We start from the raw sequence: 55,947 nt of genomic DNA, 5'->3' as shown, positions 1-55,947 counted from the left end.
GACCACGTCCCGGACGCCGACGCCCGTCGCGTCGGCCCAGTCGAGCGTCGCGGTGACGAGCGCGCCGGAGTGGCTGAGGACCGATACGCCGCCGGCATCGGGGAGCGTCGGCGCGAAGCTGGCGTTCATCCGCCGGCGGGTGCTGCAGACGCCGAGGGCGTTCGGCCCGACCAGCGTCAGGTCGTGCTCGTCGACGACCGACGCCAGCTGTCGCTCCCGCCGCCGGCCCGCGTCGTCCGACTCCCCGAACCCGGCCGAGAGGACGGCGACGGTCCCGACACCGGCCTCGCCCGCGCGCCGGACCGCGTCGACGGCGGCGTCGGCCGGGAGCACGACCACGACCAGGTCGGCGTCCGCGTCGGCCACGTCGTCGACCGCGTGGAGACCGAGAACGGAGTCCGCCCGCGACGTGACCGGGACCACCGACCCCTCGAACGACGTGCGGAGGTTCTCGACGACGACGCGGCCGATGGCTCCCTCGCGGTCGGTCGCGCCGACGACCGCGACGCGGTCAGGCTCGAACAGCGCCGAGAAGTCGTCGCCGACGGGATAGTCGGCGCGGCTCACCGGCGGGCGCGTCGTCCGGCTCGCCGCGTCCCCCCCGAGGTCGACCGTCACCGTGTCGTCCCCGGTCTCGACTCCGTTGGTCGCCAGCCCGGCGTCGACCAACCGGTCGACCACGACGCCGGGGGCGGACACGTCGAGCGTCGTATCGGGGTCCTGGGGGTAGTCAGCCCCGGCGAGCGACGCACCGGCCGTCCGCTCGTGGGCGACCAGCTGTCTCACGAGTTCGGTTCCGACCGACGGAGCGGCGTCGTCGCCCAGCTCGACCCGTCTCGAGCCGTCTTCGAGCGCGGCAGCGCCGACGGGCGTCTCGCCGTCGAGGGCGACGAGGGCGTCCGCGTCGTCGGCGAGACAGTCGAACAGCCCCCGTGCTCGCTCCGCGGTGGCTGTCGGGCAGTCACCGAGGCTGTACACCGTGTGCGGCCGACCCGCGTCGTCGAGGAACCGCGGGCACCGTGGCGGACAGTCCACCGTCCCCGTACAGTCCGCGGGGTTCCAGAGGTCACAGACCGGTCGCTGTTCGGACACCATGCTTGGCTGGAGTACGCCGCCGTTCCACGTGAGCAGGGGGCCGAACACGTTCGTCCAGGCCTCCCCGCGTGATACGCGACGGAGTCCAACCGGACGGTCGGCCGTCGAGGCGGCGGGAAGAACTAAACACCTGTCTGACATGCATGGCCGTATGGTGGGACGATGACGGCGGTCTCGACGATGGACGGCATCACGTACGGCTTCAAACTGATGGGCTACCAGCTCCTCGTGACGATCATCAGCGGTGCCATCGCCTTCGCCGGCTTCATGGTGCTCGGCGTGGGCGGCGCTGCCTCGGTCGAGAGCGGCTCCGCCGGGGCGAGTGCGGCCAGCTTCCTCGTCGGTGGCGTCCTCTTCCTCGTCGCTGCAGCGTTCTGGACGGCCGGGATGGCGGGGACGACGTACAAGGTCGTCGCCGACGCCGTCGAGGCCGGGAACGAGAGCGCGGTGGCGGCAGTCCCCGGCGCGTCGGCAGCGACGGCCGGCGGCCGGCGTGGCGCTCCCGGCACAGGTGGTTCCGACCGGTCCGGTGGACAGCCACGGGGGAAGTCCGCGACGCGCTCATCGAAGGGTGTGTCGTCGAAGCGCGCCACGAAGAGCGGTTCGTCGGGCGGGCGACCGTCGAAGCGCGGCGGCGCGGACGGTCGGTCGTCGACGGGCGGGTCCTCGAACTCGAAAACCGGACGGACCGGCGGCTCCGGGTCCGATTCAGGGTCGTCGACCGACTCCTCGCGCCGTGGCTCCGGCGACGGTCGCTCCTCGCGGGGCAGCTCAGGGCGGCGGTCGGGTAGCGGGTCCGGGCGGAGCGGTGACCGTGGAAGCGGCACCCGTGGGAGCGATGGTAGCGGAAGCGGTGACGACCGCGAGTAGGGCTCGGAACCGGTCCCCCACGTGGCCGGGAGGACTACCTTTTTGACCGGTCGGGCCACCAGCACGTGCATGTACCTCGCCGACCAGGCGTGGCCGGACCTCGGGGACTACTTCGCCGAGGAGTCGCTCGCAGTCGTCCCGCTCGGGTCGACGGAGCAGCACGGGCCACACCTCCCCGAGAGCACCGACCACGTGATCGCCGAGAACCTCGCCCGCGCGGCGGCCGACCGCGCCGGCTACCTCTGTACGCCGACGGTGAACGTGGGCGTGAGCATGCACCACCGGCAGTTCCACGGGACGATGTCGGTCGACCCGCCCGCCTTCCGCGACTACGTCGAGAGCATGACGCGGAGTCTCACCCACCACGGCATCGACCGCGTCGTCTACGTCAACGCCCACGGCGGCAACATGCAGCACCTCCGCGAGGTCGGACGGCGGCTCCGCGACGACCGCGTGGCCTTCGCCGTCGAGTGGATGTGGGACGAATCCATCCCCGACCTCGTCGACGAGCTGTTCGAGCACAACGGTCCCCACGGCGGCCCGAAGGAGACCGCCATGCTGCAGTACCTCGACCCGGAGAACGTCCACGACGACCGGCTCGCGGACGCCCGCGACGGCGGCCGGGTGAACCTCGAAGACGGGGAGCCCACCATCCACGGCGCGCGGAACTACTACGACGCCATCGACAACTCGCCCAACGGCGTCTTCGGCGATCAGACCGACGCGACCGCCGAGAAGGGCGAGCAGCTGTTCGAGGCCGCGACCGAGCAGCTCGTCGCCCTGCTCGAGTGGCTCGACGACCAGCCGTTCGACGGTCTCATGGCCGAACCGCACGTGGACCCACAGCCCGGCAGTCGGCGGTAACACAGCGACGGTCGGCGGGTTCCGGCAAGTGTTTCGAAACGAATATCAGTCGCTTGTCGTAACCGGAGGTATGGACGAACGCGTTCGGGAACACGCCGAGATACTCGTCGAGGACTGCACCGAGATAGAACGCGGCGACAACGTCACCGTCACGGGACCGCCCGAGGCGGAGGAGCTCGCGGTCGCCATCGCGGAGCTGCTCGGCGAGAAGGGCGCGCACCCACAGACACGCCTCCAGTCGAGCCGCGTCAACCGCGCGTACATGCTCGCGGCCGACCCCGAGGATTTCGACACGCCCTCCCACACGCTCGCCGCCGCCGAGGAGACCGACGCCTTCATCTCCATCCGTGGCTCCGCGAACATGTTCGAGACGAGCGACGTGCCCCCGGAGAAGAACCAGGCACGGAGCCAGCACATGAAGCCCATCCAGGAGACGGTGATGGAGTCGAACTGGGTCGTCACGCAGTACCCAGCGCCGGGCGACGCCCAGAAGGCCGAGATGAGCACCGAGGCGTACGAGGAGTTCGTCTGGGGCGCTATCAACAAGGACTGGGACGAGCAGTACGAGTTCCAGGAGCAGATGGTCGAGATCATGGACCCCGCCGAGGAGGTCCGCATCGTCTCCGGCGAGACGACCGACATCACGATGTCCGTCGCCGGGAACATCACCATCAACGACACCGCCGAGAACAACATGCCCGGCGGCGAGGTGTTCACCGCGCCGGTGCCCGACAGCGTCGAGGGCGAGGTGCTGTTCGACAAGCCGCTGATGGCGCAGGGTCGCGAGGTCACGAACGTCTACCTCCGGTTCGAGGACGGCAAGGTCGTCGAGCACAGCGCCGAGAAGAACGAGGAGGTGCTCTCGGCGGTGCTCGACACGGACGAGGGTGCGCGCCGGCTGGGCGAGCTCGGTATCGGCATGAACCGCGACATCGACCGGTTCACCTACAACATGCTGTTCGACGAGAAGATGGGCGACACCATCCACCTCGCGCTCGGCCGGGCCTACGAGAAGAACATCGGCGAGGACAACGAGGGCAACGACTCGGTCGTCCACCAGGACATGATCGTCGACATGAGCGAGGACTCGTTCATCGAGGTCGACGGCGAGGTCGTCCAGCGCGACGGGACGTTCAGGTTCGAGGACGGGTTCGAGGAGTAGGGAGGTTTCGAGCGCTAGCGAGAGACCTCGAACCGGAACGGCGAGCGCAGCGAGCCGTGGAGGAGTAGCGAGACGCCGAGCGCGGCGAAGCGTCTCCGAACCGCGAGCAGTAGCGGGGTTCGGAGCGAGCGCAGCGAGCCGTGGGGGAGCAGGGATGCGGGTCGAACCGGAGCCAGCGAACTGCACCCACGCGACTCAGTTCCTCATCGCCGGCTGTTCTTCGGAAGCAGAATCCAGGTGGTAGGGGGTCCTCCCCCCGGATATCGGGGGAACCGTGGAAGCACTTTTCTGTATTGCGGCCAGCAAATGGTATATGGCAACAGATGACAAGGAAGGCGGCACACTGGTGTCGGCCTACGAGGATCGAATCGGGGCGGCGAACACGGGGGACGAGGCGTACGGCTACTGGGTGTTCGCGGTGGGGGTCGTACTCGGCGTCGCCGGAATCGCCCTGTTTCTGACCAGCGAGAGCGCGACGACGATACGAGAGGCGAGCATCGTCCTGGCTGCGGCGGGCATCGCGCTGCTGGTCGCGGGACCGGTCATCAGGCTCCCGCTCCAGCGAACCGCAACGTACACGACGTACATCGGTCTGGCGATGTGCGCCATCGCTGTCGTCTGGTTCACCGTCGTCTTCCCCATCGACTGGAGCACGACGACGGGGAACCAGCCGGTCGCCATCCTGTACGCGCTCGGTATCGCGATCATCGGCGTCGGTGGGGTGTTCGTCCCGCTCGTGAGCGCGACCGAGACGCGGACGGGTGCGGCGGCGGCGCAGGCGAGCCAGCGTGCATCCGAACTCGAAGCCGAACTGGAGTCGGTCAGGCGGGAACGCGACGACCTCGCGGACGAACGCGACGACCTCGCGCGACAGGTCGATGAGGGGGCGGCAGCGAGCGAGCAGGCCAGCGCCGACGCCGAGACGACGCAGGCGGCGCTCCGAGACGAACTCGAATCCGTCAGGCAGGAGCGCGACGACCTCGCCCGGAAAGTCGAGGAGGGCGCGGCAGCGAGCGAGCAGGCCAGCGCCGACGCCGAGACGGAGCGGGCCGAGCACGAGGCCGAGGTGGAGGCACTGTCTGCCGAGCTCGACTCGCTGCGGACGAGCAGCGCGCAGTTCGAGCTGTACCCGGATCGGAAGGGGAAGTACCGCTGGCGGCTCCGCCACCGCAACGGGAACATCGTCGCCACGGGCGGGCAGGGCTACACCCGGAAGCACAACGCCCAGAAGGGGCTCCAGAGCGTGCGGCGGAACGCACTCGGTGCCGCCGTCGTGCAGCCGGCCCCACCGGAGGCGACGGAGGAGGAAGCCGAGGAGCCGGTCGAGGAGGTGCTCGACGACGTGCCGCTGCTCCCCGCGGTCACCGGGGGCGACGAGAGCGACGGCACCTTCGAGCTGTTCGAGGACCGGGGCGGGGAGTGGCGCTGGCGGCTCCGCCACCGCAACGGGAAGATCATCGCCGACTCGGGTGAGGGCTACTCGACCCGGAGCGGCCTGACCCGGGCACTCGAGGGCGTCCGGCGGAACGTCGGGTCGGCGGACTACCTCCAGTTCGACCCGGCCTCGTTCGAGGTGTTCCGTGACCGCGGTGGGAAGTGGCGCTGGCGGCTGGTCCACCGGAACGGCAACATCATGGCCGACTCCGGGCAGGGGTACACGCGCCGCCGGGACGCGAAGCGCGCCATCGACTCGGTCCGGAACGGGCTCGAGAGCGGTTCGCTGGAGTTCGAGAGCTACGAGGACAAGGGTGGCGAGCATCGCTGGCGGCTGCTCGCGGGCAATGGCGAACTTGTCGCCGACTCGGGCGAGGGCTACGCCTCCGCGGACGGGCTGGAGGACGCCGTCGAGCGCGTGCGCAAGTACGCAGCCGACGCCGACGCGCTCGACGTCGGCCGCGCCATCTTCGAGGTGTACGAGGACCGGGGCGGGAAGTGGCGCTGGCGGCTCCGCCACCGCAACGGCAACATCATCGCGGACTGCGGGCAGGGCTACGGCAGCCGGCACGGGGTCCACGACGCCATCGAGAGCGTCAAGCGGAACGCGCCGACTGCATCGGAGGAAGCAGAGGACGACGACGAGGAGTGAGTCAGCCGAGCCGGTAGCTGACCGCGATTCCCTCACCGACCGGCAGCACGTTCGTCTCGAACTCGGGGTCGGAACGGACGGTCTCGAGGTAGTCCGCGATGCCCCGCGTGTGCTCGTTCACCTCGCCCGGGTCGTCGCCCTCGACGATGGCGAGCAGCTTCTCGAACTCGATGATGCCGGCGGTCATGGCGTTGTCAGCGACGACGACGCCGCCGGGGGCGACCTTCTCGCGGACGGCCTCGAACGCCTCGGCGTAGCGGTGCTTCTGGTGGTCGACGAGCACGCAGTCGAACGGGCCGTCGTAGCGCTCGACGGCGTCGAGGGCGTCGCCGTGCTCGTAGCGGGCGATGTCGTCGAGGCCGCCGCGCTGGAGGAACTCGCGGGCCATGTCGAGCTCGTCCTCGTCGAACTCGGTGAGGACGAGTTCACCGTCGGCGGGGAGCGCCTGCCCCCACCAGTACGCGGAGTAGCCGAAGCCGGAGCCGAACTCGAAGACGCGCTCGGCGTCGACCATGCGAGCGAAGGTGCGCAGGAGCCCGCCGACCCCGGGACCGACGTGCGGGAAGTCCTGCTCCGCGGCGTAGGCGTCCATCTCGGCGGCGAGACCATCGGGTTCCGGGGCTGTCGCGCGGACGAAGCGAGCCGTCTCGTCTGACAGGAGGTCCATGGTGGTGATGCGGTCGTCGCACCCCTAAACGTTCCTCCGGTGGGTTCGGATCAGGCGCTCCGGATCGCCGTCCGGTCGACCGCGAAGCCGTCGACCGGCAGAGGCGTCTCGCCGTCGAGCGCCAGGTCAGCGAGCGCCTCGCCGACCGCACTGGCGAACTTGAAGCCGTGACCCGAGAAACCCGCCGCGACGACGACGTGCTCGTGCGCTGGCAGCGTGTCGACGACGAAGTCCATGTCCGGCGAGTTGGTGAACATGCACGTCGAGAGGCCCATCGTCGGCCCGTCGGCGGCGGGGAAGTGGTCACGGAGGAGACCCCGGAGCGCGTCCTCGTCCGCGCGAGAGGGCTCGGCGACCGAATCAGGGTCGGTCTCCTCGTGCAGGTGATGGTAGAGGCCGACCTTCACGCCGGGGCGGTCGTAGCGCGGGAAGCCGTAGTACTCGTCGCCGCCGTCGCTCTCGGTGACGAAGACCGGGAACCGGTCGGGCGTGAAGTCGTCGGCGCGCTCGGGCGGCTGGAACCAGCCGAGCACCTGCCGCTCCGGGACGACGGTACCATCCAGCTCCGGCAGCAGGTCGGCGGTCCACGCACCGGCGGCGAGCACCAGCGAGCCGGCGGCGTAGGAGTCCCGGTCCGTCTCGACCGTGACGCCGTCGCCGTCCGCGGACCAGTCCGTGACCATCTCGCGGGCGTGGATGGTTCCTCCTTCGGCCACCGCGCGCTCGACGTGGGCACTCACGGCGCGCTCGCAGTCGAGGAAGCCGCCGTCGGGCTGGAAGAGCGCGTCGTAGTCGTCGGGGACGCCGTACCCTGGGAACCGCTCGTTCAGCTCCGCGCCCGTCATCGTCTCGTGGGCGAGGCCGTGGTTCTCGCAGGCCAACCGCGCGCCGTCGACGAGGTCCCCGTCCGGCGGCGCGGCACAGACCGAGCCCGTGACGTGGAGCAGGTCACGTCCCGTCTCGGCCTCGAGTTCGCGCCAGTTCTCGTAGGCGCGTTCGACCAGCGGCACGTAGTCGGGGTGTTCGTGGTACGCCTTCCGGATGATGCGCGTCGAGCCGTGCGAGGAGCCGTGCGTGTGCGGGACGTCGAACCGCTCGATGCCAAGCACGTCGACGCCGCGCGCGGCGAGGTGGGCACACGCCGCGCTGCCCATGCCACCGACGCCGACCACGACCACGTCGTACTCGTCGGTCATGGGCTCACAGACGGGCCGTCGCGGGAAAAGACGTCGGGCTACCGGAACCGCCCGACCGGGAACGACACCCTGTCCGGGTTCGCCTGGAATCGCGCCAGGACCTCCTCGTACAGCTCGTTCTTCGTGGCCTGAATCTTCCGCGGCCGGGTCAGGAACCGCAGCCGGAGCTCGACCCACGTCTCCCCCTGCGTGAGGTTCACCGACGGCCGGCCCTGCACCTCGAGGTCGACCGGCGTCTCCGCCAGCTGCTCGCGGTACGTCTCGACGCGGCGCTCCATCTCGTCGCCGAGGTGCTCGTCCGCGACCGCCTGCATGGTCTCCCGGGCGAACTCCAGGTCGGTCTCGTAGGACACCTGCATCGTCACCTCGCTCCAGACGAACGGGAAGTCGTCCCGCGAGTAGTTGAACACCTCCGAGGTGAGGATGAGGCTGTTCGGCACCGTCACCGTCCGGCCCGACGGCTGGTGCGAGGAGACCAGGTCGCCCTCGACCTCCCACAGCGTCGTCACGAGGAAGTCGACGTCGATGACGTCGCCCTTCGCGTCCTCGACGCGGATCCGGTCGCCCACCTGGTACGGCCGCATCGCGAGGATGTACACCCAGCCGAGCAGGGACGTGAGCGGCTGCTGCAGCGCCACCGTCACCCCGAAGCCGACGATGCCGAGCGAGAACAGCACGCCGAGCCACTGGTCGGTCAGCACGCCCGCGACGGCGACGATGGCCGCGACGATCATCACCAGCCGGACGACGTTCCGCAGGTCGTGCCGCCGTCGCTTGTCGTGCACCAGCCGGGTCATCCCCGCCGAGAGCAGGAGGTAAGCGCCGTACGTTCCGGTCGCGATGGCCAGCGCGAGCAGCCCCTTCAGCACCCACGGTTTGAGCGACTGCTGGGACTCGGGTGGCACCCACGCCGTCTCGAGGACGCTCACCGCGACGATGGCCAGCAGGGCGACCACGAACGCGAGGTAGCCGAGGCGTCGCTTCACACCGTCTGGAGTCGAAAGCTGTCGTCAAAACGGTTGTGTTGTCGGTGGTGGGCTCGCGGGCCGCGCTCGCGCCGGAACCAGCCGGCCTTTTTGAGGATGGCACTCCAACGGCCGCCCATGCAGGAGGTACTCGACCGCGTGGACAACCTCGTCCACCCGGAGACGCAGGTTCGAGAGCACGGCATCGACCTGACCGTCAGCGCGATTCACGAGGTGACCGGACCGGGCCGCATCGACTTCGGGGGCGACGAACTCGCGGAGGCGGACCTCGAACCCCACGAGCTGACCCGGCGGAACCCGGACGACGAGTACCAGTGGTGGCACCTCGACGCGGGGACGTACGTGCTCCAGTACAACGAGCTGGTGACCGGCGACGAGCACGCCCGGCTGTTGCTCCAGCCGCGGAACAAGCTGATGGCCCGCGGTGCGTCCCACCCGACGGTGACCGTCGGCGGCCACCTCCCGCTCGTGCCGCTGACGGTCGGTGGGGCCGGCATCGAGATCAAGGAGAACGCCCGCGTGTCGACGGTGGTGCCGGTCGAGGCGGGGCCGTCGGTGGGCGACGCCCCCGACGACGCCGTCGACGCCGACATCGTGGAGTAGGTCGGAGACTGGTCTCAACGGTTAAGTCCGCTGCAGGCGTAGTCCTCTGCGGTGTGTTCCACCATGTCAGGTAAGAAGATACTACTGCTCGCGGGTGACTTCGTCGAGGACTACGAGATCATGGTGCCGTTCCAGGCGCTCCAGGCCGTCGGCCACGAGGTACACGCGGTCTGTCCCGAGAAGACGAGCGAAGACGCGGTCAAGACAGCCGTCCACGACTTCCGGGGGGACCAGACGTACCTCGAGACCCGGGGTCACGACTTCGCGCTGAACGCGACGTTCGACGACATCGACCCCGCGGAGTACGACGCACTGGTCGTCCCCGGGGGGCGCGCGCCGGAGTACCTGCGCAACTACGACCAGGTCATCGACACCGTCCAGCACTTCTTCGAGGCGGACAAGCCCGTCGCCTGCATCTGCCACGGGATGCAGATCCTCGCGGCCGCCGGCGTGGTCGAGGGCTACGGCTGCACGGCGTACCCCGCCCTGAAGTACGACGTCGAGGAGGCCGGCGGCACGTGGCACGACGGCGTGACGACCGACCGGAACCTCGTCACCGCCCAGGCCTGGCCGGACCACCCCGAGTGGCTCTCGCAGTTCCTCGAGGTGCTCGGCACCGAGATCAGCCACGGCGAACCCGTCCCGGCCGACGACTGAACCGCACCCGACGACTGCCCGGTCCGTTCTTATCGATCCCGCGCCGCGTCGACGACCGCACGGACCCGGTCCTCGTCGACGAGGTTCGTCGTCTCGCCGCCCTCCTTCAGCGCGGTCCCGACGACGACGCCGTCGGCCAGTTCGAGCGTCCCGTCCACGGTCTCCGCGGTCACACCGCTCCCGACGAACAGCGGCGTGCCCGGAACCGCATCGTCGATGGTCTCGCGGGCGGTCTCCAGGACGCTCCGGTCGGTCGGGTCGCCCGTGCCCGAGCCGGAGACGACGATGCCGTCGGCGAGCCCGCGCTCCACCGCGTCGACCAGCTCCTCGCGCATCGGCCGGTCCGCCAGCGGTGCGGCGTGCTTGACGCCAACGTCGGCGAGCACGGCCACGTCCGCGTCGAGCCGGTCGCGCAGCCGCATCGTCTCGTGGGCCTTCCCCTGGATGAGCCCCTGGTCGGTGACCGTCGCGCCGACGTGTGCGTTCACCCGGACGTAGTCCGCGTCGACCGCGGCCGCGATGGAAAGCGCGGCCTCGGCGTCGTTCCGGAGCACGTTGATGCCGACCGGGATCGACACCTCGTCGACCAGCTCCGTCCCGAGGGACGCCATCTCGGCGACGACGTGCTTCGGCACGTCCTCGGGGTAGAACGGCGCGTCGCCGAAGTTCTCGACCATGATGCCGTCCACACCGCCGACTTCGAGCGCGCTGGCATCTGCCAGCATCTGTTCTCGCAGTCCCGCGCGGTCGCCGTCGAACCGGGGTGCACCCGGCAGCGGCGGCAGGTGGACCATGCCGACGACCGGTGCGTCCGTCCCGAACGTCTCCTGCAGGTTCATGCGACGAGGTTCTTCGGCGAGTGCGATAAGCCCCGTCCTTCCGTGCGAGGTCGTGTTCGGATACGCTCGTTGTCGAATACAACATCGTCGTTCGACAGGCCCCATCGACACCACTTCGAAAGCCCCGGCTGGCCGGCTGTCTCTCCGTCGGACACCGTCCGGGTCTCCATCGTAGCGGCAAGGGGTGCGGGCACCGTGGGCTTGACCCCCGCCGACGCGCTACCACCGCCGATGAGCGACCTCTTCGCAGACCTGTCGATACGCGAGACGAGGGTGCCGAACCGCGTGATGGTCTCCCCGATGTGCCAGTACTCCTGTGCGGGCGACGGGCTGGCGACGGACTGGCACCAGCAACATCTGGGCAGTCGGGCCGTCGGCGGCGCGGGCATCGTCATGACCGAGGCGACGGCCGTCTCGCCCGCGGGCCGCATCTCCCCCGACGACCTCGGCATCTGGAGCGACGCGCACGCCGACGCGCTCGCGCCCATCGCCGCCTTCATCGCCGGACAGGGCTCGGTGCCGGCCATCCAGCTCGCACACGCCGGCCACAAGGGCTCGAAGACGCCCCCGTGGGACGGCTCGACGCCGGTGCAGCCCGACGGTGACGGCTGGGTCGCGCCCTCGCCGTCCGCCGAGGCGTATCCCTACGACGACGACAAGACCGTCGCGACGATGACGACCGAGGAGGTAGAGAGCGTCGTCGACGACTTCCGGGCCGCGGCCGAGCGCGCACTCGACGCCGGCTTCGAGATCGCGGAGGTCCACGCCGCCCACGGCTACCTGCTCCACGAGTTCTGCTCGCCGGTGACGAACCGCCGCGACGACCGCTACGGCGGCGACTTCGAGGACCGGACCAGAGTCGTCCGCGAGGCGACCGCGGCAGTCCGCGAGGTCTGGCCCGACGGGAAGCCCGTCTTCGTCCGCGTGTCGGCGACGGACTGGCTGCCCGACCGCGACTCGTGGACCGTCGACGACACCGCCCGGCTGGCCGGCGATCTCGCCGACGAGGGGGCGGACCTGATAGACGTCTCGGCGGGCGGGCTCCACCCCGACCAGCAGATCCCGGACACGGGGCCGGGCTACCAGGTGCCCTACGCGGAGCGCGTTGACGAGGCGACCGACGCGCTGGTCGGTGCAGTCGGCGGGATCACGGCCCCCGAGCAGGCCGACGAACTGATACGGAACGGCCGGGCCGACCTCGCCATCGTCGGTCGCGAGCACCTGCGGGATCCGTACTTCACGCTGCACGCCGCGGAGAAACTCGGCAGAGAAGACGAGGTCGAGTGGCCGATACAGTACCGGCGCGCGGTCTGATTTCGGGGGCCGGTTCGCCCCTGTTCAGTCGTCGTCCTTCCACTTGATGGAGCAGCCACGCGAGGGCTCCCACTCGAGGTCGACGTCCTCGCCGGCGAGGACGGCGTCGATGGCCTCGCGGACGTGGAACCGCGTCGGCTCGTCCTCCGGGTTCAGGGCGTCGTCGAGGCGGCCCTGGTAGACGAGTCGGAACTCGCCGTCCTCGTTGGCGAACAGGAACGGGTCGGGGGTGCAGACCGCACCGTACTCGGCCGCGACCTCCTGGGACTCGTCGCGGAGGTAGGCGTCGTACTGGATGCGCCCGTCCGCGGTCCACTCGCGCATCGCGTCGAAGGAGTCGTCCGGGTACTCCTCGGCGTCGTTCGGGTTGATGCCGACGACGGCCACGTCGTCGTGCTCGGCCGCGAGCTCGTTCAGCAGGTCGAACTTCGCCTGCGCGTAGGGGCAGTGGTTGCAGGTGAACACGAGCAGCAGCGCCTCGGCGTCGGCGAAGCTGTCGAGCGTGTACGTCTCGCCGTCGACACCCGGCAGTTCGAAGTCGGGTGCGACGTCACCGGCTCCGAGGTTCGAGTCTGACTCCATCTGGACCATGTCGCCATCATCTTGGCGCTCGGCGGCTTAATGGCTGGTGTTCAGGGCTCCGGCGAGTGTCCACGCTTATTACGGGGGGCTTCGAGAGTGGAACCATGCCAGAGATGACCGTCTCCGACGCGCAGGCGGAGTTCCTCGAATCGCTGCGGGCGGAGCTGCAGGCCGAGACGCGGTACGGCTACGTGCGAAAGCGGGACGCGCTGCAGTACCTCATCGACACCGTCGACACCGACGAGATCGACGTCGACGTCGATGTGGACGTCGCACCACCGTCGGAGACGGACGACGCGGTGGGGGACGAGTCGACGGAGGAGCAGGCGGCCGAGGCCGTCGAGCACCAGGACGAGGAGGAGGCGACAGCCGACGGTGGAGCGGCCGCGGACGAGGGCACACAGGCGGAGGCAGCGGACGGTGGGACGACCACGTCGGGGAGCTCCTCGTCGATGCCGGACCCGAGCGACGGGAGCGAGGCGGGCGACGACCGGCTGAACGCGATGATGAACCTGCTCGACACCCACGACGGCAAGTGGCGCGAGGCGTCGAAGGAGGACGCCAGGTACGAGGTCGACATGCCCGACGGGACGACGCAGTACGTCCAGACGAAGGACGACGTGCGGGCGCACCTGTTCAAGAACTACTGAGCGAGAAACCGTCCGCCGTCCTTTATCCGACACCCGGGCATCTGTGCTCGCATGGGACTGCTCACACGCCTCCGGACCGGCTGGGCGCTCACGAAGGACAGTATCCGGGTGCTCCGCGACGACCCCGAGCTGGCGGTGTTCCCGCTGGTCGGCGGCGTCGGTGGGCTCTGCTACGTCGCACTACTGGTCGGAGGTACGTCAGTCGTCGGCGGGTTCGGGTCCGATGTCGTCGCGCTCGGCGTGCTGTTCCTGCTCTACCTCGGGACGACGTTCGTCGCCTCCTTCTCCACGGCGGCGCTGATGCACGAGACGCGGACCGCGTTCGAGGGTGGCGAACCGTCGTTCCGGAGCGGGATGGCCGCCGCGTGGCGCAACAAGGGCACGCTGCTCGTCTGGTCGGTGATATCGGCGACCGTCGGCGTCGTCGTCCAGCTCATCGACAGCCAGGACAGCCTCCTCGCCGAGATCCTGGCGGGCATCGTCAGCGTCGCGTGGTCCATCCTCACCTACTTCGTCGTCCCCGTCATCGCCTTCGAGGACGTCTCGGTCCGGGAGGCGGTTCGCCGGAGCGGTGAGACGTTCAAGGGGACGTGGGGCGAGACCGCCGGTGCGCACTTCGGCGTGGGTATCGTCACGTTCCTGTTCATGCTGCCGGTCGTCATCGTCGCGGGTACGGTCCTGTTCCTCGGCATCGCGTCGGGGAGCGGCTTCGGGTTCGGCGCGTCGGTGGCCGTCGCCGCCGTCCTGCTCGTCGGTGTGTACCTGTTCAGCGCGTCGCTGTCGAGCATCGCCAAGACGGCCCTGTACGTCTACGCGACGGAGGGGCGTCGCCCGGGCGCGTTCGAGGACGTCGACCTCGGTCACGTCCCCGACTGAGTCCGCCACGCTTCGTTCGCGGCGAACCCGGACGCGGAAGCAACGCTTTTGACCCCCTCGCCGACTCCTAGGGGTATGACGGCACGGGACGACCTGCTCGACCTGCTGGTCGAGGACGCACGTCACACGACGGCGGACCTCGCACGCATGACCGACCTGACCGAGAACGAGGTCGAGGCGGCACTCGCGGCACTGGAAGAGGAGGGAGTCGTCGCTGGCTACCAGGCCATCGTCGACTGGGAGCGGACCGACCGCGAGGTGGTCCGCGCGACGGTGGAGCTCAACGTCACCCTCGACCGCGAGACGGGCTACGGCGACATCGCCGAACGGCTCGCGCGCTTCCCGCAGGTCAAGACCCTCCGGCTGGTCAGCGGCGACTACGACTTCCTCATGGAGGTCGAGGGGTCGTCGATGCACGACGTCTCCATCTTCATCAGCGAGAAGGTCGCGCCCGTCCCGGAGGTCACCCAGACGGTCACGCACTACGTCATGACGACGTACAAGGACCGCGGGGTCGTCCTGGACGACGACGACGAAGACGACCGGCTCTCGGTGTCACCCTGACCATGGGGCTGGAGACCGCAGACCGCGTTCGGGCGGTACCGCCGTCGGGCATCCGCAGGTTCTTCGAGCTGGCGGAGGAACGCGACGACGTCATCTCGCTGGGCGTCGGCGAGCCGGACTTCTCCGCGCCGTGGGCGGCCCGCGACGCGGCCATCGACTCGCTGGAGCGCGGCCGGACGAGCTACACGTCGAACCGTGGGCTGCTGGAGCTCCGGGAGGCCATCTCGGGTCACGTCGACGACCGCTACGACCTCGACTACGGCCCGGACGAGGAGATCCTGGTGACGACGGGCGTGAGCGAGGCCGTCGACGCGGCGCTCCGGGCGCTCGTCGACCCCGGCGACACCGTCGCGGTGGTCGAGCCGGCGTACATCTCGTACGTGCCCGGCGTCATCTTCGCCGGCGGCGAGCCGCTGCGCGTGCCGACCCGGGAAGCCGACGAGTTCAAGCTCACCCCCGAGGCACTCGAGTCGGCTGGCGCGGCCGACGCCGACCTGCTGATGCTCTGTTACCCGAACAACCCGACCGGTGCGGTGATGACCGGCGAGGAGCTGGAGCCGGTCGCGGAGTTCTGCCGGGAGCACGACCTCGGCGTGCTCTCGGACGAGATCTACGCCGAGTTGCAGTACGAGAACGAGCACACCTCCATCGCCACCCTGCCGGGGATGCGCGAGCGCACCGTCGTCTTCAACGGCTTCTCGAAGGCCTACGCGATGACGGGGCTGCGGCTGGGCTACGCGATGGCCCCGCCCGAGGTGGTCACTGCCATCAACCGCGTCCACCAGTACGGGATGCTGTCGGCACCGACGACAGCGCAGTACGCCGCGCTCGAGGCGCTGCGCTCCTGCGACGACGAGGTCGAGGCGATGGTCGACGAGTACGACCGCCGGCGACGGTTCGTCCTCTCCCGGTTCGACGAGATGGGTGTCGACTGCTTCCGGGCCAGAGGCGCGTTCTACGTCTTCCCCGAGGTACCGACCGACGAGTCCGCCGAGGCGTTCGCCGAGGGCCTGCTGAAGGAGCAGGGCGTCGCGATGGTCCCCGGCGACGCGTTCGGCGACGGCGGCGAGGGCCACCTCCGCGTCTCCTACGCGACCGGGCTCGACGACCTCCGCGAGGCGATGGACCGGTTCGAGGCGTACATCTCGGGCTGAGGGTCGCCACCGCCTCGACCCTCGCGCCTAGGCGTAGTGCTCCTCGAGGTACTCGACGATGTCGTCGCTCTCGTACATCGTGACGTCGCGGTCCGTATCGACGAGGTACGGTATCTGGTCGTCCCCGACCGCCGTGAGGCGGTCGTGTGTCGTCTCGTTGGTCACGTCGCCGCCCTGGTCGCCCGGGAGTCGTGGGTTGTGTGCGACGTACGAGACGCCGAGTGCCGAGAGCGTCTCCCTGACCTTCCGGGAATGCGGGCAGCCCTCCGACTGGTACAGTTCGAGCATCGTCCCATAACTGTGCGTGTAGAGCACAATAGCATTCGGTCCTGCGTCCCTCGCACACAACACCCGGTCGGCCCCCGGTGGCGGTGTGACAGCGACTAGCTCCCTACGGCAACCTTCTTACCCAGCGACGTTGCCCGTTCGACCATGACAACGTACCGCCCCCTCACGGACGACGAGGCGGCGACCTTCCACGAGTTCGTCACCTACGCGTTCCGGCCCCAGGCCGGCCCCGGGGCGATGGAGTACGACCCCGACGAGCAGCACGAACGCGACCGCCTCGGTGCAAAGCGCGGGGTGTTCGACGACGACGGCGACCCGCTCGCGGTCTGTCGGCACTTCTGGTTCGAGACGACGCTCCGCGGCGCGACCGTGGAGATGCCGGGGCTCTCCGCTGTCGCCTCGCCGCCCGAGCACCGCCGCGGTGGCAACGTCCGGCGGATGCTCGAGGGGTCGGTGCAGGAGTACCACGACCGCGAGGCCCCCATCTGCGCCCTGTGGCCGTTCGAGTACGGCTTCTACCGGCAGTACGGCTGGGAGACCGCGAACCGGTACGTCGACATCGCCTGCCCGCCGGAGACCCTCGAATTCGCCGCCGAGGCCGCCGACGCGGAGGCCGAGCGCACGGGTCGCGAGACGGGGGACGCCCGCTGGCGACGGCTCGACGGCGACGACTGGGCGGCCGTCGACGCCGTCTACCGCGCCGACACCGCAGGTATGGACCTGACCGTCCACCGCGACGAGGACTGGTGGCGATACCGCCGGTTCACCGGCTGGGAGGACGACCCGTTCGTCTACGGCTGGGGCACCGAGGACGAGCTGCGAGCGTACGTCATCTACGAGGTGAGCGAGGGAGACGACGGTCGCGAGCTGGACGTCTGGGAGCACCGGGCGCGCGACCACGAGGCGTACCTCCGCATCCTCGCGTTCTGCCGCGACCACGACTCGCAGGTGTCGACGGTGACGCTCCACGAGCAGCCCGACACCGTCCTGCCCGACCTGGTCGAGGACCGTGGCGAGGTCGAGACGGAGCTGCAGGGTGGGCCGATGGTCCGCATCGTCGACGTGGCCGACGCGCTGGAGACCGTCGGGTACGACGCCGACGGTGTGGTCACCCTCGCCGTCGACGATGGACTCGCACCGTGGAACGACGGGGTGTTCCGGCTCGACGTGACCGACGGCGTCGGGACGGTCCACCGAGTCGACGACGGGGCTGACGTCGACGCCGGGCTGGACATCGGCGCACTCAGCCAGATGCTCGCCGGCTACGCACCGGCGGACCGCCTGGCGAAGACGACCGACCTCCGAGCCGACGACGAGACGCTCGGGACGCTCGACCGCCTGTTCCCCGAGAACGACGCCGCCATCCTCGACTTCTTCTGAGTAGAGCGACGGTCGCCTGACGGCGGCCCGCGCCGACCGCTCAGGCGACGTTCCGCTCGTCGTGGGTCTCGCCGCGCTCGAACCGGTCGGCCGAGAGCGCGTCGAGGTCGACGAGGTCGGTCTCGCCGTCGACGACGAGGTCCGTGATGATCCGACCCGTGGCGGGGGCGTGCTGGAACCCGTGCCCCGAGAAGCCGATGGCGGTGAGGTAGCCCGGTGCGACCTCCTCGACGATGGGGTGGTGGTCGGGCGTGACGGCGTACAGCCCCGCCCAGCCGTTCTTGATTCTGGTCTCCGGCCCGAAGTAGGCGGCACAGTCGGCCGCGTGCTCGACCGCTTCGATGGTCCAGTCGGTGTCCGCCGTCGTGGAGAACCGGTCGGGGTCCGCGTCGGGGTCGTCGCCGCCGAAGTGGCCGCCGACGAGCGCCGCGCCCTCGCGTTCGGGCCGGAAGTACACGCCCGTGTCGAGGTCGATGGTCAGCGGGACGGACTCTGGGACCGGCGTCTCCGGGTCGACGACGGCGACCTGCCGGCGCTTCGGTACGACGGGCAGGTCGACGCCGGCCAGTTCGTTGAGTCGGCTCGCCCACGGGCCGGCGGCGTTGACGACGTACTCCGCCTCGATGGTGCCGTCCGGGGTCTCGACGCCGGTGACGCGGCCGTCGTCGCCGTCCTCGCGGTGCACCGCCGTCACCGGCGTCTTCGTCCGCACCTCGACGCCGGCCTCGGCGGCCGCCTGGGAGTACCCCTGCAGCGCGAGGTGCGGGTCGGCGAAGCCGTCCGTCGGGCAGTACGTCGCGGCGCGGAACGGCTCCGGGTCGAGCCCGGGACAGTACTCCCGGGCGTCCTCGGGGGCGAGCAGTTCGCTGTCGACGCCCTCCTCGCGCTGCATGGCGACGTTCGACTCGAAGTCGTCGGCGGTCGCCCCGTCGCGGGCCAGGAAGAGGTAGCCGGAGCGTCGGTACTCGATGTCGACGCCGAACTCCTTCTCGAACGACTCCCAGACTGCGATGCTCGCCTGCGAGAGCCTGACGTTCACCCGCGTCGAGAACTGGGTTCGGATGCCGCCCGCAGAGCGCTCGGTGCTCCCCGAGCCGACCGACCCCTTCTCACAGAGTACGACCTCGACGCCCCGCTCGGCGAGGCTGTACGCGGCCGCCATACCGACGATACCACCGCCCACGACGACGACTGTCATACCGGAGCGAGGGCGAGGACCGAGTTAACTCTTGTCTGGCCGGCCTCGCAGGGTCGTCACGGGGGATCTGACGGCCGGTATCGGTCCCGGAACGTGGCCGCCGTCCGACAGTTCAGCCCGACAGTGGGTCCATCCGGGCCGACGACCGCCTCGACACCGCCGGCTAGACCGGTCGCGGTCAGATGCGAAGCTGTCCGTGTGCTGTGACGAGACTGGTGTCGACCCGGTCGATTGCCGACCCTCGCCCCCGACGCCGGAGGCGAGGTTGGCCACGAAAGGTAAGTAGGGGAATCACGTAGCCCCGTACGACCCCGCAGCCATGCATTCTCCCCGCACCGTCTCGCGCTCTCCCCGACCGAACGCATCCGACGAGGTGGACACAGGGTGAACAACGGGCCGCACGCGACGGACCGCTCGGTCCCGATCCTCGACCGCGTCGAGGACGCGTTCTTCGCGCTCGACGCCGACTGGCGCTTCACGTACATCAACGACCGCGCCGAGTCGATGCTCAAGCGGTCGCGCCGCCAGCTCATCGGCCGGGTGATGTGGGACGAGTTCCCCGAGACCGTCGAGACCCAGTTCCCCGAGGGGTTCCACCAGGCGATGGAGACCCAGGAGCCCGTGTCCTTCGAGGTGTACCACAACCCCCTCGACACGTGGTTCGAGGCCAACGCCTACCCCTCCGGGTCAGGTCTCTCGGTGTACCTGCGCGACATCACCGACCGGAAGGAGCGAGAGAACGAGCTCGCACAGCACGCCCGCGTCGTGGAGGCGGTCCACGACGGCGTGCTCACCGTCGACGACGACGACCGCATCGCCAGCGTGAACGAGGCCATCGAGGAGACCCTCGGGGCGAGCCGCGACGAGCTCGTCGGCCAGCCGATCCGTCGGCTCCCCGAACTCGCGAGCATCGACTCCGAGGGCGCGATGGCCATCGGCGAGGCCATCGGCACCCTCCAGTCGGGCGAGACGAGCTACCAGCGCTTCGAGCTCTCGTTCGTCGACGCCGACGGCGAGGAGCGCATCGGCGAGATGCGGATGGTCCCGCTCGGCGAGGGCCTCGCGAGCGTCGCGGGCGTCATCCGCGACGTGACCGAGCAGCGCGAGTACGAGGAGACCGTCGACTCGCTGCACGAGGTCACGCGCTGGCTGTTCGGCGCGGAGGACGCCGCCGAGATCTGCTCGGTCGCGGTGCACGCCGCCGACGAACTGCTCGACCTGCCCATCTCGGGTGTCTGGCTGCTCGACGACGAACGCGGCTGTCTCGACCCGATGGCCGCGACGATGGGTGCCCACACCGAGCTCGGCGGCCTCCCCCAGTTCTACGAGGGCGAGGGGCTCGTCTGGGACGTCTACCGCGAGGGCGAGCCGAAGATGTTCGACGACCTCACCGAGGAGACGGGACTCTACAACGAGGACACGCCGCTGCGCTCGGAGATCATCGTCCCCATCGGCACCCACGGCGTCATCATGACCGGCTCGACGCGGGTCGAGGGCTTCGACGACACCGACCTCGAGCTGGTCTCGCTGCTGGCGTCGAACACCGAGGCCGCGCTCGACCGGTCCGACCGCGAGAAGCTGCTCCAGGACCGCAAGCAGTCGCTCGCCCGGCAGTCCGAGCGGCTCCGTGCCGTCGCGGACATCCTCTCGGAGGACCTCCAGCAGCACCTCGACGAGGTCGCCAGCGAGTTCGACGCGGAGAGCCAGGACCCCGCGGTGACGGAGACGCTCACCCGTGCCGAGGAGCTCGTCGACGACGTGCTCGAGTTCGCCCGCGACCAGAGCGCGATGGGTTCGCGCTCCTCGGTCGACTTCGAGAGCACACTGGCCGACGCACTCGACGCGTCCATCGCCGAGGACATGACCGTCTACCTCGAGTTCGAGGGCAGCGTGCGTGCCGAACGCGCCCGCTTCGTCCACATGCTCGAGACGGTGTTCAACGACGTGACGACCCGCGCCGAGGGCGACGCGACGGTCCGCATCGGCCCCGTCGAGGACGACGCCACCGGCAAGCCCACCGGCTTCTACATCCTCGACGACGCCGCCGCCATCCCCGAGACCGAGTTCGACCGCGTGTTCGAGCCGGAGACGACGACCGGCAGCGAACGCTCCGGGCTCGGGCTCGCCGTCGCCCGCGAGATCGCCGAGGCCCACGGCTGGGAGGTGGACGTGTCGACGGGACAGGCCGGCGGGACGCAGTTCTCCGTGACCGGGATGGTCACGTTCGAAGTGTCTCGGCGGTAACTGACGGTCCGTGGGCGTCGGCCGTCAGTCGGTTCTGGAGAGGTCCTGACAGACCCGCCGGTAGGCGTCGTGGTTCGACAGCTCGGTGATGGTCTCGTCGATCTGGGCGCGCATCACGTTCAACCGGTCCTCCAGTCTGGCGTACTTCTCGGAGGCCCGCAGCTCGGCCTCGGTCTTCTGGGAGTCCAGCAGCGCCTTCTTCGAGGCGAGCGCGAAGAACTGCTGAATCTGCTCGTCGTAGGTCGACCGCAGGAGCAGCTGGTCGATGGTCGAGAGGAGGTCCTCCTTCGAAACCGGCTTGACGAGGTAGTCGTCGAAGCCCATCTGGATGATGTCGAAGTCGGGCTCGACCGCGGTCACCATCGCCACCCTGGTGTCGAGCTCGCGCTCGCGGATGGTCGAGAGCACCTGATCGCCGGAGAGCCCGGGCATCCGGCGGTCGAGCAGGACGATGTCGCGCGAGTCGTCCATGGCCTCGAGCGCCTGACTGCCGTTGTAGGCCGTCTTCACGGTACAGGCGTCCCTGAGCCACGCGGCGTACAGGTTCGCCAGGTCGGGTTCGTCCTCGACGATGAGGACCGCGGGCGAGTCCGCCACGACTCACCGCCCCCCGGTGTGCGAAGGCATCGTACACCTGTTGCTACTTGGAGTATATGAAGATGACGGGGCCCTGCCTCGACTCCCTCAGCTCCCGCCCCGGACGACGTGGCCGTACTTCAGCAGGGCGACGAACACCGCGCCGCCGACGGCGTTGCCGATCGTCGCCAGCACGAGGAAGGCGAGGTAGTCGACGACGGTGATCGCGGGGGAGACGAACAGGCCGAACAGCACCTCGACGTTGCCGGCGATGGAGTGTGGCAGGTGGAGGATGCCGATGGCCCCCGTGACGATGAGGATGAGGATAAGCCGGCTCGTCGTCTCCTGGGCCGCCGTGATGAGCCACGCCAGCAGCCCCATCAGCCACCCGGCGAACACCCCGGCGATGAACAGCCACTGCAGTTCGTGGGTCACGAGTTTGAGCGCGATCTCCTCGAACGCCGCGGTCTCGACGACGCCGAGTCCCGGCATCAGGAGCACGACCAGCAGCGTGAACAAGAACCCGCCGACCAGGTTCCCGAGGTACACCAGGCCCCAGAGCCTGGCCAGCTGTCGGACCGACGCCTGCCCGTCGAGGACCGGGATCACCGCGAGCGTGGTGTGTTCGGTGAACAGCTCGGACCGGCCGATGATGACGAACATGAAGCCGACGGAGTAGACGCTCGCGAGCAGCAGTTCCGTGGTGAGGTCCCCGAAGCCACCGGCCGAGAGCGTCAGGACGACCGCCATCAGCAGCGGCCCGAAGCCGATGTCGAGCCCGGCGGAGAGCCCCGAGAGCAGGAGCCCGGACCGCTCGCGGTTCATCTCGTGGACGCCGGTCTCGATCAGTTCGTCGAGGATGCTGCGCGACGGTTTCGGCTGGTCGCTGTCGACCGGCTCCGGCGGTGAATCTGGCACGTGAGATACCCTCTACAGTCCCCTTGTTCGGGGGCCGTCTCTAAACTTGCCCTCGACGCAAACGACGGGGGTGTGTGGGCCTCTCCGTCGTCCCGGTGGCCCTATCCGCGACGGGAGCACGCTACTCCATCGTGTCCGCGATGACCGACCGCATCCCGGCGATCTCGTCGGCGTCGTACGCCAGGTCGGTCCACGCCGTGGTCAACCGGAGCCGCCCGTCCGCCGTCCCTTCGCCGATGCTGGCGACGGGTGCGACGCCGACGAACGCCTCGCGCACGGCGTCGGGGTCTGTCGTCTGGATCAGCACGCGGCCGGGCTGCTCGTGGAAGAGGAACGCGGTCTGGGCGCGCTCGTCGTCGAGACCGCCCTGCTCCGGCAGCGCGACGCGCAGCCCCGCGTCCTCGTGGACCATCTCCGCGAGGGCGACGGCGAGGCCCCCGTGGCTCACGTCGTGGGTCGCCCGCACGTGGTCGGCGTCGGCGACCGCCGCGAGCGCCGAAACGAAGCCCGCGGGGTCTTCGGGGAGCTCGGGGAACCGGTCCGAGCCATCGTTGCGGGCGAGGTACTCCGAGCCACCCAGCGGCTGCGCGCCGTCGCCCTCGCTACCCAGTGACCGGTCGCCGACGAGCAGGAGTTCGCCCTCGTCCGCGGCGGCCATCGGCGGCGCGTCGTAGCCCGCCTTCGTGCCGACCATCGCGACGGTCGGGGTCGGCGGGATGGGACCGGACGGCGAGTCGTTGTACAGCGAGACGTTGCCGCCGACCACGGGGACGGAGAGGTCGGAACACATGTCGGCGAGCCCGTCGACGATACCCGTGAACCCGCCGTACACGTCGGGCTTCTCCGGGTTGCCGCCGTTGAGGCAGTCCACCGCGGCGAGCGGCGTCGCACCCTTTGCGGCGAGGTTCGTCGCGTTCTCCAGCGCGACGGCGCGGGCCCCGTCGTAGGGCGCGCACTCGGTCCAGAGCGGGTCCGCGCCGGCCGAGATGGCGAGTCCGGTGCCGACGCCGTCGTCGCCCTCCGTCTCGCGGACCGCGACGAGCGCCGCGTCGTCGCCGGGGAGGACGCTCGTCCGGACGCCCACCTCGTGGTCGTACTGGCGGTAGACCCAGCGCTTGGAGGCGGTCGTCGGGCTGCCGACGACGGACTCGAACGCGTCCGCGAGGGGGACGTCCGGACGGTCGACCGCGGGCTCGGCCGGCTCCTCGGCCGGGAGGTCGTTCATCGGGGCACCGTCGCCCAGGAACTCGGCGGGCGCGTCGACGACCGTCTCGCCCTCGAACGTGCAGACGTAGTTGCCGTCGGTCACCTCGCCGATGACCGAGCAGCCGAGGTCGAACTTCTCGGCGACCTCGCGCACCCGGTCGACGTCCCCGGGGCGGACCTCGTAGCACATCCGCTCCTGGGACTCGGCGAGCAAAATCTCCAGTGCGTTCATGTTCGGCTCGCGCTGGTGGACCCGGTCCAGCTCGATCTCCGCGCCGAGCCCGCCCTTCGCGACGAGTTCGGACGACGCGCCGCCGAGACCGGCCGCGCCGAGGTCCCGGGCCGACTGGACCAGGCTCTCCTCGACGAGCACCTCGTTGGCCTCGATGAGCAGTTTCTCCGAATAGGGGTCGCCGACCTGCACCGCCGGCCGGTCCTCGGTCTCGGCGTCCTCGCTCAGGTCCTCGCTGGCGAACGATGCGCCGCCGAGGCCGTCACGGCCCGTGGCGTTGCCGACGAGCACGAGCTTGTTTCCGGGTTCCTGGGCCACCGCGGTGACCAGCCGGTCGGCGTCGGTGAGCCCGACGCAGGCGACGTTGACGAGGGGGTTGCCCTCGTAGTCGGGGTGGAAGTCGACGCTCCCGGCGACCGTCGGAACGCCGATGCAGTTGCCGTAGTGGCTGATGCCCTCGACGACGCCCTCGAACAGGTACCGGGAGTGCTCGCGGTCGAAGCCGCCGAAGTACAGCGAGTCCGCGAGCGCGATGGGGTACGCGCCCATCGACAGCGTGTCGCGGACGATGCCGCCGACGCCGGTCGCCGCGCCGTCGAACGGGTCGACGTAGGAGGGGTGGTTGTGGCTCTCGACGCCCAGCGTGATGTACGTGTCCGAGTAGCCGTCGCCCGAGGGCTCCGGCAGGGCGACGACCGCGGCGTCGTCGCCGGGGCCGACGACGACCTGGTCGCCCTCGGAGTCGAACGCACCGAGCAGGGGCCGGGAGGAGCGGTACGCGCAGTGTTCGCTCCAGAGGTTCTCGAAGAGCGCGGCCTCCGCCGGTGTGGGGTCGCGCCCGAGTTCGTCCACGACGAGTTCGCGGTCGGAGTCGGCGAGGCTCATTCATCCTCATGTCGATACCGGGGCGGTTTATGCGTTTCTATGCGCACGTTCGTGAACACCCACCCGCGCTCGGTCACCGCCGTCGAGACGGGGCTCGCGGCGAGAGCCGGGCGATGGGCGGGGGCCGAACCGGACCGACGTACCGAGGCGCTTTTAGCCCTCCCGCCGGTAGCTCAGGCCGTGCTATCGGTCGAGTTGCACTGCCACTCGTCGCTCTCGTACGACGGCCGTGACCCTGTCGAGTTGCTCCTCGCGCAGGCGGAGGCCGTCGGTCTCGACGCGCTGGCGGTGACCGACCACGACGAGATCGACGCCAGTCTCGACGCCGCCGAGAAGGCCCCCGAGTACGGCCTGCTCGGCATCCCCGGCATGGAGGTGACGAGCGCGGACGGCCACGTGCTCGCGCTCGGCGTCGAAGAGCGTGTCCCGGAGGGTCGCCCCTTCGCGGAGACCCTCGACATCATCAGGGGTCTCGGCGGTATCGCCGTCGTCCCACACCCGTTCCAGGAGTCCAGAAGCGGCGTCATGGAGAACATCACCCGCGCCGAGCTGGCGACGGCCGACGCCATCGAGGTCTACAACTCGCGACTCCTCACCGGGCGGTCGAACCGCCAGGCCGAGCGGTTCGCCCGCGAGTACCAGCTGCCGATGACCGCCGGCAGCGACGCCCACATCAGCGAGATGGTGGGGCAGGCCGTCACCCGCGTGGACCCCGACGAGCCGACGGTCCAGGGCATCCTCGACGCCATCCGCGAGGGTCGGACGACCGTCGAGGGCAAGCGCACGCCCTGGCGGATCAGTTTCCGGCAGGCCGCCGGCGGGGCGAAGCGGCGCGTGAAGAACCGGATGCACGAGTTCCTGCCGTGACGCTCGACGGTACCGACGCGACGACGGTTCGGCGCGCACTCGAAACCGGGGACCCGCTCCCCGGAACGGCGGGCTTTGCCGGCGAGCTGGACGGCACCCTCGTGCGGGACGTCCTCGGCCGCCGACCGCTGTTTCTGGACGACGCGACCGACGGCGACGACTGGGCGTTCGACCCCACGGAACTCACCGCGCCCCGGAGCCTGCCGGCCGGTGTCCGCCGGAGCGCCGACGGACGGGAAACCGGGGTCTGGACACTCCCCGACCCCGAGCCGACGACCGACGTCGACGTCGCGGTCGCCGACCTCCAGGCGGCCATCCGCGAGAGCGCGGCCAGCCTCCCGGACGAGGACATCGCGGTCGCGTTCTCCGGCGGCGTCGACTCCGCACTCGTCGCCGCGCTGGTCGACGGTCCCTGCTACGTCGCCGGCTTCCCCGACAGCCACGACGTCGCGGCCGCCCGGACCGCCGCCGACGCGATGGGCGTCGACCTCACCGTCGTCGAGCTCACCCACGACGCCATCGAGCGTGCGGTGCCCGAGATCGTCCAGGCGATGGGCCGGACGAACGCGATGGACGTGCAGATATCGCTGCCGCTCTACCTGGTCGCCGAGCGCGTCGCCGCCGACGGCTTCGACCACCTCGCGGTCGGCCAGGGCGCGGACGAGCTGTTCGGCGGCTACGCGAAGGTCGCCAAAGCGCCCGACGACCCGCGCGTCGAGGCCGGGACGGTCCGTGGTGCGGTGCGCGAGATGGTTCACAGCCTGCCCGACCAGCTCGAACGCGACGTGCTGTCGCTACGGGGTGCCGGTGTCGAACCCGTCGCCCCCCTGCTGCACGACGCCGTCGTCGAGGCCGCACTCCCGTTGTCCGGCGAGCTGCTCGTGGACGACGCGGGGACACGGAAACGGGCGCTCCGACTCGCCGCGCGTGAGTGGATCCCCGAATCGGTCGCCGACCGGGACAAGAAGGCGGTGCAGTACGGCAGTCTGGCGTCTCGGGAGCTCGACCGGCTGGCCCGGCAGGCCGGCTACAAGCGCCGGCTGGACGACCACGTGACGAAGTACGTCGAGTCGCTGGTTTCGGGGGAGTGACCGCCTGCCGGGGACCGAACGTCTTTACTCGCGCGGGCCGCCAGTTCGAACGACGGATGGCATCAGAGACAGCCGACCGTGACCCGGAGCGCACCGTCGGACCGGGCGAGGTCGCCATCGGGGTCGCGCTGGTGGTGTTCCTGCTCGGCGGGGGCGTCGCGGCGGCGGGCACGTTCCTCGTCTCGGACAACTGCGAGACCCAGTACGGCGTCTCGCTGACGAAGGTCAACGAGACGGACCGCAGGGTCGTCGAGGCGGGGAACCTCTCCCGCGAGGTGCAGGAGCCGGTCGGCATCGCTGTCAGGGAGAACCGGACCGTGTTCGTCCAGCCCGACCAGTACCGCTCCGAGCTGGCGAACCGCACCGTCCAGTTCGAGGGGACGCTGTACGAGGTCGGCGGCCGTGAGTTCGAGGACTGCGCGGGCGGAGCCGACGACGTACTGCAGTTCGGCGGGTTCTGGCTGGCGGTGCTCGGGCTGACGGCGGCGGCGCTGCTCGCCGTGGTGCAGTACGGGTCGAACTGGTTCCCGTCGGACGAGGAGTACCGTCGTCGCGACTGATCAGGCCGGGTGTTCGGCCTCGAGGAGTTCGTGGTAGCGGTTCCGGATGGTGACCTCGGAGATGTTGGCCACGTCGCTGACCTCGCTCTGTGTGACCTTCTCGTTGGCGAGCAGCGAGGCGGCGTACACCGCGGCGGCGGCGAGGCCGACGGGTGACTTCCCCGAGTGGATACCCTCGCGCTTGGCCGTCTCGAGGAGGGTGCGAGCGCGACGCTCGCCCTCGTCGCTGACGCCGAGCTCGCTGGCGAAGCGGGGGACGTAGCTCACCGGGTCGGCGGGCTGGATCTCGAGGGCGAGCTCGCGCACGATGTAGCGGTAGGTGCGGGCGATCTCGTCGCGTCCGACGCGGCTGACGACCGCCATCTCGTCGAGGCTGCGCGGCGTGCCGGCCTGTCGGGCGGCGGCGTACAGCGAGGACGTGGCGACGCCCTCGATGGAGCGGCCCGGGAGCAGGTCCTCCGCGAGTGCGCGGCGGTAGATGACCGACGCGGTCTCGCGGACGTTCTTCGGGAGGCCGAGCGCGCTGGCCATGCGGTCGATCTCGCCGAGCGCCTGTTTCAGGTTGCGCTCCTTGCTGTCGCGGGTGCGGAAGCGCTCGTTCCAGGTGCGCAGCCGCTGCATCTTCTTGCGCTGGTTCGAGCTGAGCTGGCGGCCGTAGGCGTCCTTGTTCTGCCAGCCGATGTTCGTCGACAGGCCGTCGTCGTGCATCATCTTCGTCGTCGGCGCGCCGACGCGGGACTTCTGGTCCTTCTCGGCGGCGTCGAACGCGCGCCACTCGGGACCGCGGTCGACGGAGTCCTCCTCGACGACGAGGCCGCAGTCGGCACAGACGGTCTCGCCGTGTTCGTCGTCGTTGATCAGCTGTCCGCTGCACTCGGGGCAGGTCCGCAGTTGCTCGGTCGTCTCGGTCTCGGTCGTTCGCGCCTCCCGACTCTCGTCGGGCTGCTGGCGTCGGATACTCGTGTCAGTCATTGTGAGGGTCTGAACGCGTGTTCAGAACGGGGGATCGTACGCAAACTGTTGCGGCGAGGAGGACTTAAACGCTTGGGCTAACTCTCGTTGGTGTTTCAGGTTATCTAGTCATCTTTCACGCAGGATTTTTTTACGAATAGGTAACTTACTGGTAACCACCCGACCGGCCAACCGTCGCCGACCCGTCCCCGGGCCAACCCCGTATCGAAACGCTTACTCGGCGGAACCGACTTCGTTGGCGCATGAGCGACACCGAGGCGACGCCCGACGACGTGCGCCACGTCGCGGAGCTGGCGCGGGTCGACCTCGACGAGGACGAGGTCGACGAGTTCGCGGCCCAGTTCGCCGACATCCTCGACTACTTCGACGCCCTCGACGAGGTGCCGGCGGTCGACCGCGAGGCCGACCTCGTCAACGTGATGCGCCCGGACGAGGTGCGCGAGGGGCTCACCCAGGAGGAGGCGCTGTCGAACGCGGCCGAGACAGAGGACGGCTACTTCAAGGGGCCGAACGTCTCATGAGCATCTTCATCACCGAGGAGACGGTCGAGGGGGCCGACGACGGACCGCTCGCCGGCAAGACCGTCGCCATCAAGGACAACATCTCGACCGCGGGCGTCCGGACGACCTGCGGGTCGGCGATGCTCGACGACTACGTACCGCCGTACGACGCGACGGTCGTCGAGCGCCTGAAGGACGCCGGCGCGGACATCGTCGGCAAGACGAACATGGACGAGTTCGGCATGGGCACGACGACCGAGACGAGCGCGTTCGGCCCGACGGAGAACCCCGTCGCCGAGGGGCACGTTCCGGGTGGCTCCTCCGGCGGCTCTGCGGCGGCTGTCGCCGCGGGCGAGGCCGACCTCGCGCTCGGCAGCGACACCGGTGGCTCGGTACGCTGTCCCGCCGCCTTCTGCGGCGTCGTCGGCATCAAGCCCACCTACGGGCTGGTCTCGCGCTACGGCCTCGTCGCCTACGCGAACTCGCTCGAACAGATCGGGCCGTTCGGGTCGACGGTCGAGGAGGCCGCAGCGCTGCTCGACGTCATCGCCGGGCCGGACGAGCGCGACGCGACGACACGCGAGGCGGGCGCGGACGCGAACTACGCCGACGCGGCGGACGGCGACGTCGACGGGCTCTCCATCGGCGTCCCGACCGAACTGGTCGACGGTGCCGACGAGGGCGTCAAGGAGCAGTTCTACGCGGCCCTCGACGAACTCGAAGCGCAGGGCGCGACCACCCACGAGGTCAGCCTGGAGTCCGTCGAGTACGCGGTGCAGGCGTACTACGTCATCGCGATGTCCGAGGCGTCCTCGAACCTCGCCCGGTTCGACGGCGTGCGCTACGGCCACTCCGGCGGCTACGACGGCAACTGGAACGAGACCTTCGGGAAGGCCCGCGAGGAGGGCTTCGGTGCCGAGGTCAAGCGCCGGGTCCTGCTGGGCACGTACGCCCTCTCCGCGGGCTACCACGACAAGTACTACAAGCAGGCCCAGGACGCCCGCGCCTGGGTCAAGCAGGACTTCGACGAGGCACTCTCCTCGGCCGATGTGCTCGCCTCCCCGACCATGCCGGTCCCACCGATGGAGCTCGGCGAGAGCCTCTCGGACCCGCTGAAGATGTACCTCGCCGACGCCAACACGGTGCCGGTGAACCTCGCGGACCTCCCCGCCATCTCGGTGCCCGCGGGCGAGACCGACGGCCTCCCCGTCGGCGTCCAGCTCGTCGGCCCGGCGTTCGGCGAGGAGACCATCATCCGCGCCGCCAGCGCGCTCGACTGACCCCCCGTCCGTCCCCTGCTTGAATATTCCGGCCATCCTCCGTTCCCATCCCGCCACCGTCCCGCGTATCGAGACGTGAGTCGTCCACAATAGTTATATTCGGCTTCGTGATATCTGTAGACGAATCCGACCGTCGCTGGGGCGGCGTTCGGGGGGTGAGACACGATGCGAATCACAGAGGAGACGGACGTCGAGTTCGACGAGTTCTCGCGAGCCTGCGACCTCGTCGAGGACTACTTCGACGACCTGATAGACGACGTGGCACTGCACGCGCCGATCTCGCGACGCCAGCTCGTCGCCGTACTGGCACGGGCACAGCTCTCGGGCCGCGGCCTCGGCCCCGAGAACCTGCGCGAGGAGGGCGAACTGACCTACCAGTCGAACGACGAGAGCCTGTTCTGGCTGGACGCCACGTTCTGGCGGCGGCTCCGACGGCGGCACAACCTCTCGCCGGACGAGGGCCGGGCCGCACGCGAGGTCCACCGTCGCATCATCGAGGCCATCGACGGCGACGTGGGCTACTACAACAGGGAGCGCGACCCGTTAGTGCTGGTCGAACGGCGGCACCCGACGACGTAGTCGGGCGAAAAGAGCGAACTGGTTACTCCTCGTACGCGAGGTTCATTATCCACTGCGTGAAGGCGTCGGACTGCGGGTCGGCCTCCTCCTCGCCGATGTACGGCGAGAGCATGTCGCCGGCCATCAGCAGGGAGAAGTCCAGGTCGCGGGCGACCGGCGTGATGAGGTACGTGTTGTGGCCCTCGTACACCGTCTCCTCCCGGTCGACGAGTTCCTTCTCGACGAGTGACTCGGCGATGCGCGAGCCCTTGCGGGAGGAGACGTCGAGCTCCTTCCAGAAGTCGCTCTGGTGGATGCCACCGGTCTCTCTGACGAGTTCGAGTCCGGCGAGCTCGTCGGCCGACAGTTCTTCTTCTGCGACGCTCACGCCGACCACCCCCGTGTCGTCGGTGCGACAGGCATGGCTATCACGTCCGTAGTACGTCGGTCGTCCCGCTTAAACCTGCCCTTCGAGGACCACCGGCTCGTGTGATGTCTCGCAGGGGGGACCGTCGGCGAACTGGTACTCGGGCTCGTCGCCGAGGACGATGAGCGAGGAGGACCTCGTGCCAAAGCGCCCCTCCGGGTCGTGCACACAGACGCCGAACTCGTGGTCGCCGAGCACGGCGGCGGCCCGGTCGCGCCACTCGCGGACGGTCTCGCCGTCACGCGGTTCGAGCTCGTCGCGGATTCGACCGACCGCCTCCGCCTGTCGCTCGCCGGGCTCGCGCCGACGGTCGGGGATGTCGAAGCGGTCGTCCGCGCCGACGTTGACGACGACGTGGACGCCCGGGTCGAACTCGGCGACGGTGAGCTCGCCGTCCCACGAGAGAAGGCGCGCGTCGTCGGCGTCCGCGACGACGAGGTGGAACCCCTGGTACTCGTGCTCGGCGACCGCGGCCTCGACCAGTTCGGCGGCGGCGGCCGCGCTCTCCTGTCGCAACGCGTCGCGGACGAGGAGGCCGCGAGAGCGATCGCCCGCGAGGTCGCCCTCGAGCCAGCGGTTCGTCAGACCGACGAACAGGCCGTGTTCGTTGTAGCCGATCCAGGTGCCGCCGGCCTCCTCGTCGCGCGGGGCGACGACCATCGGGTCGGTCTCCACGACGGCGGGGCCGACGGCGGGGCGCTCCAGCAGTTCGTCGCGGTTCGCGGCGACCACGACGGGCTCGTCGAAGACGCGCCAGGCGAGGGTGAGCGTGCACACGCCCTCCCGTAGGGAGCCGACCGGGATAAATCGCCCCCGTGGACTAAGCCCCTGGCCCGCGAACGGCGTCCCATGCGAGTCGCCGTCGCGGGGACGTTCGGACCGCTGCACGACGGCCATCGCTCCCTCCTCGAGACCGCCCTGGAGGTCGGTGCCGAGGGCGTACTCGTCGGGCTGACGAGCGACCGGTTCGCCACCAGCGGCCGCGAACGCGAGGTGCCTCCGTTCACCGAGCGCGCCGAGGCGCTCCGGCGCGAGCTCGACGCACTCGACCGCTGGAACCGGGGCGTCGAGCTCCGCGAGATCGCCAGCGAGCACGACTTCGCCGCGAGCGACGCGAGCCTCGAGGGCGTCGTCGTCTCCCGCGAGACCGCCGACGAGGTGCCCGACCTGAACGAGGAGCGCCGCGCGAACGGGCTGGAGCCACTGGTGGCCGTCGTCGTCCCCCTCGTCGTCGCCGAGGACGGCGAGCGCATCTCCTCGACGCGCGTCGTCGCCGGCGAGGTCGACGAACACGGGCGGGCCGGCGGCGACTGACCGGGAACGGTTGTCCAGTTGTCACGCCCGACCGGGGGAACTGTTTTGTACCCGGTTACCAAGCGAAACCCGCAATGGGACTATTCGATACGCTGTTCGGCGGTGGGGAGACGACCGACGATGGCGCGGCAGCCGACGGTGGCACGACCGCCGACCACGGAACTGCCACGCGTGACGACCCCGGCTCCGAGAGGTACGCCATCCCCATGAACGCCGGCCCCGACGACTTCGCGGCCGCCGGCAACGGGTTCCAGTACGCCATCGAGCTCGACGACGCGGGCTACGAGGTGGACGTGTTCCTCGACGGCGTCGCGACGAAGTGGCCGGCGGAGTTCGCCGAGGACCCCGGCAGACCGTTCAGCCGGAACTGGAAGCTCATCGAGCAGTGTGGCTACTGTGCGAACGCCTTCGACTCGAAGGAGGCCTGCGAGCGGTCGGGTGTGACGCTGCTCAGCGACGAACACGCGCCGGCGGTCGCCCAGCTCGCCGACGAGGACTACGAGATCCTCACCATCTGAACCACTGGCTCACTCGCTGCCGGCCCGGAGTCGGTCCCTGACGGCGTCGCGGTCGACGGTCCCCGAGGCGGTCCGCGGAAGTTCATCGACGAAGGCGAGCGTCCGGGGGCGCTCGTGGTCGGCGAGGTGGTCCCGAGCGTAGTCGTCGAGCGTCTCGTGGGAGCAATCACCGACGACGAGCGCGGCGACCCGGTCGCCCCACTCGGGGTCGTCGAGCCCGACGACGGCGACGTCGGCGACCGCGGGATGCTCCAGGAGCACCGCCGCGACCCGGTTCGGGTCGACGTTCTCGCCGCCGGAGACGAGCAGGTCGTCCAGCCGGCCGGTCACCCAGAGCCGGCCGTCGGCGTCGCGGTAGCCCACGTCGCCGGTGTGCAGGCCCAGCTCGGAGAAGGCGGCGTCGGTGTGCTCGTCGTCGAGGTAGCCCCGCGTCACCTGCGGGCCGTCGACGACGAGTTCGCCGCGCTCGCCCGGCTGGCAGGGTTCGCCGTCCGCATCGAGTACCCGGAGGGTGACGTTCACGAGCGGCTGACCGACGGTGCCGGTGTGCTCGCGCGCCATCTCGGGCGGTGCCGTCGTCACCTGCGAGGCCGCCTCGCTCATGCCGTAGGTGGGCCACGCGGGTACGTCCCGCTCGGCACAGCGGTCCAGCAGGTCCCGGCTCGCGGGCGCGCCACCCAGCAGCACGACCCGGAGCCGGTCCGCCGGCGTCCACCCGAAGTCGAGCAGTCTGTCGAGCATCGTCGGGACGAGCGAGACGCAGGTGCAGCGCTGCTCGCGCAGGCTCGTCGCCGTCGTCTTGGCGTCGAAGCCACCGCCAGGGCCGAGGACGGCCGTCGTTCCGTACAGCGTCGACCGGACCAGCGGCGCGAGGCCGCCCATGTGGTAGGTCGGGAGCGGGACGAGCCAGCGGTCGTCGCGGTCGACGCCGAGCCGGAATGCGGAGGCCGTCGCGCTGGCGACGAGGTTCCCGACGGTCAGGCGCACACCCTTCGGCCGACCCGTCGTTCCTGACGTGAAGACGAGCAGCGCCTCGGCGTCGAGGTCGGGGCAGTCACCGGGTTCCGGTGGACTCATCAGGGCGTCCGTTTCGCCGCTCCCGCCGGACTCGTCGACCCACGCCGGGCTCTCCACGTCGTCGACGCTCGCGATCGTGCAGTCGTCGGGCGCGACTGCTCCGGCAACCTCCCGCGTCCCCGCCGTGCAGACCAGCACGTCGAGGCCGGCGCGGTCGGCCTGGCCAGCGAGGTCCCCGGTCGCGTTCCGGACGTTCAGCGGGACGAGCGTGACACCGAGGCGGAACGCGGCGAACAGCAACTGGGCGACGGCGGGCCGGGTCGGCGAGAGCACGCCGAGTCGACCGTCGTCGAGGGTGGGTGCGAGGCGGCCCGCGAGGTCGTCGACGGCGGCGTTGAGTTCGCGGTACGTCCACGAGGCCCCTGTTTGGGCCGCGGCGAGCGCCTCGCGCTCCGGGGTCCGGTTCGCGCGCTCGGCGAGCAGGTCGGCCGAGGGCCAGCCCGCCGGTGGCCTCACTCCCACACCCCCTCGACGCCGAGCCCCGGCACCTGTGGCACCTCGATGACGCCGTCGTCGACCGGACAGGGGTCCGGCCCCACGTCGGTCGAGAGCCAGTCCGCCGTCGCGAGCCCGCAGGCCGAGATTCCAGGGACGGCGGCGGCGAGGTGGACCGCGGCCGTGCGGGCGACGACGGCGTCGACCGTCGTCGTGACGACCGAGGCGACGCGCTGCTCGCGGGCCTGCAGGATGGCCCGCTTCGCGCGCTGGAGGCCGCCGACCGCCATCGGTTTCAGGACGAGGAGGTCGGCCGCATCGGCGTCGAGCACCGCCTCGACGGGGTGACTCGCCAGCGACTCGTCCAGGGCGACGCCGACCCGACCGCCGCGGAGCTGGGCGTGGCCCGCGAGGTCGTCCGCCGGGAGCGGCTGCTCGACGTAGCGGACACGGGCGTCGGCGAAAGCGTCGAACGCCTCGGTCGCCTGCTCGCGGTCCCACGCGCCGTTGGCATCGACGCGCAGCTCCACGTCGGGGCCGACCGCGTCCCTGACGGCCTGCACGCGCGCCGCGTCGTCCGCGACGGGCTGTGTGCCGGCCTTGAGCTTCACTACGCCGTAGCCGGCGTCGACGGCCTCCTCCGCGGCGGCGGCTGTCTCGTCGAGGGTTCCGTCGCCGACCGTCGCGTTGACCGGGACGGCCTCGCGCTCGCTCTCGCGGCCGAGGAATCGGTAGAGCGGCTCGCCCCTGCGGCCCGCCCGGAGGGCGGCCAGCGCGAGCGAGAGCCCGTGCCGTGCTGCCGGCGTGTCGACGAGGTCGCCGAGCACCTCGCCGGGCGTCGCCTCGCCCGCGTTCAGCCGTTCTGCGGCGGCGTGGAGTGCGGTCCGACACTCCCCCAGGGACTCGGTCCACGACGCGAGCGGAGTGGCCTCGCCGATCCCGACCTCGCCGCCGTCCTCGACCCTGACGAGGACGCCCTCGCGGTCGGTTATCTCGCCGCGCGCCGTCGCCAGCGGCCGGGCGAGCGAGACCGCGAACTCGCGCGTCTCGACCCGCATCAGGGCACCTCCGTCGGCGCGGGCACGGCTGGGGACGCGGCCGCCAGCACGCCCCCGAGCGTCGTCTCCGGAATCACGAAACCGACCGCAAACAGCAGCGCGTACAGCGCGAGCAGCTGGCCGACCCGTTCGAGCGTGGGGTTCAGCGCCGCGCCGTCGGTCCGGTTCAGCAGCGTCCTCGTGACGGTCCACGCGAGCGGCAGGGAGAGCCAGGAGAGGAGCACCGTCGCCGGGACGCCGTAGCCGACGACGAGCGCGACGGGCGCGAGGTAGGCCAGCGCCACCATCGCGACGAACTCCGCCCGGGCGAAGCCGTAGCCGAACTTCACGACCAGCGTCTCCTTGCCCGTCTCGGCGTCCTCCTCGCGGTCGCGGACGTTGTTCACCACGAGGATGTTCGTCGAGATGGCCGCCATCGGCAGGCTGGCGACGAGCGCCAGCCCGAGGTCGGGTGTGTTCACGAGTCCCGTCGAAAGCGGCTCGCCGAGCACCGCCGCCGCCTGCACGTAGTAGGTGCCGGTCACCGCGACCAGCCCGAAGAAGACGAAGACGAACACGTCGCCAAGGCCGTGGTAGCCCAGGGGGTACGGCCCACCGGTGTACGCCACGCCGCAGGCGACGCTCACGAGCCCGACGACGAGGATGGGCACGCCGGCGACGTAGACCAGATAGGCCCCGGAGACGATGGCCAGCGCGAACGTCAGCACCATCGCGCGCTTGACCGCCGCCGGCTCGATGAGCCCGCCCGCAGTCACCCGGGTGAACCCCTCGCGATTCTCGGTGTCCGCGCCCTGCACCGCGTCGTAGTAGTCGTTCGCGAAGTTCGTCCCGACCTGGATGAGCGCCGCGCCGATGAACGCAAAGAGCGCCGCCACCGGCTCGAACACCCCGCCGTAGTACGCCACCGCCGTCCCCACCAGGACCGGCGACGCCGCCGCCGGCAGCGTCTGTGGCCGCGCCGCCATCACCCACGCCCGCGTCTTCGAGACGTCCGCCGTTTCGGTCATCTGCCTGCCCTTGGGCCCCCTCCCGTGTCAACGTTCTGTCTGCGAGCAGTCCCGTACAGTCGTGTTCGGTTCGAGGGGAGCGAGCTGATGGCCCCATTCCCCGTGGGAATCGGGGGGTCCGCGAGCAGCCAGAAAGCCCCGAGTCGCTCGGCTCCCGGGACTCGTTGCGCTCCTCGCTCCGCTGCGGTGCTTACTTCGTCCGGGTTCGCCGAGCGACTCGCCCCTTTCAGTCCCGCCCCACAGCACCGCAACCGCACCGCGCCAGCCCTCCCCCTCGACACCCACGCGCCTGCCGGCGCGGGGTGTCTTGGCCGTGTGGTTGGTGGCGGCGTCGTCGAACCAGCCGGCACGGCGCGCGACTGGCGAGCGTGCCGGAGGCCGCTCGCCATGCACGTGCGAGGGACGAGGAGCGCAACGGAGTGAGCACCGCAGGAGGCTGGGGAGGTGTGAGGTGCGGTGCAGGGGCGGTCGGGTGGGACTGAAAGGGGCGAGGCGCTGGAGGACGGTGGACGCAGCAAGCACCGCAGGCACGAGGAGCGCAGCAAGTCCCCCGACTCCAGCGCCTCGGGGCTTTCTGGCAGTTCGTGGTACGAGCGACCCCCACAGCTGCCCCGGATTTCTGGCCGTCTTCGGAAACGATGCCACGCCTGGGGGAATTCGATGAACTCGCGCCACAAACGGACAGGAACATCAGTTTCAGACGCGGAACCCGTCACGCTTTAACCACCTCACACCGAAGCCAGTCGCAATGAGTACGCAGGCTGCCCAGGAGGGCGACCTCGCGGCGGTCATCGGACTGGAGGTCCACGTCCAACTGGAGACGGAGACGAAGATCTTCTGTGGCTGCGCGACGGAGCCGACGGCGGAACCGAACACGAACGTCTGCCCGGTCTGTCTCGGGCTGCCCGGGGCGCTCCCGGTGCTGAACGAGGGGGCCGTCGAGGCCGCGGTGAAGGTCGGCAAGGCCATCGACGCCGACATCCCGGAGGAGACCCGGTTCCACCGGAAGAACTACTACTACCCCGACCTCCCGAAGAACTTCCAGATAACGCAGTACGACGAGCCCATCTGTCGGGACGGCGAGCTCGAGGTCTCGGTGGAGGGCGAGCGCCGCACGGTCCGCATCCGTCGGGCACATCTGGAGGAGGACCCGGGGAGCCTGCAGCACGTCGGCGGTGGCATCGACTCGGCGACGCACACGCGGGTGAACTACAACCGCGCCGGCACGCCGCTGATGGAGATCGTCACGGAACCGGACTTCCGACGACCCGCCGAGGCCAGAGCCTTCCTCGCGAAGCTGGAGGAGGTGCTCGAGTACCTGGGCGTGTTCGACAGCCAGCGCGACGGCAGCCTGCGCGTGGACGCCAACCTCTCCATCATTCCGGATGAGGAGATCGACACCGAGGGCGGCCACATCTCCGAGGGGACCCTCGAAGATGCGAACCGCACCGAGGTCAAGAACATCTCCAGCCACAAGGGCGCGGAGACCGCCCTCGCCTACGAGGAGACGCGACAGAAGAACCTCATCCGGCGCGGGAAGGCCGTCGCACAGGAGACGCGCCACTTCAACGAGACCCACGGCTCCACCGTCTCGATGCGCTCGAAGGAGGCCGAGAAGGACTACCGGTACTTCGAGGAGGCCGACCTCCCGCCGCTGCAGGTGTCCGACTGGAAGGAGCGCATCCCCATCCCCGAACTCCCGGACGCGCGTCGCCAGCGGTTCCAGACGGAGTACGGTCTCGACGACGAGTCCGCCTCGAAGCTCACCAGCACGAAGCAGGTCGCGGACTTCTACGAGAACGTCGCCGAGTCGTTCGACCCGGACCTCGCGGCGACGTGGGTCGCGGACAACCTGCTCGGCGAGCTGAACTACCGCGACATGGCAATCACGGAGCTCGAGGGCCGCCTCGACGAGTTCACCCGCCTCGTCGAGCTCGTCGCCGCGGACGAGATCACGACGAAGAACGCCGAAGAGGTCGTCCTCCGGCGGATGCTCGACGAGGGCGAGCACCCCGACGACATCGTCGAGGCGGAGGGTCTGGGCAAGACCGGCGAGGACGAGGTCGCACAGGCCGTCACCGAGGCCATCGCGGAGAACCCCGAGGCCGTCGCTGACTACGAGAACGGCGACGACGGGGCCATCAACTTCCTCGTCGGCCAGGTGATGGGCAAGACCGGCGGGAGCGCCGACCCCGGGACGGTGAACGGCCTGCTGCGCGAGGAGCTGGACGGCTGAACTGCGGTTTTCCGACCCGACTCACTCCTTCGCCTTCAGATTGTGGACGACGTCGAGTCGTTCGACCACCTCTGCAGTGGGTTCCAACGCATCCGAGATCGCCTCGGCGGGCTTGTACGCCATCGGGGCCTCGTCGATGACTGCCTCCTCGACGGACTCGGAGTAGACGCCGTCCATCGCGTCGGCGAACTCGTCGACCGAGAGCGTCTCGTGGGCCTCGCGGCGGCCCATCACTCTGCCAGCGCCGTGGGGGGCGGTCCGGTGCCACGCCTCGTTGCCCTTCCCGCGGGCGATGACCGAGCCGTCGGCCATGTTGAACGGGACGACGAGGCGCTGGCCGTCGCGGGCGGGGGTCGCGCCCTTCCGGATGGTGAGGTCGCGGAAGTCGATGTAGTTGTGGATGGACTGGAACCGGTCGACGGGGTCGACGCCGAGGGCGGCACAGATGGCGTCGCTCATCAGCTCGCGGTTCCAGCGGGCGTACTGCTGGGCGAACAGCATGTCGACGAGGTAGCCGTGGGCCTCGCGACCCTCGAGCCAGTCGAGCTCCTCGTTCCGGTCGGTGTCGGTGGGGTCCATCGCGTTCAGCCGGTCGAACGTGTGCTCTATCGCCTTGCCATCGAAGTCCGCGCGGACCGCGTCGGCGTCGATGTGGGACTCGCCCATCCCGCCGGTGACCCAGGCGAACAGCTCGGCCGGGGTGACCGCGTCGGGGTCGAACTGCAGGTACTGCCGGTCGCCCTCGTCGATCTGGTCGCGCATGTGGTCGGCGTCCCGCAGGTCGGAGGCACGCTCCTGCCAGTACTCGGCGACGGAGAGGCCGAGGTAGCGCGAGCCGGAGTGGACGACCAGCCAGTAGTCCCCCGACTCGCGAGCGCGGGCGAACTCGACGAAGTGGTTCCCGCCGCCGAGGGTGCCAGCGCCGCGGATGACGTAGCCCATCCCCTGTCGCTTTCGACCGAGGACGCGGTCGCACAACTGCTTGAAGTACGCCTCGTCGTAGCCGTCGAACTCGAACCCGAGGGGGTCGACGGGCTCGCCGAACCGCTGGCGGTAGGCCGCGTCGAACCGCTCGAACACGTCGTTCGCGCGCTCGAACGGGAACTCGTCGACGAGGTGGACGGCGTCGTCGTAGTCGTGGACCGACCGGCCCATCGGGACGGCCTCGCGGACGCGGCGCTCGCGCTCGGGGCCGTCGAGCGGGAACTCGCCCCCGAGGTTCGTCGCGGCCATCCCGCAGCCCACGTCGACGCCGACGATGTTCGGGACGACGCGCTCGCCGAGCGGCATGGTGAAGCCGATGGGCGCGCCCGCGCCCCAGTGCGTGTCGGGCATGACACGGACCGGCTCGGTGAACGCCGGGTGGTCCACCAGCGTCTGGATCTGCTCCAGACAGTTCGCCTCGACGAGCGACTCGTCCTCGACCATGACGCGGGCGGTGGTGTGCGCGCCGTCCAGTTCTATCGTCACGCCTCCACCTACTCCCCCGCCCGCATTTAAGCGCTCGGAGGTGTGCGCCGGGGTGACAGTCGCGTGGGACACACGGGGGAAAGTCGACCGTACCGCCAGCCACCGCATCGGACCGCCGGTCCCGACAACGTTCGGATTACCGGCGCGTCGTCGCGGAAACCACCGCCGAACAATACGGCCGACGGCCGTGCGCGTGGGCATGGACGACGACGCGGGCGGCCACGACGGCGGGAGTGGAGACGACGACACGCCGGCGACGACGACCGAGGTACTCCTGCTCGCGCTGGGGTTCGCCGTGGCGCTCATCGTACTCGCGGTCGGCGGTGCGGTCGCCCTCCAGCCCTCCCTGCTCGACCCGTGGGCACCCGGCGAGGACACCGGTGCCGCCGAGGGACCGGAGCCGGACCCGGCGAGCCCCAACGTGACCGACGGACCGACGGACACGGACCGGACCTCCACATCGACACCGACCCGGACGACCACCGGAACTACCGAGCCGACGCAGGTGAACACACCCGCACCGACCCCGACCAGCACTCCAACAGCAACTCCGACCACGACCCAAACCAGCACGCCAACAGCAACTCCGACCACGACCCAAACCAGCACTCCAACAGCAACTCCGACGACGACCCCGACCAGCACTCCAACAGCAACTCCGACCAGCACGCCAACAGCGACCCCGACAGCAACTCCGACCACGACCCAAACCAGCACGCCAACAGCAACTCCGACCAGCACTCCAACAGCAACTCCGACCACGACCCAAACCAGCACGCCAACAGCAACTCCGACCACGACCCAAACCAGCACTCCAACAGCAACTCCGACGACGACCCCGACCAGCACTCCAACAGCAACTCCGACCAGCACGCCAACAGCGACCCCGACGAGTACCCCCACCCCAACACCGACTCCGACCTCAACGCCGACGAGTACTCCCACTCCAACCACGACACCAACGCCAACACCGACCAGCACGCCAACGATGACCGACGACCCGAACTCGCCCGAGGGTATCGACTCGTGTACGACGCTCGACTCGGCAGGGACGTACGAGCTCGCGACCGACCTTCGCGAGCAGACTGCCAGTCCGTGCATCGAGATAACGGCGTCCGACGTGACGCTCGAGGGGAACGGCTACGTCGTCGGTGGCTCGGGCGGTGAGGACTCCGCAGGTATCCGTGTCGAGGACGTCGCGGACGTGACGATCAGGAACGTCGTCGTGACGGGCTGGGGTGACGGCATCTCGCTCCGGCGGGCGACCGACACGGTCGTCGAGAACGTCGAGGCGCGGGGGAACGGAGATGGAATCCGGGTCGGGTCGCGCTCACGGGGCTCGACCGTCCGGGACGCGACCGCCGTGGAGAACCAGCGCGACGGCGTCTACGTCGTCGACGCGAACGGCGTCCTCGTGACGGGGGTCGAGACGCGGACCAACGGCCGTCACGGCATCAACGTCGGCGAGTTCAGCTCGGGGACGACGGTGCGGGACTCGGTGGCGGCGGGCAACGACGGCGACGGGGTCCACCTGCTCGAATCCAGTTCGCTGGCCGTCGAGGGGACGACGATGCGCGACAACGGCGGCGACGGGCTCTGGATACTGGAGGTGGGGTCCCACACCCACAGCGACAACGTCGTCCAGGGGAACGGTGGCCACGGCGTGTTCGTGCGCGATTCGACCGACGTGACCCTCGCGGCGAGCGAGATCCGTGAGAACGGCGGCGACGGCGTCCGGCTCCGGTCGAACTTCGGTCCCGACGACGTGGCGGGCCACGTCCTCCGGAGCAGCACCGTCGCCGACAACGAGGGCGCGGGCCTCCGCTCGCTCGCGTCCGACGGGGCTGTCGTCCGGGGGAACGACTTCGACGACAACGGCATCGGCGTCGTCCTCGAGCGGGCGGCCGGCGCGACCGTCCGGAACAACCGCATCGGCGAGAACTTCGACCACGGCGTGCGTCTCGTCGAGACCGAGGAGGTCGTCGTCGCCGACAACCGGCTGCCGGGCAACCGGAACGACGGCATCTCGCTGGCGAACGCCACGGACAGTCGGCTCGCCGGGAACCAGGTCTCGGAAAGCGAGGACGACGGCGTCGACATCTCCGGCGGTAACGGGAACCGCGTGCTCGAAGGCGAGTACGTCGACAACGGCGGCGACGGGGTGTACGTCCGCGACGGCGCGTCGGGAACGGTCGTGCGCGAGATCTCGTCCCGTACCAACGGCGACGACGGCATCCACGTGCGCGACAGCCCGGAGACGACGCTCGACGGCGGGTTCGCCTGCGGCAACGCCGGCGACCAGGTCATCGTCGAGAACTCCCCCGGAACCGACCCGAGCGGCGTCGAGACGCGAGAGGACTGCTGAGCGGCCGGGGTGGCCGTCCCGCCGGGAATCGACCTCCATCGCGTGCGCCCCTGCACGCGTCCACACCCACCCGTCCCGCGGCACGCGCAGCACGCGCTCAAGCGCACGCACACCCGTGCTGTCTTGCGATTTCTCGTCGAAAGCTTGAAACGGAGCCTGCGCGTATCACCTCCCAATGAACCCGGGACGAGCACGAGGTGGAGGATGGAGCTGATCATCACCGAGAAGGACAACGCGGCCCGCCGCATCGCCGACATCCTGAGCGGCGAGTCCGCGTCCGCCGAGCGCGAGAACGGCGTCAACGTCTACAGATGGGGCGGCAAGCGCTGCGTCGGCCTCTCGGGCCACGTCGTCGGCGTTGACTTCCCGCCGGAGTACGACGACTGGCGCGACGTCGAACCGCACGAGCTCATCGACGCCGAGATACAGAAGACGCCGACGAAGGAGAACATCGTCGCGACGCTCCGCCTGCTCTCCCGGAAGGCCGACCGAGTCACCATCGCGACCGACTACGACCGCGAGGGCGAGCTCATCGGGAAGGAGGCCTACGAGATCGTCCGCGAGGTGAACGAGGACGTGCCCGTCGACCGGGTGCGCTACTCCTCCATCACCCAGCGCGAGGTCACGGACGCGTTCGCCGAGCCCGACGAGCTCGACTTCGACCTGGCCGCTGCGGGCGAGGCCCGGCAGGTCATCGACCTCGTGTGGGGCGCGGCGCTGACCCGGTTCCTCTCGCTGTCGGCGCGCCAGCTCGGCGAGGACTTCATCTCGGTCGGGCGGGTCCAGTCGCCGACGCTGAAGCTCATCGTCGACCGCGAGCGCGAGATCGACGCGTTCGACCCCGAGGACTACTGGGAGCTGTTCACCGACCTCGCCCCCGAGGACGAGGACGCGGCGTTCGAGGCGCAGTACTTCTACCTCGACGAGGACGACAACGAGGCCGAGCGCGTCTGGGACGAGGAGAGCGCCGACGCGGTGTACGCGGACCTGTCCGGGGCGACGAGCGCGACCGTCACCGACGTGGACCGCCGCTCCCGGACCGACAGCCCGCCCGCGCCGTTCAACACCACGCAGTTCATCCGCGCCGCCAGCTCGCTCGGCTACTCGGCGAAGCGCGCGATGAGCATCGCGGAGGACCTCTACACCGCCGGCTTCATCACCTATCCCCGCACCGACAACACGGTCTACCCCGACGACCTCGACGAGGAAGAGCTGCTGGACGAGTTCGTCGGCCACTCCGAGCTCGGCGAGAGCGCCGAGGAGCTGCTCGAACTCGACGACATCGAGCCGACGGAGGGCGACGAGGAGACGACCGACCACCCGCCCATCCACCCGACCGGCGAGATCCCCGTCCGAGGGAGCGACGTGAACGACGACGAGTGGGAGGTGTACGAGCTGGTCGTCCGCCGGTTCTACGCGACCGTCGCCGAGCCCGCCGAGTGGGAGCACCTGAAGGTCGTCGCCGACGTCGGCGAGCACCGCCTCAAGGCCAACGGGAAGCGCCTCGTCGACCCCGGCTACCACGCCGTCTACCCCTACTACAGCACCAACGAGAACTACGTCCCCGACGTCGACGTCGACGACGAACTCGCCATCGAGGACGTCCGGCTGGAGGCGAAGCAGACCCAGCCGCCCCGCCGGTACGGCCAGTCCCGGCTCATCGAGACGATGGAGAAGATGGGCATCGGGACGAAGGCCACCCGGCACGAGACCATCGAGAAGCTGTACGACCGCGGCTACATCGAGAACGACCCGCCGCGACCGACCGCGCTCGCCGAGGCCGTCGTCGAGGCCGCCGAGGCGTTCGCCGACCACATCGTCAGCGAGGAGATGACCGCACAGCTCGAACAGGACATGGACCGCATCGCGAAGGGCGAGGTCAGCTACGACGACGTCACCGAGGAGTCCCGCGAGATGCTCGGGCGGGTGTTCGAGGAGCTCCGCGACTCACGCGAGGAGATCGGCGACCACCTCCAGAAGAGCCTCAAGGCCGACAAGCGCCTCGGCCCCTGTCCCGAGTCCGACCACGACCTGCTCGTGCGTCGCTCCCGGCGCGGCTCGTACTTCGTCGGCTGCGACGGCTACCCCGACTGCGAGTACACCCTGCCGCTCCCGTCGACGGGCAAGCCGCTCATCCTCGAGGAGACCTGCGAGGAGCACGGCCTCCACGAGGTGAAGATGCTCGCCGGTCGCCAGACGTTCGTCCACGGCTGCCCGCAGTGCAAGGCCGACGAGGCCGGCGAGGGGCCCGGTATCGGCCCGTGTCCCGAGTGCGGCGACGAGCACGGGGGCGAGCTGGCGGTCAAGACCCTCCGGAACGGCTCCCGGCTGGTCGGCTGCAAGCGCTACCCCGACTGCGACTACTCCGTCCCGCTCCCGCGCCGGGGCGACGTCGAGGTGCAGGAGGAGGTCTGCGACGAGCACGGCGTCCACGCCCTGCACGTCGTCTACGAGGACGACGACCGCGAGCCCTGGGAGCTGGGCTGTCCCATCTGCAACTACCGCGAGTACCAGGAGCGCGAGAGCGAGTCCGGCACCGACCTCGAGTCGCTCGACGGCGTCGGCTCCGCCACCGCGGAGAAGCTCAAGGCCGCCGGCATCGAGAGCATCGACGACCTGAAGGACGCCGACCCGGACACCGTCGCCGGCGACGTCCAGGGCGTCAGTTCGGACCGCATCCGCGACTGGCAGGCGAAGGCCTGAGCCGGTCGGCGACTCAGTCGGCGCGCCCGCGACGCACCCGACTGACCGGCCGGAGGAGCCGCCGCGGGAGCCAGCCCGCGAACCGGACCACCGGGTCGAACCGACCCCATCGCGGTGGGGTCGCCCGGTACCCGTCACCGGTCTGCTCGGCCCGACCCTGCGTCTCGAGATACGAGAGTGCGTCCGCGGCCCGCTGCTCGGTGAGTTCGAGGTCCGCGGCCAGTTCCGCCGGCGTCACCGGGCCATCGGCCGCCGCCAGCCGCTGGTAGACCGTCTGGAGCGTCCCCATGCGACGCATCGCCTCGCCGGAGTCCTCGTCGATACCGGACAGGAACGCCGGGCGCTCGGTCGCTGGTGCGTACAGCACGGTCGTCGCGCCGTCGGCGACGAACCACAGGCCGGCGGCGACGACCGCCGCCCCGAGCAGGACCGAGCCGTCGACGAGCGCGAGCAGCGCCCCGACGCACGCGACGAGCCCGCCGAAGACCACCCAGTTCGACCCTTCGGGCGCGTCGACCGATGCGTCGACGACGTTCCAGAGCGCGAACCCCCCGAACAGCACGGCGATGGGGAGGACCGACCGTGGCGTCGCCTCGGTCAGGACGACGAGCCCGACGAGGAAGGCGACGGTCGCCGCCGCGGTCAGCAACGGCCGCTCGTCAGTGTGGAGGGACATACCGGGTCGAAGGACCGCCGGGGCCGTAACCGTTCTCCCCCGAAGATGACGAGTCGACCCGTCCCGGGACGCGATAGCGAGCCGCCACAGGCCCGGTCTATATCACCGATGCCGTCGAACCTAGCCACATGGTGTCAGTCATCGGCTCCGTCGTCTCGTTCGTCGTCGCACTGCTCGTCGGCGGCCTCGCCATCTACGTCGCCGCCCGCGTCGTCGCCGACGTGGACGACTACAGCCACGCCGTCGTCACCGCACTCGTCGGTGCCATCGCGTGGACGCTCGGGTCGCTGGTCCCGCTGTTCGGCGTGCTCGTCGCGCTGCTGGCCTGGATCTGGGTCATCAACTGGCGCTACCCCGGCGGCTGGGGCAACGCCGCCATCATCGGGCTCGTCGCCTGGCTCGCCGCCACGGTCATCATCTACCTGCTCAACGTCCTGTTCAACCTGGGCGTGGGGGCGTTCGGCGTGCCGGGGGCGTAGGCTGGTCGGTTAGCGCTGTTTACACGCCACCGACCACCAATCGAGAACCTTTACCCGCCCCCCGGTGGACACTCCGAGCATGATACTCTCGGACGCGGACATCCTGCGACGCCTCGAAAAGGGGGACCTGGTCGTCGAACCGCTCGAGGACGTGGACCTGCAGGTGCAGCCGGCGAGCATCGACCTGCGGCTGGGCCGTGAGTTCCTGGAGTTCCAGCGGACGAACATCCCCTGCATCCACCCGAACTCGGAGAGCGAGGTCGACGAATACGTCAGCGAGACGGTCGTCGACCCCGCGGAGGAGTTCATCCTGCACCCGGGCGACTTCGTGCTGGGGACGACGAAGGAGCGCGTCGAGATCCCGGCGGACCTCATCGCCCACGTCGAGGGACGCTCGTCGCTGGGGCGGCTCGCCGTGGTCGTCCACGCGACAGCCGGCCTGTGTGACCCGGGGTACCGCGGGCAGATAACCCTCGAACTCTCCAACCTCGGGAGCGCGCCGGTCGCGCTGACGCCGGGGATGCGCATCTCCCAGCTGACGTTCACCGAACTCAAGACACCTGCAGAGCGCCCCTACGGGAGCGAGCGCGGCTCGAAGTACCAGGACCAGACCGGCCCCCAGGCGTCCAAGATTCAAGGGGATCACGAGTTTAGTGGGAACCAGAAATGAGATTCGTCGAGGAGATCGTCGTCGACGAGTTCCTCCCGACCTTCCGGTCGATGCTCGCGGAGGACCTGCGCGAGCGCGGGTTCACCCAGAGCGAGGTGGCGGAGGCGCTCGGCATCAGCCAGTCCGCGGTGTCGAAGTACGCACACGGCGACGTGACGCGACGGCAGGAGTTCGTCGACGACGAGCGCGTCCAGGAGCTCGTCGAACGCGTCGGCGAGGGGCTCGCATCGGGGACGATGCGGCCCGTGCAGGCGCTCGTCGAGGCCGAGGTCGTCATCCGGCAGCTGGAGCGCGGTGACCTGCTGGCGGCGCTGCACAGGGAGCAGATGCCGGAGCTGGCGGAGTACGGTGCTGACTTCGCCATCCACGACCCGGACAGCGACCTGCGGAGCGCCGAGCGCGTGCTGTCGTCGCTCCGGCGCGGGCTGCGCGTGCTGGAGAACACGAGCGGGTTCGCGGGCCTCATCCCGAACGTGGGCTCGAACCTGGTGGCGTGTACGCCCGACGCGACGACCATCGACGACGTGGCGGGCGTCCCGGGCCGCATCGTCGACGTGAAGGGACGGGCGACGATCCCGGCCGAGCCCGAGTTCGGCGTCAGCGAGTACGTCGCGAGCGTCCTGCTGGCGGCACGCGGGGCCGGCAGCGAGGTGAACGCGGCCGCGAACATCCGGTACGACCCGGACCTCGTCTCGGCGCTGGAGGAACAGGGCTACGTGACCGCCGAGTTCGAGAGCGAGGCCGACGTGGCGACGGGCGTCGCGGCGGCGCTCGACGAGACGCCGGACGCGACCGTGCTCTACCAGACCGGCGAGGTCGGCATCGAGCCGATCTGCTACGTCCTCGGCGACGACCCCGTCGCCGTCGCGGAGACCATCCGCGGACTCACATGAGCGACGACGGCGAGCCCTCGGGGTCCGACGCCGCACGGGCCTTCTACGGTCGGTGGGCGGGACTGTACGACCTGCTGGCGACGTACGTGCCGGGTGTCGGCGAACTGCGCGACAGGGCCGCCGTGGCACTCGACCTCGACCGTGGCGACATCGTCGTCGAGATGGGCTGTGGCACCGGCGCGAACCTGTCGTACCTGCGCGAGCAGGTCGGCCCGGAGGGGACGGTCGTCGGCGTGGACTACACCCGCGGGATGCTCGACCGCGCCCGCGAACTCGTCGCGCGAAGGGGCTGGGGGAACGTCCACCTCGTGCACGGCGACGCGACCGCACCACCCATCTCGGGCCCGGTCGACGGCGTGCTCGCGACGTTCGTCTCCGGGATGCTCGCGGACCCGGCCGCGGCCGTCGACGGCTGGTGCGACCTCGCGCCCGACGGGACGGTCGTGCTGGTGGACATGGCGCTCTCGGACGACTCGCGAGCCGCACCGGTGAACGCGCTCTTCCGCGCGCTGACGGTGCTCTCGACGCCGCCGACCCTGCAGTTCAGGTACGACCCGCCCCCACACGACCTGCTCCGCGAGCGCGTCGAGTCGGCCCGGGATGCACTGCTCGACCGCTCGCGGGGGAGCCACCGCGAGGAGCGCGTGCTCGGTATCGTCCGCCTGACCGGCGGGCGAATGTGAGCCAGTACCACGCAACGGGAAACCGTTTTACACGCGGTGTGGAACGCAACGCCATGGTCGACGCTCGCGAGTACCACGAACGCACGAAGCACACGCCACGGCAGTTCCGCGAGATGGAGTTCGAACTGGACTTCGACAACCAGCCGCGGCCGACGAAGGTGTACGCCGACCTGCCGCGACGCTCGCTGGGTGACGTCGTCGACCCACCGGCGACACCGGCGCTGTCGGCCGTCGCCACGTCGACCGCCGAACCGGACGTCGCGTCGACCGGGGCCGCCGGCGCATCTCCCGAACCGATGTCCGGCGACGACCTCACGACCTGCTGTCACTACGCCAACGGCGTCACGAAGACGCTGGAGCGTGGCGGCGAGCCAGTCGCCTTCCGGGCGGCCTCCTGCACCGGGAAGCTCTACCACGTGGACTGCTACGCGGTCTGTGGCGACCTCGAGGGCGTCGACTCCGGCGTCTACCAGTACGACCCCGGGAGCGACGCGTTCCACGTGCTCCGGGAGGGAGACTACCGTGGTGTACTCGCGGAGGCGTCCGGCGGCCAGACGGGAGTCGCCGAGGCCCCGGTCACCGTCGTGGCCACGTCGACCTGGTGGCGAAACGCCTGGAAGTACCGGAATCGGACCTACCGGCACGCCTTCTGGGATTCGGGCACCGTCATCGCGAACCTGCTCGCGGTCGCCCACGCCGGCGGCCGGCGCGCCGAGGTGGTGGCCGGGTTCGCCGACGGGCCAGTGATGGACCTGCTCGGCCTCGACCCCGAGGACGAGGGGACGCTCGCGCTGGTCCCGGTCGGGGCCGACGACCCCGCGCCGGACCCACACGGAGTCGACCCCATCGATCCCGAGGTGACCCTCGACTCCGACCCGGTCGACTATCCGCTCGTCCACGACGCCTGGGACCAGAGCACGCTCCCCGACGGCGCGGCGGCGCTCGAGTGGCGCGGGCGGTTCCCGGCGGACGAGGCCGACGGCGCGGACGAGGCGCTGGCGACTCACGGACCGGGCAGCGGCGAGCGCGTCGAACTCGACCCGGTCGACGCGGAGACGGCGTCGGCCCGTCCGGTCGGGAACACCGTCGAGCGGCGCGGCTCCTCACGGGAGTACGCCCACGAGTCGATCAGCGACCGGCTGTTCGCGACGGTTCTCGACCGTGCCCTCGCCGGCGTCCCGACGGACTGCTTCGACGGCGGCGACGGCGTCCTGGACTACTACTGCCTCGTTCACGCGGTCGACGGCATCGAGTCCGGGGCCTACCAGTACCACCCCGGGGCCGACTGCCTGGAACGCCTCGGCGACACCGACCGCGAGACGGCCGGGCATCTCGCCGCCGGCCAGTCGGTCGTCGGTGACGCGGCCGTGAACGTCTACGCGATGGCCGACGTCGACGCCGTCGTCGACCGGTTCGGGAACCGGGGGTACCGGCTCGCGCAGCTCCAGGCCGGCGTCGAACTCGGTCGGCTCTACCTCGCCACCTACGCCCACCGCCGGCTCGGCGGGCGCGGGTTCACCTTCTTCGACGACCTCGTCACCGACCACCTCTCGCCGCGGGCGTCGAACCAGACGCCGATGACCCTGTTCGCGTTCGGCCAACCGGAGCAGTGAGGGGTCGAACAGGCGCCTGACCGGTGCAGTGCGGGCGCTGGTTCGGTGGTCGGTGCGATGACTGGTTCGGGGGCCGACCGCGGCCTGGGACCGCGGTCTCGGCGGGCGCTCGCTCCAGTCGCGCCCGGCCACTTCGGTCCAGCCTTCTCGAGGAGTGGGTCGCGAGCGGAGCACGTGCCCCGGACGATGGGGAAGGCGGTCAGTCGTCGGCGGGGGCCGGCGCACGCGAGTCCGACAGCGTCACCGGTTCTGCGTCGATCTCGAGCTCGTCCAGCGCGACCTGTGCGGCCTTCTTGCCGGAGACGAGCATGGCACCGAAGGTCGGGCCCATGCGCGGGAGGCCGTAGGCGGTGGCGACGGCCATGCCGCTGGCGACGAGGCCCTCGTGGACGACGCCGGTGTGCTCCACCACTTCGTCCTCGCTGCGGCCGACCCACATGGAGTCGTGGCCGGGCGAGTCGTGGCCGGGCGCGCCGTAGCTGTCGTCACCGGTCTGGTCCATGACCTGTCCGCGTTCGTTGGCGGCCTGGATGCCCGGCGCGTCGAGGACACCGCGCTCGTCCAGCTTGTTGATGGCCATCGCGTCGTGGCCCGTCGAGTCGATGACGAGGTCGGCCTCGACGGCGACGGGGTCGACGCAGGTGATCTCGCGGGGGAGCGCGTGGACCGGCGTGTAGTTCATCACGATACCGGAGACGCGGTGGTCCTCGCGGACGACGATGTCCGTGAACTCGGTCATGTTCTGCATCTTCGCGCCGGCGTCGCAGGCGGCCTTGATGAGCCCCGAGCACGCCTCCGGCCCGTTGGCGACGTAGAGCCCGTCGACGTCGCCGGCCTCGTCGTACTCCACGTCGAGGTCGTCGAGGATGCCCTGCGCCGGGTCCCGCACCGTGACCTTGTTCATCAGGAAACCGCCGAGCCAGAAGCCGCCGCCGAGGTAGTTGTTCTTCTCGACGACCATGACCTTCACACCGCGCTCTGCGAGCTCCTTCGCCGCCGTGAGACCCGAGGGCCCCCCACCGACGATGATGACCTCGCTGTCCGTGAAGTCGAGGAACTCGTCGCTCCACTCCTGGCCGATTGCACGCGTTACATCTGCCTCGCCGACGTCCGCGAACGAGTCGAAGTCCTGCATACAACCTAGTGGTACTACTTAGATGTAAAAGGTGTTGCGGTCCGTGAGAACGGCGACGAGATCGATGCATCGGTTGCTCCGCGATTCCGAGACAGCCGCGGGCCACCCGGCTGGGTGAACACCATCGCTGTGGGAAGTTTCCACTATCCGCAGACTGTTGGGGTCGGATCTACGCCGATCGAAGCACGGAGAGCAGTTCGTTCCGATAGGTTCCGGGATCTTCAGCGACGCCGGGAGCGACGGCGTCCAGCCCGTCGGTCGGGTAGGTACCGCCGGCGAGCCTGAACTGGCCGTCGTCGAGCCAGACCGAGAGCCAGCCCTCGACGGCGACCTCGGCGTCGGCCGGCAGGTCCGCCTCGTCGTCGAGCGCGTCCGCCAGCGGGAACGTCGCCTCGTAGCGGGTGAGCCGGGCGCGGGAGCCGTTCTCCGTCCGCATGCGCTCGCTCCGGTGGCGCTCGACGGTCCGGAAGCCGTGCTCGCGGAGGTCGGCGGCGAACTGACGGCGGGCCGACGATGCGACGGTCGGGTACAGCGCGGCCGGACCGACGCCGGGTGTCAGCGGCGGCTGGAAGGAGAGCTGGGTGGCGAAGCAGAAGCGCCAGGGCTGGTCGAGCGCGCCGTCGGTCGCCTCACGGACCGCGGCGCGGAGGTCGGCGTCCTCGTAGAGCCGGGTCGCACCGAGCACCCGGACGCTGGCGAGGTCGAACACGACCTCGGTGGACTCGTCGGTCAGCCGCCAGCCGTCGCCGTCGGGCGCGAGAGCGGGATACGACGTCGCCGACATCTCAGGCCTCGCGGACCTCGCAGGTGCCGTCTGCGGTGTGGACCGTCCCGGCACCGTCCGCCACGACCGCCCACGAGGTGACGAGCGAGCCGTCGTCGAAGACGTGCTCGGGCACGAGCGGCATCGCGACCGGCTCGAAGCCGTGCCCACGCATGGCCTTGATGGTGCCGAAGCGACCGAGTTCGCTCCCCCAACGGTCGTACACGTGGAACGCCTTGTCGCCGCCGCGCTTGTACGACAGCGGGAACGCGTCGGCCGGCGGACAGGCGAGCGCGTCGACGTCGTCGAAGCGTGCGAGCACCTCGGTCCCGTCCTCGAGGACGACCTGCTTGCGGTCGGAGCCGGTCCGGTCCCCGTCCTCGGCCTCGGGCGGGTCGCGCTCGCGCCAGACGAGGTCACCCGCCGGGGCCAGCGCGTAGTGGCCGTTCGCGAGCGGGATACGGTCGGGACCGTCGTAGAAGGTCCGACAGCGGTCCTCGTCCTCGGCGGCGACGCAGTACGGCCTGTCGAGTACCTCGACGACGGCGGCGAGTGCGTCCACGTCCGGGACGACGAACAGGGTGTCGTGCCCGTGCGCGAGGACCGACGCGAACTGGGGGACCAGCGCGGCCGGTTCGGTCTCGCGGTCGTCGAGCGTGACGACCTCGACCGGCCGGTCCGACCCCGTCAGCCGACGGGTCGCCCCGTGTGGTTCACCCACCACGGCGTGACCCTCCGTCCGTCGATCGTAGCCCGCCCCCTCCAGAATCAGCGACCCGTGGTGGTGTTTGTCCCTGACCATGTGAGTAGTTGGCACTCTGTACGCTTGAACGTTCGGCAGGCGAGGGCGCCCGGTTCCGACGCCCCGGGTCACCCGTGACTTTTAAGCGCGCGTCGGTCGGCTATCGGGGTATGAAAGCAACCGCGATGGCACATCCCATCCAGGGACTCGTCAAGTACCACGGCATGCGCGACGACATCGAGCGACAGCCGTACCACGACTCCATCAGCGTCTGCACGGCCCCGAGCCACACGAAGACGACGGTGGAGTTCTCGATGGACTACGACGAGGACACGTACATCGTCGACGGCGAGGAACTGGAGGGCCACGCCTTCGACCGCGTCGAGCGCGTGGTCGACAAGGCGCGGGACATGTCCGACGCCGCCCACACCGTCTACCCCGTCAAGCTCGAGTCCGAGAACTCTTTCCCGTCGAACGTCGGTCTCGGCTCGTCCGCCTCCGGCTTCGCCGCCGCCGCGATGGCGCTCTCGGAGGCCGCCGAGCTCGACGCCTCGCACGCCGAGATCTCGACCATCGCGCGCGTCGGCTCCGCGTCCGCGGCCCGCGCCGTCACCGGTGGCTTCTCGCACCTGCGCGCCGGCCTGAACGACCGCGACTGCCGCTCGCACCGCATCCCGACCGACCTCACCGACGAGCTCAAGATCATCGTCGCGCTCGTCCCCTCCTACAAGGACACCGACGACGCCCACAGCGAGGCCGAGAAGAGCCACATGTTCGGCGACCGTCGGGCGTACGTCCAGGACCAGCTCGTCGAGATGCGCGACTCCCTCCACGAGGACGACATCGAGCGGATGGGGCACATCGCCGAGCAGGACTCGCTCTCGCTGGCGGCGACGACGATGACCGGCCCCGACGGCTGGGTGTACTGGCAGCCCCCGACGCTCGCCGTCTTCAACAAGGTCCGCGAACTGCGCGAGAACGGCTACGAGGGCGACGACGACGTCGACAGCGTGCCCGTCTGGTTCTCGACGGATACGGGTGCCTCCGTCTACGTGAACACCACCGCCGAGCACGCCGAGCGCGTGAAGGAGGCCGTCAGCGAGACCGGCGTCCGCACGACCATCTGGGAGGTCGGCGGCCCGGCACGCCTGCTCGACGAGGACGAGGCGCTGTTCTGAGCCCGGGACGAGTCACTTCGACTCACGCGAACCGGCCCTGCTCCACCTCGACCGGTGGCCCGAACCGTCTGAGCGAGGGCGTCACGAGCCAGTAGAGTGCCGTCAGCAGGGTTCCGGCGGCACTCGCCAGCAACACCGTCGGCGCGCCGTAGACGTTCCCGAGGAACCCACCCAAGAGGATGCCGACGGGCGAGACGAGGCTGGCCGCACTCCCGAGGACGGAGCTCACCCGCCCGAGCCGGTCCTGTGGGACGCCCGACTGGAGCGTCGCCATCACCGAGACGTTGTAGATGCCGATGGGGACCCGCGAAAGCGCGATTAGACCGACGGTGAGCAACGGGGCCGCGAGCCAGACGCCGACGGCGAACAGCACGCCGGAGCCGGCGAGGCTCACGATGGTCGTCCAACCGAGCGGGTACGACTCCGTCACCGAGGCCGCGAGCGACCCGAACACCGTCCCGATGGTGAGACCCGCCAGCAACAGGCCGTACGTGCCCGCGTCGCCGATGCCGTCCGCGAACGCCGGGAGGACGGCGAAGGCGACGCCGAACAGGAAGTTCGCGAACAGGCTCCCGACGACCATCAGCCCCAGCTCGGAGCCCGCGATGGTCGCGACGCCCTCGCGCAGGTCGTCGCGGTAGGTCGCGAGGTCGAACTCGTCGGGCTCGTCGTCCTCCTCGTCCCCGTTCGTCTCGGCCGACGGCACCGAGAGCCCGAGGAACACGAGTGCCGCCAGCCCGAAGGTCGCGGCGTCGACGACGTACACGCCGACCGCGCCGACGGCGGCGATGAGCAGGCCGCCAGCGCCACGGGCGGTCGCGTCCACCGTCTTCCGGACCGTCGTGGTCGCGGCGTTCGCCCGGACGAGCGCGTCGCTCGGGACGAGCCGCGGGACCGCCGCGTTCTGGGCGGGGTTCGCGAACAGTCCGACGAGCGAGAGCACCGGCATCGTCGCCAGCACGACGCCGACGGTGAGGTTCCCGGTCAGCCACGCGAACGGGACGACGAGGACGACGAGTCCCTGCCCGAGTTCCGAGAGCGTCAGCACGCGGTCGAGGTCCGACCGGTCGACGATGGGGCCGACGAACATCGAGAACAGTCCGGGGATGCCCGTGAGGAAGCCAGCGATGCCCGTGTAGGCGGTCGAGCCGGTGAGGTCGTAGACGAGCCACATCGCCGCGACGGTGTAGAGCCCGTCGCCGAGCACGCTGACCGCGCGCCCGGCGAGCAGGCGTCTGAAGCCGCGATGGCGCAGCACCGAGAGCCGCTCGTGGAGGTCGAACCGTTGGAGGGAGACGACGTCTGTCACGTGTCGAACCGACTGGCGGGAGTCACTTGACCGTTCTCTGAACGCGATTTATGAAGAATTTCAGAGAGCTACCACGAACTATATCACGGAATCCCCCACATCGCCAGCCATGGACGACGAGCGGGCGGCCGACGCGCTCGACGTGCTCGGCCACGAGCACCGCATCGCCATCCTGCGCGCGCTCGCCGAGGCCGACGGGCCGCTGTCGTTCTCGGCGCTGCACGCTCGCGTCGGGATGCGTGACAGCGGGAAGTTCAACTACCACCTCTCGCGGCT

General features: G+C 70.0%; 55 protein-coding genes (2 of these 55 running past the window's edge). 32 read left to right on the top strand and 23 right to left on the bottom strand.

The features are described 5' to 3' along the window. Positions 1–1,143, bottom strand: partial view of an acetate--CoA ligase family protein gene (locus NO345_RS11120; RefSeq protein ID WP_256299211.1) — the 5' end (the start) only. 1,533 nt of this gene lie to the left of the window's left edge; the window shows 1,143 of its 2,676 coding nt (coding positions 1–1,143); the start codon lies at positions 1,141–1,143; its stop codon lies beyond the left edge, outside the window. Positions 1,144–1,257: 114 nt separating this feature from the next. On the opposite strand from NO345_RS11120, the gene NO345_RS11115 reads away from it, so the two are divergent. From NO345_RS11115 to NO345_RS11100, 4 genes are all read left to right on the top strand, one after another. Then, positions 1,258–1,965, top strand: a complete 708-nt coding sequence (locus NO345_RS11115; protein ID WP_256299209.1) for a hypothetical protein — start codon at positions 1,258–1,260, stop codon at positions 1,963–1,965. Between the two features lie 69 nt (positions 1,966–2,034). Further along, positions 2,035–2,829 carry a creatininase family protein gene (locus NO345_RS11110; protein WP_256299207.1) on the top strand — a complete coding sequence of 265 codons (795 nt, stop codon included), beginning with the start codon at positions 2,035–2,037 and terminating at the stop codon, positions 2,827–2,829. A 70-nt stretch (positions 2,830–2,899) separates the two neighbouring features. After that, positions 2,900–3,991 (top strand): aminopeptidase, encoded by a 1,092-nt coding sequence (locus tag NO345_RS11105; RefSeq protein ID WP_256299205.1) that lies wholly within the window; start codon positions 2,900–2,902, stop codon positions 3,989–3,991. A gap of 313 nt (positions 3,992–4,304) precedes the next feature. Continuing rightward, positions 4,305–6,077: a DUF1508 domain-containing protein gene (locus tag NO345_RS11100; protein ID WP_256299203.1), complete on the top strand. Its 1,773-nt coding sequence runs from the start codon at positions 4,305–4,307 to the stop codon at positions 6,075–6,077. A gap of 1 nt (position 6,078) precedes the next feature. On the opposite strand, the gene NO345_RS11095 is transcribed toward NO345_RS11100, so the two are convergent. The 3 genes from NO345_RS11095 to NO345_RS11085 are packed head-to-tail and all read right to left on the bottom strand — an operon-like array spanning position 6,079 to position 8,926. Continuing rightward, positions 6,079–6,744: an O-methyltransferase gene (locus NO345_RS11095; protein ID WP_256299201.1), complete on the bottom strand. Its 666-nt coding sequence runs from the start codon at positions 6,742–6,744 to the stop codon at positions 6,079–6,081. A gap of 50 nt (positions 6,745–6,794) precedes the next feature. Then, a complete protein-coding gene (solA, locus tag NO345_RS11090; protein WP_256299199.1) occupies positions 6,795–7,940 on the bottom strand; it encodes an N-methyl-L-tryptophan oxidase in 1,146 nt (381 codons plus the stop codon). A gap of 38 nt (positions 7,941–7,978) precedes the next feature. Continuing rightward, positions 7,979–8,926, bottom strand: coding sequence for a mechanosensitive ion channel family protein (locus NO345_RS11085; RefSeq protein ID WP_256299197.1), 948 nt, complete (start codon positions 8,924–8,926; stop codon positions 7,979–7,981). Between the two features lie 117 nt (positions 8,927–9,043). Between NO345_RS11085 and NO345_RS11080 the strand changes: the two genes are divergently transcribed. Together NO345_RS11080 and NO345_RS11075 are read left to right on the top strand one after the other, a co-directional pair. Beyond that, on the top strand, positions 9,044–9,529 hold the full coding sequence (locus NO345_RS11080) for a dCTP deaminase/dUTPase family protein (protein WP_256299195.1): 486 nt from the start codon (positions 9,044–9,046) through the stop codon (positions 9,527–9,529). Positions 9,530–9,592: 63 nt separating this feature from the next. Next, positions 9,593–10,186 carry a DJ-1/PfpI family protein gene (locus NO345_RS11075; protein ID WP_256299194.1) on the top strand — a complete coding sequence of 198 codons (594 nt, stop codon included), beginning with the start codon at positions 9,593–9,595 and terminating at the stop codon, positions 10,184–10,186. A 29-nt stretch (positions 10,187–10,215) separates the two neighbouring features. On the opposite strand, the gene NO345_RS11070 is transcribed toward NO345_RS11075, so the two are convergent. Continuing rightward, complete coding sequence (locus NO345_RS11070; RefSeq protein ID WP_256299192.1) at positions 10,216–11,025, bottom strand: BtpA/SgcQ family protein; 810 nt, start codon at positions 11,023–11,025, stop codon at positions 10,216–10,218. A 231-nt stretch (positions 11,026–11,256) separates the two neighbouring features. On the opposite strand from NO345_RS11070, the gene NO345_RS11065 reads away from it, so the two are divergent. Next, positions 11,257–12,339 (top strand): NADH:flavin oxidoreductase/NADH oxidase, encoded by a 1,083-nt coding sequence (locus NO345_RS11065; protein WP_256299190.1) that lies wholly within the window; start codon positions 11,257–11,259, stop codon positions 12,337–12,339. A gap of 24 nt (positions 12,340–12,363) precedes the next feature. On the opposite strand, the gene NO345_RS11060 is transcribed toward NO345_RS11065, so the two are convergent. Beyond that, positions 12,364–12,930, bottom strand: a complete 567-nt coding sequence (locus NO345_RS11060; protein WP_256299188.1) for a thioredoxin family protein — start codon at positions 12,928–12,930, stop codon at positions 12,364–12,366. Positions 12,931–13,025: 95 nt separating this feature from the next. Between NO345_RS11060 and NO345_RS11055 the strand changes: the two genes are divergently transcribed. The 4 genes from NO345_RS11055 (at position 13,026) to NO345_RS11040 (ending at position 16,165) form a co-directional block, all read left to right on the top strand. Continuing rightward, entirely contained in the window at positions 13,026–13,571 is a 546-nt protein-coding gene (locus NO345_RS11055) for a hypothetical protein (RefSeq protein WP_256299187.1), read from the top strand. Between the two features lie 51 nt (positions 13,572–13,622). Further along, entirely contained in the window at positions 13,623–14,447 is an 825-nt protein-coding gene (locus NO345_RS11050) for a DUF6159 family protein (protein ID WP_256299185.1), read from the top strand. A 75-nt stretch (positions 14,448–14,522) separates the two neighbouring features. Continuing rightward, complete coding sequence (locus tag NO345_RS11045; RefSeq protein WP_256299183.1) at positions 14,523–15,011, top strand: Lrp/AsnC family transcriptional regulator; 489 nt, start codon at positions 14,523–14,525, stop codon at positions 15,009–15,011. Between the two features lie 2 nt (positions 15,012–15,013). Next, positions 15,014–16,165 carry a pyridoxal phosphate-dependent aminotransferase gene (locus tag NO345_RS11040; RefSeq protein ID WP_256299181.1) on the top strand — a complete coding sequence of 384 codons (1,152 nt, stop codon included), beginning with the start codon at positions 15,014–15,016 and terminating at the stop codon, positions 16,163–16,165. A 27-nt stretch (positions 16,166–16,192) separates the two neighbouring features. Here the strand turns inward: NO345_RS11040 and NO345_RS11035 are convergent, their stop codons facing one another. After that, complete coding sequence (locus tag NO345_RS11035) at positions 16,193–16,453, bottom strand: glutathione S-transferase N-terminal domain-containing protein (RefSeq protein ID WP_256299179.1); 261 nt, start codon at positions 16,451–16,453, stop codon at positions 16,193–16,195. Between the two features lie 144 nt (positions 16,454–16,597). Between NO345_RS11035 and NO345_RS11030 the strand changes: the two genes are divergently transcribed. After that, positions 16,598–17,833 (top strand): GNAT family N-acetyltransferase, encoded by a 1,236-nt coding sequence (locus NO345_RS11030; protein WP_256299177.1) that lies wholly within the window; start codon positions 16,598–16,600, stop codon positions 17,831–17,833. 40 nt (positions 17,834–17,873) lie between these two features. Here the strand turns inward: NO345_RS11030 and NO345_RS11025 are convergent, their stop codons facing one another. After that, positions 17,874–19,031, bottom strand: a complete 1,158-nt coding sequence (locus tag NO345_RS11025) for an NAD(P)/FAD-dependent oxidoreductase (RefSeq protein WP_256299175.1) — start codon at positions 19,029–19,031, stop codon at positions 17,874–17,876. Positions 19,032–19,415: 384 nt separating this feature from the next. On the opposite strand from NO345_RS11025, the gene NO345_RS19820 reads away from it, so the two are divergent. After that, positions 19,416–21,275 (top strand): sensor histidine kinase, encoded by a 1,860-nt coding sequence (locus NO345_RS19820; protein WP_256299174.1) that lies wholly within the window; start codon positions 19,416–19,418, stop codon positions 21,273–21,275. Between the two features lie 24 nt (positions 21,276–21,299). On the opposite strand, the gene NO345_RS19815 is transcribed toward NO345_RS19820, so the two are convergent. The 3 genes from NO345_RS19815 to purL form a co-directional block, all read right to left on the bottom strand. After that, positions 21,300–21,872, bottom strand: a complete 573-nt coding sequence (locus NO345_RS19815; RefSeq protein ID WP_256299172.1) for a HalX domain-containing protein — start codon at positions 21,870–21,872, stop codon at positions 21,300–21,302. 87 nt (positions 21,873–21,959) lie between these two features. Continuing rightward, positions 21,960–22,769 carry a formate/nitrite transporter family protein gene (locus NO345_RS11010; RefSeq protein ID WP_256299170.1) on the bottom strand — a complete coding sequence of 270 codons (810 nt, stop codon included), beginning with the start codon at positions 22,767–22,769 and terminating at the stop codon, positions 21,960–21,962. A 121-nt stretch (positions 22,770–22,890) separates the two neighbouring features. Then, positions 22,891–25,092: a phosphoribosylformylglycinamidine synthase subunit PurL gene (purL, locus tag NO345_RS11005; protein ID WP_256299168.1), complete on the bottom strand. Its 2,202-nt coding sequence runs from the start codon at positions 25,090–25,092 to the stop codon at positions 22,891–22,893. Between the two features lie 180 nt (positions 25,093–25,272). Here purL and NO345_RS11000 point away from each other — a divergent pair, with 180 nt between their 5' ends. Genes NO345_RS11000 through NO345_RS10990 form a run of 3 tightly spaced genes read left to right on the top strand, consistent with a single transcriptional unit; the run spans position 25,273 to position 27,610 of the window. After that, the gene (locus NO345_RS11000; protein ID WP_256299591.1) at positions 25,273–25,959 is read left to right on the top strand and encodes a PHP domain-containing protein; all 687 of its coding nucleotides are present in this window, start codon (positions 25,273–25,275) and stop codon (positions 25,957–25,959) included. Further along, a complete protein-coding gene (locus NO345_RS10995; protein WP_256299166.1) occupies positions 25,956–27,050 on the top strand; it encodes an asparagine synthase C-terminal domain-containing protein in 1,095 nt (364 codons plus the stop codon). Before NO345_RS11000 ends, NO345_RS10995 begins: the two co-directional genes overlap by 4 nt. Before the next feature lie 56 nt (positions 27,051–27,106). Beyond that, the gene (locus NO345_RS10990) at positions 27,107–27,610 is read left to right on the top strand and encodes a hypothetical protein (protein WP_256299164.1); all 504 of its coding nucleotides are present in this window, start codon (positions 27,107–27,109) and stop codon (positions 27,608–27,610) included. Here the strand turns inward: NO345_RS10990 and NO345_RS10985 are convergent, their stop codons facing one another. Next, a complete protein-coding gene (locus tag NO345_RS10985; RefSeq protein ID WP_256299162.1) occupies positions 27,611–28,582 on the bottom strand; it encodes a transcription initiation factor IIB in 972 nt (323 codons plus the stop codon). A gap of 242 nt (positions 28,583–28,824) precedes the next feature. Here NO345_RS10985 and gatC point away from each other — a divergent pair, with 242 nt between their 5' ends. The 3 genes from gatC to NO345_RS10970 all read left to right on the top strand — a co-directional run bounded on the left by gatC (position 28,825) and on the right by NO345_RS10970 (position 30,941). Next, positions 28,825–29,103: an Asp-tRNA(Asn)/Glu-tRNA(Gln) amidotransferase subunit GatC gene (gene gatC / locus NO345_RS10980; protein ID WP_256299160.1), complete on the top strand. Its 279-nt coding sequence runs from the start codon at positions 28,825–28,827 to the stop codon at positions 29,101–29,103. Beyond that, complete coding sequence (gatA, locus tag NO345_RS10975; RefSeq protein ID WP_256299158.1) at positions 29,100–30,362, top strand: Asp-tRNA(Asn)/Glu-tRNA(Gln) amidotransferase subunit GatA; 1,263 nt, start codon at positions 29,100–29,102, stop codon at positions 30,360–30,362. Before gatC ends, gatA begins: the two co-directional genes overlap by 4 nt. A 165-nt stretch (positions 30,363–30,527) precedes the next feature. Beyond that, positions 30,528–30,941 carry a DUF8048 family protein gene (locus NO345_RS10970; protein WP_256299156.1) on the top strand — a complete coding sequence of 138 codons (414 nt, stop codon included), beginning with the start codon at positions 30,528–30,530 and terminating at the stop codon, positions 30,939–30,941. Between the two features lie 22 nt (positions 30,942–30,963). On the opposite strand, the gene NO345_RS10965 is transcribed toward NO345_RS10970, so the two are convergent. Continuing rightward, entirely contained in the window at positions 30,964–31,317 is a 354-nt protein-coding gene (locus tag NO345_RS10965) for a helix-turn-helix transcriptional regulator (RefSeq protein WP_368407867.1), read from the bottom strand. A 60-nt stretch (positions 31,318–31,377) separates the two neighbouring features. Further along, on the bottom strand, positions 31,378–32,124 hold the full coding sequence (locus NO345_RS10960; protein WP_256299152.1) for an NRDE family protein: 747 nt from the start codon (positions 32,122–32,124) through the stop codon (positions 31,378–31,380). Positions 32,125–32,196: 72 nt separating this feature from the next. On the opposite strand from NO345_RS10960, the gene NO345_RS10955 reads away from it, so the two are divergent. Beyond that, entirely contained in the window at positions 32,197–32,661 is a 465-nt protein-coding gene (locus NO345_RS10955; RefSeq protein WP_256299150.1) for a pantetheine-phosphate adenylyltransferase, read from the top strand. A 74-nt stretch (positions 32,662–32,735) separates the two neighbouring features. After that, positions 32,736–33,179 (top strand): hypothetical protein, encoded by a 444-nt coding sequence (locus NO345_RS10950; RefSeq protein ID WP_256299149.1) that lies wholly within the window; start codon positions 32,736–32,738, stop codon positions 33,177–33,179. 9 nt (positions 33,180–33,188) lie between these two features. Here NO345_RS10950 and NO345_RS10945 read toward each other — a convergent pair whose 3' ends face one another. Genes NO345_RS10945 through NO345_RS10935 form a run of 3 tightly spaced genes read right to left on the bottom strand, consistent with a single transcriptional unit; the run spans position 33,189 to position 36,756 of the window. After that, complete coding sequence (locus NO345_RS10945) at positions 33,189–34,718, bottom strand: class I adenylate-forming enzyme family protein (RefSeq protein WP_438266765.1); 1,530 nt, start codon at positions 34,716–34,718, stop codon at positions 33,189–33,191. Then, a complete protein-coding gene (locus tag NO345_RS10940) occupies positions 34,709–35,749 on the bottom strand; it encodes a mandelate racemase/muconate lactonizing enzyme family protein (protein ID WP_256299147.1) in 1,041 nt (346 codons plus the stop codon). Before NO345_RS10940 ends, NO345_RS10945 begins: the two co-directional genes overlap by 10 nt. Continuing rightward, the gene (locus NO345_RS10935) at positions 35,749–36,756 is read right to left on the bottom strand and encodes a 1,4-dihydroxy-2-naphthoate polyprenyltransferase (RefSeq protein ID WP_256299145.1); all 1,008 of its coding nucleotides are present in this window, start codon (positions 36,754–36,756) and stop codon (positions 35,749–35,751) included. The genes NO345_RS10940 and NO345_RS10935 overlap by 1 nt, the downstream gene beginning before the upstream one ends. A 748-nt stretch (positions 36,757–37,504) precedes the next feature. On the opposite strand from NO345_RS10935, the gene gatB reads away from it, so the two are divergent. Further along, positions 37,505–38,992 carry an Asp-tRNA(Asn)/Glu-tRNA(Gln) amidotransferase subunit GatB gene (gene gatB / locus NO345_RS10930; RefSeq protein ID WP_256299142.1) on the top strand — a complete coding sequence of 496 codons (1,488 nt, stop codon included), beginning with the start codon at positions 37,505–37,507 and terminating at the stop codon, positions 38,990–38,992. 21 nt (positions 38,993–39,013) lie between these two features. Here gatB and NO345_RS10925 read toward each other — a convergent pair whose 3' ends face one another. Then, on the bottom strand, positions 39,014–40,462 hold the full coding sequence (locus NO345_RS10925) for an RtcB family protein (protein WP_256299141.1): 1,449 nt from the start codon (positions 40,460–40,462) through the stop codon (positions 39,014–39,016). 357 nt (positions 40,463–40,819) lie between these two features. On the opposite strand from NO345_RS10925, the gene NO345_RS19810 reads away from it, so the two are divergent. The 3 genes from NO345_RS19810 (at position 40,820) to NO345_RS10910 (ending at position 45,530) form a co-directional block, all read left to right on the top strand. Next, positions 40,820–41,629, top strand: a complete 810-nt coding sequence (locus tag NO345_RS19810) for an MSCRAMM family adhesin SdrC (RefSeq protein WP_256299139.1) — start codon at positions 40,820–40,822, stop codon at positions 41,627–41,629. Beyond that, positions 41,583–42,827, top strand: a complete 1,245-nt coding sequence (locus NO345_RS10915) for a right-handed parallel beta-helix repeat-containing protein (protein WP_256299587.1) — start codon at positions 41,583–41,585, stop codon at positions 42,825–42,827. The genes NO345_RS19810 and NO345_RS10915 overlap by 47 nt, the downstream gene beginning before the upstream one ends. A gap of 204 nt (positions 42,828–43,031) precedes the next feature. After that, positions 43,032–45,530 carry a DNA topoisomerase I gene (locus tag NO345_RS10910; RefSeq protein WP_256299137.1) on the top strand — a complete coding sequence of 833 codons (2,499 nt, stop codon included), beginning with the start codon at positions 43,032–43,034 and terminating at the stop codon, positions 45,528–45,530. 13 nt (positions 45,531–45,543) lie between these two features. On the opposite strand, the gene NO345_RS10905 is transcribed toward NO345_RS10910, so the two are convergent. Beyond that, entirely contained in the window at positions 45,544–46,206 is a 663-nt protein-coding gene (locus tag NO345_RS10905; RefSeq protein ID WP_256299135.1) for a hypothetical protein, read from the bottom strand. Positions 46,207–46,334: 128 nt separating this feature from the next. On the opposite strand from NO345_RS10905, the gene NO345_RS10900 reads away from it, so the two are divergent. The 5 genes from NO345_RS10900 to NO345_RS10880 all read left to right on the top strand — a co-directional run bounded on the left by NO345_RS10900 (position 46,335) and on the right by NO345_RS10880 (position 50,544). Beyond that, the gene (locus NO345_RS10900) at positions 46,335–46,685 is read left to right on the top strand and encodes a hypothetical protein (protein WP_256299133.1); all 351 of its coding nucleotides are present in this window, start codon (positions 46,335–46,337) and stop codon (positions 46,683–46,685) included. A 79-nt stretch (positions 46,686–46,764) separates the two neighbouring features. Next, positions 46,765–47,355, top strand: coding sequence for a dCTP deaminase (gene dcd, locus NO345_RS10895; RefSeq protein WP_256299131.1), 591 nt, complete (start codon positions 46,765–46,767; stop codon positions 47,353–47,355). Then, positions 47,352–48,248 carry a thiamine-phosphate synthase family protein gene (locus NO345_RS10890; RefSeq protein WP_256299129.1) on the top strand — a complete coding sequence of 299 codons (897 nt, stop codon included), beginning with the start codon at positions 47,352–47,354 and terminating at the stop codon, positions 48,246–48,248. The genes dcd and NO345_RS10890 overlap by 4 nt, the downstream gene beginning before the upstream one ends. After that, positions 48,245–48,931: a class I SAM-dependent methyltransferase gene (locus NO345_RS10885; RefSeq protein ID WP_256299127.1), complete on the top strand. Its 687-nt coding sequence runs from the start codon at positions 48,245–48,247 to the stop codon at positions 48,929–48,931. Before NO345_RS10890 ends, NO345_RS10885 begins: the two co-directional genes overlap by 4 nt. Positions 48,932–48,984: 53 nt before the next feature. Then, on the top strand, positions 48,985–50,544 hold the full coding sequence (locus NO345_RS10880) for a SagB family peptide dehydrogenase (protein WP_256299125.1): 1,560 nt from the start codon (positions 48,985–48,987) through the stop codon (positions 50,542–50,544). 199 nt (positions 50,545–50,743) lie between these two features. Here NO345_RS10880 and NO345_RS10875 read toward each other — a convergent pair whose 3' ends face one another. The 3 genes from NO345_RS10875 to NO345_RS10865 all read right to left on the bottom strand — a co-directional run bounded on the left by NO345_RS10875 (position 50,744) and on the right by NO345_RS10865 (position 53,244). Beyond that, on the bottom strand, positions 50,744–51,679 hold the full coding sequence (locus NO345_RS10875) for a sulfide-dependent adenosine diphosphate thiazole synthase (RefSeq protein WP_256299123.1): 936 nt from the start codon (positions 51,677–51,679) through the stop codon (positions 50,744–50,746). A gap of 169 nt (positions 51,680–51,848) precedes the next feature. Further along, positions 51,849–52,463 (bottom strand): DUF6517 family protein, encoded by a 615-nt coding sequence (locus tag NO345_RS10870; protein WP_256299121.1) that lies wholly within the window; start codon positions 52,461–52,463, stop codon positions 51,849–51,851. A 1-nt stretch (position 52,464) separates the two neighbouring features. Further along, positions 52,465–53,244, bottom strand: coding sequence for a hypothetical protein (locus NO345_RS10865; RefSeq protein WP_256299118.1), 780 nt, complete (start codon positions 53,242–53,244; stop codon positions 52,465–52,467). 110 nt (positions 53,245–53,354) lie between these two features. On the opposite strand from NO345_RS10865, the gene mvaD reads away from it, so the two are divergent. Then, on the top strand, positions 53,355–54,362 hold the full coding sequence (gene mvaD, locus NO345_RS10860; RefSeq protein WP_256299116.1) for a phosphomevalonate decarboxylase MvaD: 1,008 nt from the start codon (positions 53,355–53,357) through the stop codon (positions 54,360–54,362). A gap of 22 nt (positions 54,363–54,384) precedes the next feature. On the opposite strand, the gene NO345_RS10855 is transcribed toward mvaD, so the two are convergent. Then, the gene (locus NO345_RS10855) at positions 54,385–55,671 is read right to left on the bottom strand and encodes an MFS transporter (protein ID WP_256299114.1); all 1,287 of its coding nucleotides are present in this window, start codon (positions 55,669–55,671) and stop codon (positions 54,385–54,387) included. 109 nt (positions 55,672–55,780) lie between these two features. Here NO345_RS10855 and NO345_RS10850 point away from each other — a divergent pair, with 109 nt between their 5' ends. Beyond that, a protein-coding gene (locus NO345_RS10850) for an ArsR/SmtB family transcription factor (protein WP_256299112.1) crosses the window boundary here: on the top strand, positions 55,781–55,947 show its 5' portion. The gene runs 223 nt beyond the window's last position; 167 of the gene's 390 nt are visible here — the first part of the coding sequence; its start codon is at positions 55,781–55,783; its stop codon lies off the right edge, out of view.

It is taken from the genome of Haloarchaeobius salinus (genome assembly GCF_024464185.1).
GTDB lineage: Archaea > Halobacteriota > Halobacteria > Halobacteriales > Natrialbaceae > Haloarchaeobius > Haloarchaeobius salinus.
This window is presented reverse-complemented; position numbering and strand designations above follow the sequence as displayed.

What these genes read in the sequence shown, in the direction of transcription:
- NO345_RS11115 (WP_256299209.1), top strand. Translation starts at nt 1,258, where the DNA reads ATGACGGCGGTCTCGACGATGGACGGCATCACGTACGGCTTCAAACTG.
- NO345_RS11110 (WP_256299207.1), top strand. Translation starts at nt 2,035, where the DNA reads ATGTACCTCGCCGACCAGGCGTGGCCGGACCTCGGGGACTACTTCGCC.
- NO345_RS11105 (WP_256299205.1), top strand. Translation starts at nt 2,900, where the DNA reads ATGGACGAACGCGTTCGGGAACACGCCGAGATACTCGTCGAGGACTGC.
- NO345_RS11100 (WP_256299203.1), top strand. Translation starts at nt 4,305, where the DNA reads ATGGCAACAGATGACAAGGAAGGCGGCACACTGGTGTCGGCCTACGAG.
- NO345_RS11095 (WP_256299201.1), bottom strand. Translation starts at nt 6,744, where the DNA reads ATGGACCTCCTGTCAGACGAGACGGCTCGCTTCGTCCGCGCGACAGCC.
- solA (WP_256299199.1), bottom strand. Translation starts at nt 7,940, where the DNA reads ATGACCGACGAGTACGACGTGGTCGTGGTCGGCGTCGGTGGCATGGGC.
- NO345_RS11080 (WP_256299195.1), top strand. Translation starts at nt 9,044, where the DNA reads ATGCAGGAGGTACTCGACCGCGTGGACAACCTCGTCCACCCGGAGACG.
- NO345_RS11075 (WP_256299194.1), top strand. Translation starts at nt 9,593, where the DNA reads ATGTCAGGTAAGAAGATACTACTGCTCGCGGGTGACTTCGTCGAGGAC.
- NO345_RS11070 (WP_256299192.1), bottom strand. Translation starts at nt 11,025, where the DNA reads ATGAACCTGCAGGAGACGTTCGGGACGGACGCACCGGTCGTCGGCATG.
- NO345_RS11065 (WP_256299190.1), top strand. Translation starts at nt 11,257, where the DNA reads ATGAGCGACCTCTTCGCAGACCTGTCGATACGCGAGACGAGGGTGCCG.
- NO345_RS11060 (WP_256299188.1), bottom strand. Translation starts at nt 12,930, where the DNA reads ATGGTCCAGATGGAGTCAGACTCGAACCTCGGAGCCGGTGACGTCGCA.
- NO345_RS11055 (WP_256299187.1), top strand. Translation starts at nt 13,026, where the DNA reads ATGCCAGAGATGACCGTCTCCGACGCGCAGGCGGAGTTCCTCGAATCG.
- NO345_RS11050 (WP_256299185.1), top strand. Translation starts at nt 13,623, where the DNA reads ATGGGACTGCTCACACGCCTCCGGACCGGCTGGGCGCTCACGAAGGAC.
- NO345_RS11045 (WP_256299183.1), top strand. Translation starts at nt 14,523, where the DNA reads ATGACGGCACGGGACGACCTGCTCGACCTGCTGGTCGAGGACGCACGT.
- NO345_RS11040 (WP_256299181.1), top strand. Translation starts at nt 15,014, where the DNA reads ATGGGGCTGGAGACCGCAGACCGCGTTCGGGCGGTACCGCCGTCGGGC.
- NO345_RS11035 (WP_256299179.1), bottom strand. Translation starts at nt 16,453, where the DNA reads ATGCTCGAACTGTACCAGTCGGAGGGCTGCCCGCATTCCCGGAAGGTC.
- NO345_RS11030 (WP_256299177.1), top strand. Translation starts at nt 16,598, where the DNA reads ATGACAACGTACCGCCCCCTCACGGACGACGAGGCGGCGACCTTCCAC.
- NO345_RS11025 (WP_256299175.1), bottom strand. Translation starts at nt 19,031, where the DNA reads ATGACAGTCGTCGTCGTGGGCGGTGGTATCGTCGGTATGGCGGCCGCG.
- purL (WP_256299168.1), bottom strand. Translation starts at nt 25,092, where the DNA reads ATGAGCCTCGCCGACTCCGACCGCGAACTCGTCGTGGACGAACTCGGG.
- NO345_RS10990 (WP_256299164.1), top strand. Translation starts at nt 27,107, where the DNA reads ATGGCATCAGAGACAGCCGACCGTGACCCGGAGCGCACCGTCGGACCG.
- NO345_RS10985 (WP_256299162.1), bottom strand. Translation starts at nt 28,582, where the DNA reads ATGACTGACACGAGTATCCGACGCCAGCAGCCCGACGAGAGTCGGGAG.
- gatC (WP_256299160.1), top strand. Translation starts at nt 28,825, where the DNA reads ATGAGCGACACCGAGGCGACGCCCGACGACGTGCGCCACGTCGCGGAG.
- gatA (WP_256299158.1), top strand. Translation starts at nt 29,100, where the DNA reads ATGAGCATCTTCATCACCGAGGAGACGGTCGAGGGGGCCGACGACGGA.
- NO345_RS10970 (WP_256299156.1), top strand. Translation starts at nt 30,528, where the DNA reads ATGCGAATCACAGAGGAGACGGACGTCGAGTTCGACGAGTTCTCGCGA.
- NO345_RS10955 (WP_256299150.1), top strand. Translation starts at nt 32,197, where the DNA reads ATGCGAGTCGCCGTCGCGGGGACGTTCGGACCGCTGCACGACGGCCAT.
- NO345_RS10950 (WP_256299149.1), top strand. Translation starts at nt 32,736, where the DNA reads ATGGGACTATTCGATACGCTGTTCGGCGGTGGGGAGACGACCGACGAT.
- NO345_RS10940 (WP_256299147.1), bottom strand. Translation starts at nt 35,749, where the DNA reads ATGCGGGTCGAGACGCGCGAGTTCGCGGTCTCGCTCGCCCGGCCGCTG.
- NO345_RS10935 (WP_256299145.1), bottom strand. Translation starts at nt 36,756, where the DNA reads ATGACCGAAACGGCGGACGTCTCGAAGACGCGGGCGTGGGTGATGGCG.
- gatB (WP_256299142.1), top strand. Translation starts at nt 37,505, where the DNA reads ATGAGTACGCAGGCTGCCCAGGAGGGCGACCTCGCGGCGGTCATCGGA.
- NO345_RS10910 (WP_256299137.1), top strand. Translation starts at nt 43,032, where the DNA reads ATGGAGCTGATCATCACCGAGAAGGACAACGCGGCCCGCCGCATCGCC.
- NO345_RS10905 (WP_256299135.1), bottom strand. Translation starts at nt 46,206, where the DNA reads ATGTCCCTCCACACTGACGAGCGGCCGTTGCTGACCGCGGCGGCGACC.
- NO345_RS10900 (WP_256299133.1), top strand. Translation starts at nt 46,335, where the DNA reads ATGGTGTCAGTCATCGGCTCCGTCGTCTCGTTCGTCGTCGCACTGCTC.
- dcd (WP_256299131.1), top strand. Translation starts at nt 46,765, where the DNA reads ATGATACTCTCGGACGCGGACATCCTGCGACGCCTCGAAAAGGGGGAC.
- NO345_RS10890 (WP_256299129.1), top strand. Translation starts at nt 47,352, where the DNA reads ATGAGATTCGTCGAGGAGATCGTCGTCGACGAGTTCCTCCCGACCTTC.
- NO345_RS10885 (WP_256299127.1), top strand. Translation starts at nt 48,245, where the DNA reads ATGAGCGACGACGGCGAGCCCTCGGGGTCCGACGCCGCACGGGCCTTC.
- NO345_RS10880 (WP_256299125.1), top strand. Translation starts at nt 48,985, where the DNA reads ATGGTCGACGCTCGCGAGTACCACGAACGCACGAAGCACACGCCACGG.
- NO345_RS10875 (WP_256299123.1), bottom strand. Translation starts at nt 51,679, where the DNA reads ATGCAGGACTTCGACTCGTTCGCGGACGTCGGCGAGGCAGATGTAACG.
- NO345_RS10870 (WP_256299121.1), bottom strand. Translation starts at nt 52,463, where the DNA reads ATGTCGGCGACGTCGTATCCCGCTCTCGCGCCCGACGGCGACGGCTGG.
- NO345_RS10865 (WP_256299118.1), bottom strand. Translation starts at nt 53,244, where the DNA reads ATGGTCAGGGACAAACACCACCACGGGTCGCTGATTCTGGAGGGGGCG.
- mvaD (WP_256299116.1), top strand. Translation starts at nt 53,355, where the DNA reads ATGAAAGCAACCGCGATGGCACATCCCATCCAGGGACTCGTCAAGTAC.